Origin of the sequence: Pseudomonas defluvii, assembly GCF_001695625.1 — a bacterium.
Classification (GTDB): Bacteria; Pseudomonadota; Gammaproteobacteria; order Pseudomonadales; family Pseudomonadaceae; genus Aquipseudomonas; species Aquipseudomonas defluvii.
Genome location: NZ_MBPN01000001.1, coordinates 57,672 through 114,864, shown reverse-complemented (window position 1 = coordinate 114,864; position 57,193 = coordinate 57,672). Strand labels below are relative to the sequence as shown.

Below are 57,193 nucleotides of genomic sequence, written 5' to 3'. Positions count from 1 at the left end.
TGACCGCTTACCTGCTGGAGACACCAGAGGATCAATTCCCCTTTGAAGCATGGCCCATGGGGATCGAAGGTGACGACCGCGATGAAGACTACATCGAGGGGGTCGCGTATCAGTTGAAAGAATTGGACAACCTGACTCGACGCACCCATTTCACCTTGACGCATGAGCAGGACTCCAACCACCCAGTCGAAATTCAAGAGTTGATTGAACAGGTTCAGGATTCGATCAACGCAGGCAGCCCGTTCAAGCCTGTTCTGGAAGTGATCAAGGAAGCATTTGAGCTTTGCCATCGGTACGCAGTAGAGGGCAGTCGAGCAATCAGTGAGCACGACCTTCAGGGTTCAGCGGAGGAAGGGGTAGGTGTGTTCGAGACGCTGGTTGTGACGATTCATGGTGAGTACAGCTCGCTCGAAGATGAAGCCTGCAACGGATTCGATGATCGGGTGAGCGGTGTGGGCGATCTGCATTTGGCGCTTCCACTGGATGGAGAGCTTCTGGCACAGCAGACCGTGACGATACTGAACAAAACCAAGCAGTGCGTATCGCTGCTTAGTCGCCTCACCCAAGCTCTCTAAGGAACGAACATGCTCAGTGAAAAAGTCGAATGCCGCGCCATGCTCATCCATCGCCACGTCGAGACCCATCGACTGGATATCACAAGCCATGAGGTCCTGCCTCTTGAGGGCGGGAAAACCTTCACCCTTGGTGCTGGCCGAGCCTTTTCGAGCCTGGACAAGGAGGTGCTGATCGACCTCCTTCGTGAAGAAGAACCCAGCATCGAGTTCCTGCCTGAGAACCTGCTGGTGCGGGGCCGCAACAAATTGGTGTGGTACACCGCTCCCCAGGTGCTGGAAATCCCGTTCCGTGGCGAGATTATCAAAGCACCAATCCCCGGCCTCATTTACTTGGCTGGTGGTGTACTGCGCTGCTATGCCTACAAAGGCAAGAGCCGTCCGACGCCGGAAACTGAACTGCACTTCGCTCCGCTGGGCAACACCTATAACAACGGCACATTCTGCTCAGGTAACGTCAATCTGCCGCGAGAAATCCTGATCGAGAACATCCCCATCTGGCAGCGTTTTGTCTTGGAGAGCACGAATACCCACGGCGGAGGGGTTATCCCCCTCAAGGGCATCAAGGACTTCAACGAGTTGGTGCAGTTCTACCGCGACCTTTCAGCCAAGCAAGCGAAGAAATTCCCTGACCGTTGCCTCAAGCTCTCGGAAGTCAAAGGCAAGCCTCTGACCCTCAAAGCAGCAATCAATGGGGAGGGTTGAGTCATGGGGGCCGTTCAGAATTTGATCCCGGAAACCATCAGCTTCAAGACTCCAGACTCATGGCTGTCGAGCGCGCCACGAATTGTCGTCATCGGGGCTGGTGGGAACGGCAGCGAAGTAGTGGATTGCCTCGCCCAGTTCCATCACGCCATGATTTCGCTCGGGCACAAGCATGGCCTGCATGTCACCATCATCGACGACTCCGTTGTACGCGAGCCGAATCTTGTACGTCAGCGTTTCTGGCCTTGCGACCTCGGTCAGTACAAAGCAATCAGTCTGGCCAATCGATACAACCTGCTGCTGGGGATGAAATGGGAGGGACTCCCCTATCGCTTCCCCTCTCGCGCAACTGATGACGCTATCGGCAATGCTGATCTCATCATTTCAGCAGTAGACCTACCCTCGGCACGAGTGGCCATCGGCGCCTGCGAAGCGGTCAAACATAACTGCATGTGGCTCGACCTCGGGAATGGACACCGTCATGGTCAGGTGGTTTTCGGTGGTATCAACAAAGTCATGCGCGACCGATTCCCGAATGTCCTCGACGCCTACCCGGAAATACCCTTGTTGGAAGATGACCACACCAAATCTTGCTCAGCAGCCGAGTCCATTCGTACTCAGGACTGCCTTGTGAACCGTGCGGTGACCACGGCAGGGATGGGCATCGTGTGGGAGCTACTGCGTACTGGTGAAACGTCCAAGCATTGGCTTGTGTTGAACTTGGGCACAGGAGAGCAGATGAGTTACCCCTTCCCTCCTCCTGCGCCGAAACAGCCGAAGGCAACAGGCAAGAAAGGGAAGGTATCGAAACTCAGAAAAGTGTGAGCTGGTTGTGGGAGACATACATGGCCTCCAGCGCAGCTTGTGGTGATACGTCGGCAGGCTGATCCGGGAGCGCGGCAAGTACCCGCTCCCGATATCCTGAGCGCAAATACGCCGTAGTACAGCGAGGGCAGATTGTGAACGTGTGAAGGTGGGGCAGGTCGCCAGTGTCCACGTAGGCAATCTCAGGGGAACCCTCCAGTTCATCCCCGCAAATTGCAACTGAATTCACCGCAAGCACATCCGCCTGCACCGAGGCAATATGCACTCGGCCATCCAGGCAAACCAGGGCAATGGAACCGCCACCATTCAACACGTGCCACCTCTTTAACTGACTCCTCCCGAGTATATCGAGCAGATTCCAGCATTCCAGCGAAGGCCTTGGTCGGAGCTTCTACTCGATGAAGAACCATGGCAGCCAGTTCAGGGGCACCTGGTCCCCACTATTAGGGCGAACCAGGTGAAGAACTCATGCCAACCATACACTTCTACGACACAGTCACTGCCGGGCGCTCTCCAACCGAGGGCCAGGTTATTCGCTTTGACTCGGCGGTCTATCCAGCCCGAGGATCAGTAGACCTCTCAACTACCAACATCAAGCTCCGAGACGACGTATACCTCGATCCTGATGTTGTGATGAATAGTGACTTGGCCCTACTGGCATTCGACCAGGGTTGCAGCGAAGTAGAGTGGGCCAGGAGGGTCTTCGCGGATTTCACCCGACCAAACACTCTCCATATAGCCTTTGGGTCAACGACAAGGCACGATCCATTCATTCGAGCATCGTTTTACCGGAATCTGCTCCCGTACCCCTGCCTGGGCGTACCTGACACTGCCCACTTCCTCGATCTGGATGTACTACTTCGAGCAATTCTCCTGATCCGTCCAGGAGAATGCCCTTGGGATGTTGAGACGCTTACTGGTGGAGCAGCCGGCCTCTACCAGTTCCTCATGTGGGACGCGGGACTCGGCACTGAGAACCGGGCACTTCGGGTCAAAGAGGTTCTTTCCAAAATCTCGGAAGCGAGCCCGAAGCTTCTCCACCATGCCGTCACAGTCAGCTCTCCTTCCCAGATCAAGGCACTCTTGGGCCTTGATGGAGGTGAAGTCTGGGACCTGCGGAGTGTGAAGCCTGTGGTGATGGTCCACCCCTCGCTCCCCGACAATCGTGGCGCAATCCTCGCTATGCCAGTGGCAGCTGACGTGAGTTATCCCGACCTGATCTGCATGGTGGACTTAGAGGCTGACCTTTCAAGCTTATGCTCAGACTCCACGGAGTCACTTCAGCATTTGTCTAGGGCAAACAAAGGGGACCGCTCCGCGCCGCTTTTCCACATTAGTATGTCCCGAATTCCCTTCGTGGCCCCGCTGAGCGCAATTCGACCGGATGATGCTAAGCGCCTGGGCATCAATGTCTCCGCAGTGAAGGCGAACATCCAGCGCCTGACATCAGCGAAACACCTGGTGGGCAGATTGCGGGATGAACCAGTGCTGCAGCTAAACGCACAGCCCGCAGACGTTGACCACCGAATGTGGGCGGGTGATTTCCCTTCAACTGACCTCGACCTAATGCGCCAGCTGCATTCTTCGGGGTTCAATTCCTGGCATGACCTCCTCTTAACTGGCACTGACCGCCGACTTCGGGATCTCGGTAACCGGATGCTTGGTAGGTACCAGCCTGATGCCCTATCGCCTAGCGACCGAGGAGTATGGCTGCGGCATGTGGATCAGAGAGTCCGGGGAGATTTCAGCGGTTCGTTTCGGCTGGAACAGCTCATGGAACGAGCGGAGGATATGTGTCAGCAGTACCCGACGGCAGCAGGTGTCCAGGGCTTTCGGGAACGACTTCATCGTTTGAAGGGGATGGTCAATGATGGATTTTGAAACACCGCCAGTCTTCGACCCATACGAGCACAGACCGTTTCAAGGTTATATGTGCAGCGAAGGCCGGCAAGTGGAGACCTATCTCTCTCTCATGCACTTCATTGAGGCAGAGAAATTCCGCGGTTTGGACGAGGGCTACCGTCGGTACATTCTGAGTATCGAGGACCGCGATGACTTCATCCTCGAAACCGCAGGAATCACCCAAGGTGTCCGCCGACCGGACTGGGATGAGATCAAAGCACCAATGGTCCGCGCAGGGCTCTGGATGCAACTGGTACAGCACAAAGATGCAATGGTGCCGCTCATAACACATCCAGGATGTGAGTGCCCTGTGGGTCTGGTCAATGAGGCGATTCAAGAGATATACGAGCGGCTTCATTCTGGCGATCCATTGCGAAAAGTCCTGCTCGCCGGGGACGATTCGCCTAATGCCTTGAGGAGTTCGTCTTTTGATGAGGTCCTCGATCACATCTTCAACGTCCGGCAGCCTGACGAAGTAATCGTCTCGGCTGATGGCGGGGTATCCATGCGATCTGCTGCTTATGCGGCACGACGCTACATTCCGCTGCGGTTTCTTCCTCGGGTTCAAAGCGCAGGAGAGTTTGCGAAGAACGCGATCAGCCAGGCCACCCATGTCTTTCTTTTGGGCACCAATGGCCAAGCTTCCTTTGCTCAAGCAGCATACGATTTAGCATGCGAAACCGGTCTTGTTGCCCACCAGGTCGAGCTGCCAGCGTGAAGGCCTGGAATCTGGGAGTCATACTGTTCCCCATACTCATGGGAGGGTGCGCGGTTGAACAACCTCGCTGGGTAACGGATAGGCCCGCTGCGTACTGTTACAAAACTGCTGACAAGGTATGTCTTGCGGACCTGATTTCGGCCCACCTACAGAAAGCTCCTGGCGGTACGATTCGTGATGACGCTATGTGGAGGGCCGCCGCTGCGGTTCGAATTGCAGGAGCTCAGTTCCCAGAGACTCTGAAATCGCTTCAGTCCTCAGTAGAGGCGTTTTCCTGCACTGCCAAAAGGTTCTACTGGGACGAAGCCTCCGCAGCAGTCCAAGAAGCTCAGCAGGGACGATTTCGGAATGCACTATCCGCCGCCCAACAGATCGATGGGAAGGACGCCCGTACCTATGCCCTTTCGCTGATCGTGCAGATCTCTTCCGAGGCCAAGGATGACAAAGCCCTTGGTAAAGCCCTGGATGTATTAAGCAAAGACGATGAGCGAGCTTACATGGATGCCTTGCTTCTTCGGCTGCAGGTGTTACTCGCTCAGGGAGATCTGGAGCGATCCTCGGCTCTCCAGAACCACCTTCTTGCTTTTTTCGCCAAAGACCCAGAGACAGGGGTTGAACCAGCTACAGAAATGGCAATCACCTATCTGTCGCAGGGGTTAAAGCTCGATGCTCGGGATTTCCTGGTCAGGGCCGCTGATGGGATTCCAGGGGTGAGGTCTGCGGACAACCTGAAGCTGTTCAATCTTGTCGGCCAGGTCATCGATGGGTACCGCCCCATACCCGATGACTTCTACCAGTTCAGCTCTGATTCGGCACGTTTGCGGGCTTATCTGGTGGTGGCGCGGTACTACCGAAACACCGGGAATCGGGCAATGGTCACTTCTATGCTGGTCGACGCATCTCGCTTCACCCAAAAGGCAAGTTTCAAAGCCAATCGCACCGAGGTCGCAAGCCGGTTAGCTGACTTCCTCCGCGATTCGCACTAGACCTTTTTCCCCAGGAATTGTGCATAACTCGGCGGATAACTCTCTGTATTCCAGTCCGTAGCTGGCCTCTACACGTATGGGCGTTTTTCAGCCAGAAAGGACATGCTGTACTGGTTCTGGCACAGCCGCGCATCGCCGTAAATGGGAGCATCTTTCAGAAGGAGACTCCCATGAAGTTCACTGTCCAGGCTGCACCTTTAGCTGCCATTCTCAAACAGTGCGGTCGTGTCGCATCTAAGAAGGCCGGGGATATCAACGGCAATTTCCTGATCGATGTTCAGGATGGCCACCTCAATGTAACGGCGAACAATGGCCACCAGCAGATGAGCCTTCACCTGCAGGACCCAAGCCTGATCGTTCGTGAAGCTGGCTCTGTCTGCATCTCGGCATCCAAATTCGAACAAATCGTTTCGTCTCTTCCCGTAGATCGTGATGTGACTGTATCCGTGGGCGAGGAGAAAGCCACTGTCACCTGTGGACGCTCACGATTCAGCATCGCCACCCTACCTGCGTCTTCTTTCCCCAAGGCTTTGCATTCCGATGGCCAGGTCCAAACGGCACTGACTATCGAGTCGCATGCTTTGAGGGACGGCATCCGTGGTATCGCATTTTGCGTTGCCCGGAACGATGTGCGTCAGTACCTGAACGGGATGCTGTTCGAGGCCTCGGAAGGGAAGCTGACGCTCGTGGGCACCGACGGACACAGAATGGGCATGGTAGAACTCCAGATCGAGAAAAGCTCATCCATGAAGTTCATTCTGCCTGTTGCATGCCTTGAGGACGTTGCCAGTTTTGCCAGCCACGGCTACGTCACCATCACCCACTCTGGCAATCTGGTCAGTTTTACCGCAGTCAATGGGACCATGACCTCCCGCCTTGTCGACGGGGCCTTCCCTAACTACTGCGCTCTCATTGAGCGTGCAGAGACTGGTCAACTGATCAACTTGAACCGTGATGCGATTACGAGCGCTGTTGCTCGTGTCAGTCTCCTCTCGGATGGTAAGTCCCAGGCAGTCCGCCTCAAGTTTTGCCAACAAACGGTCGAGGTCGTCTCTGTGTCGAATGATGCCCTTTCAGAAGCCGAAGACCTGCTGCCGTGTGACTTCGATGCGGCCCCTTTCGATGTTGGGTTCAACAGTCGCTACGCACAGGAAGCTTTTAAAGCTGTATCCAGCACCGACCTGCAACTTTTTTATTCCGGCCCTGCTTCTGGCACGCTCATTAAGGCCAAAGACTGCCCCCATCAGAAATTCGTACTCATGCCGGTTCGCCTGTAAGGCGGACCTCTGAAGGGGCAAGAAATGAGCCACACCGACCGCTCTAACCTGACTGAAGGCACCAACACTAAGCTCGATTGCCGCATAGTCAACCAGGAGGCCCGAAAGGGCTTCCTGTTGCCTAACTCACTCCCGGCCCTGCCTTCTTTGGAAGGCCCCAAGGCTTTGCTTTCTCTGAGCCAGGAACAGTCCCTGGGCTACCGCATCATTCTTGGCCAACTCAGCCTGCTGAAAGCAATTTCGAGCGACACCAGCATTCTCCAAGGGCTGGTGACCGACATTTGGAACTCCATTGGCGAGAACGATAGCGTCGATAAGGCCGCCGCACTGATCTTCCAGGACGGAGCATGGGTTCGCGCGGGCTCAATTCCTGACAGTGAGTTTGCATCCATTCTTCGCAAGAAACTGAACACCATCCAGACCCTGATTGCGGAACTGAAAGCGTTCGCTCTTCCCGGCTTCGAGGACAATCTGTTCGTGGCAGCTGTCCGAGACGAAATCCAGAAGAAGGTTCTGGAGATCCTGCCCTACGACCTCATCCTCAACCGCGCGGCCGGAGAATTCCGAACCAAGTGCAAGGAGCTGTCCAGCCTCTGCAAAGGCCTGGTGAAGTACATCTCAGAGGAGGTTCGCCTTCCTCGTTCCAAGGTCGCAAGAATCATCAACGGGAAATGGACGTCACCCAAGCTGATGCCTGGTCTGATGCTCTCTGGGGGCTACGAGTTGAAACTATATCCTCAGAGAGAGTTGCGCCGGCTGCGCCAAGAGATCGTTGAAAAGCAGCGGGACATCCTTTCTGCGGCGTCGACTGCAGATATGCCGGCCGAGCAGCTGCTGGCCGCCTTGGAGGGATTCAACTCTGCCGAGCGGGTTGTTCACGAGACCGTAGGGTTCTTTGCCAATGCGAATATGCGCCTGGTTGACCAGATCGTCTCTGGGTATCGCTTTGCCACAGACCTCGAGCAAGTCCGTTCGGCAGCTCAACTGGGCCTCGTGAGAAGCATCTACCGGTACGCACCGGAGATGGGCTTCAAATTTTCGACACTGGGCATGACTTGGATTCGTCAAACGATCCTGCGTGACCTCACCCAACAGGAGCTGATCCGTTTGCCCGAAGGATCACATGGAGCCTTGAGCAAGCTTACAGCTGCTCTGAAGGAGCAACCGAATGCATCCAAAAAGCACCTGAGCAAGGTTTGTGGACTCTCGATGGATGACGTCGAGAATCTCCTCTACTTCGTGGGTGTAGGAAAGCCCATGTCTATTGACTCTACCTTCCAGGAGGGTGGCAGTTCAGAGGCGGAGGGGATGCACGATCTGCTCGCGGACTCGAACAACAGCTTTGTTGAGGAGGTGATGGAGGAGGATGCCGCCGGCTACATAACTGAGGTGCTCGGGGACGTTCTCAACCAGCGGGAACTGCAGGTAGTGGTTGCACGCTATGGTATTGGAGGAGCGGAAGCCCAGACTCTTGCGACCCTCTCCGAGATCATGGGTGTTTCGAAGGAGCGGGTACGTCAGATCGAATGTGAGGCGCTGAAAAAGCTGAGAGAAAGTGAGCACGCAGAATGCCTGCTGGAGATTTTGGAATGAGTAATTTGAGCCTGCCTCTGTACGGTGCTGAGATCGAGGCTTTTGGAGTTCTTGGCACCTTCATCGGCGCCGACTTGATGGATGATGGCGATCTCCACTTCACTCTGAAAATGCCGGAATCCAATGTGCGATTGGCCCACAGTTACGCGGTGGCCGAAGATCAGTTCTGCCTAGTCGTGGGAGCAAGTCTGATCCAGGTGTCGAAGAAGAACTGCGTATGGCGCAGCTCACCTGGCTTTGATGTGACTGATGATGAGGGATTCATTGCGTTTCGCGTCGATCGGCATGTACGTGCGGCGGTAACAGTAATGAAATTTCAACGAGCCATCTCTCGTCTCAATAGGATCTGAGCTCGATCGCGTTGCCTTACCGATGCGGTATCCATCTCAAGGACGAGCTTGGCGTACTCGGCGACACCTTCGAAGTCACCGACAACCAGCAGCTGGTCTGCTAGCTGGAGGTTCATAGCTGCATCGTCACAATCCACCTCCGGCCTGGTGACGAGTACGGGCTCTTCCACATGTACTTCCGCTTTCGCCATCTCGATCACCCGTTCAGGCTCTGTAGGGGAAGCCTGAACCGGCGTAGCAGATACATGGGGAACCATGTTGATTTTCGGCTTTGCTGGAAGCGTTTCGTCCAGATGGTGGTTACTGCTATGCGCTTCTTCGCCAGCTGAAGCCTTCCCCGCGGCACTATTCAGTCGACCGATCCATAGGGCGGCTATGGCACCGAGAAGAAGCACTGATCCGATGACGCCCAAAATCTGAGATTCCACGTTTCTATCCTCATTTTCCTTGTCCTAATAGTGTCTCGAGGGTGCCTCTTTTTCGGTCACGCTGGTGGCACACCTGAACATCTCCAAAATGCGCATCATCAGCCACAGGAGTAGTTCTATGCGTGACAACGACGATTCGTTTCAGACAATCGAGGTACCGGTAAACCTCAACGGAACGGTGAAGGTGCGTGTGCCCAGTCACTGCCACCCAGAGGAAGTGGAAAAGCTGGCGCTGGAGCAGTTCAAAGCTCGACTCAACCAGCCAGTGACTTTTGGTGAGTCTGGCTACTGCTCCTATGAATTCCGCGGAGAGGCATGGAGCACTAGAGGCCAGGCCCGGGTAGGGAACCTTGAATTTGAGGTTCGCCATGACATGGCCTTGAACGTCTCTGGGGCCATGGTTGCTCTGGCACCTGCAGCAGGACAATTCGGGGCTGACAGGCTCCGAGCTCGACTCACAGCCTACGTATCCCGGGAAGCGGTCTACATCACGGGTCGTAAACCTGGTACCGACCTAGAGCATGTAATGGTGATGGTCGACATCCAGGACGGAGAACCGACGGTGAACGTGATGTCGCCAGACGGCGATGACCAGTTTGACGCTGACGGAAGCATGCCGATGGTCAGTGTGGGCTTCCCGGGTATGTGCTGGAACCTCAACTGAGGGGCACTCCCAACCCACTATTAGACCAAACCCTTGTTCTGTAGGTGAGTGAATTGGAAGTCTCCCGTCGACGCTTCGTGAAGATGTCGGCTGCAGCCAGCGCTGCAGCCGCCATTGGGTTTGGGGTGAAAACTCAGGAAGCAGCCGCGATGAGTGCCAGCATCGCCACTCTTCTTTTCATCGACCCCATCACCCTCGAGTACAAAATTTTCGGGCCATGCTGCCATTTCTGCCCAGACCATCTGATCGTCTCTCATTACCAGCCAGTAGCGTTGGTGGAAGTGATCAAAGGGGGTGGAGATACGGTACTCGGCCAACCCATTGGTGGCCCACTCAGTGTGGGCACGGACAACAACGATTACACATCGATGGCAGTCCGTATCTGGCAATTGCCGGACTGGGCGATTGACATCGCAATGGGCTATCAGTCGTGCAAGCTTTGTGGTGTTGATGCTGCTCGCACCACTAACTTTTCCCTGACCTCTAAATTCGACATGTGCGGTGCAGTGGCCAACCCTATCGTGTCAAAGGGCGTCAGTGCGTTCAATTCAGCCCTGCCGAACTGCTTCCCGAAGCTGCTCTACAGCACCGAGTTCGACCCCACTTGGAACACCGGATGCAGGGACATAGCGGCAGCAGAAGCCATTGCGGGAGTGATTTGCAATCCGCTTACTGGCTCATTCTCCATTCCTGGAATGGAAATCTGCATCGGACAGTGGGGTGGTCTATATCCCCGGCAAATGGCTTCCCATAACGACAACGCGGCGATCGCTGCCGGAATTGCCGCTTACCGAGCAATCCACCTCAGCGGCTTCACAATCGGCACCTTCCCCTTCAGCGCGGCCCTCTCTGTAGGAAAGCTACAGCAGACTCAACCCTGGCCAACCGTCGGCTTCAAGGCCGGCAGCGCTCTCCTGGACACAGCCATGAGGCTATACCCCGTCTCCCTTGAGGAGCTGTATGCCTTCGTGTGGTGGACTCCTGTGGTCTGCTGCAAAGAGTACGAAGAGATCATGGGGGTTTGCTCCCCAACAATCTGCGGTTGAGTTGCTTCTGCCACATCCAGATATCCATAGATTGGTCTCAAGTGCCACATGAGGACCAATCTATGGACAGCTTCCAAATCACCACCTCTCCCCTTCTTCGCCAGTTCGCAACACGCCTCGACCCACAGACCATCCAGGTAACGACCAAGCTGGGCGTGGCAACGATTATTCGCGCTGATTTCGATCCAGTGTCCTTCCCAGCAGATGAAGATCTGCAGGAGGACTTTTTGCGCGATCTGATCAACCGAGCAAACCCTGGAGCTCTTGAGCTGCTCAATCAATCACTCGGCAAATGCCTTGGTGATCAAGCCAAAGCAATTCGACAAGTCTTGGGTTCTGGCACATATGAAACCGGCCGAAATTGAACTCACGCATCCCGCGTCCACAGAACGGAGAAATTCCATGAATGAGCAACGGAACAAGGCCCTTCAGGCGGCACTGGGCCAGATCGAAAAACAATTCGGCAAGGGCGCTGTAATGCGCATGGGCGACCACGAGCGCCAGACCATTCCGGCAATCCCAACCGGCTCCATGGGGTTGGATATCGCCTTGGGCATCGGAGGCCTGCCGAAAGGTCGGATCGTAGAAATCTACGGCCCGGAATCCTCGGGCAAGACCACCCTGACCCTGTCGGTCATCGCCGAAGCCCAGCGGCAGGGCGCCACCTGCGCCTTCGTCGACGCCGAGCACGCGCTGGACCCGGATTACGCCGGCAAGCTGGGCGTCAACGTTGACGACCTGCTGGTCTCGCAGCCGGACACTGGCGAGCAGGCCCTGGAAATCACCGACATGCTGGTGCGCTCCAACGCGGTGGACGTAATCATCGTCGACTCCGTGGCGGCGCTGGTGCCCAAGGCCGAGATCGAAGGCGAGATGGGCGGTCGGCCTGCAGGCCCGCCTGATGTCCCAGGCGCTGCGCAAGATCACCGGCAACATCAAGAACGCCAACTGCCTGGTCATCTTCATCAACCAGATCCGCATGAAGATCGGCGTGATGTTTGGCAACCCGGAAACCACCACCGGGGGTAACGCCCTGAAGTTCTACGCCTCTGTGCGCCTGGACATTCGTCGTACCGGATCGGTGAAAGATGGCGATGAGCAGATCGGGAACGAAACCCGGGTGAAGGTGGTGAAGAACAAAGTTTCTCCACCATTCCGCCAGGCTGAATTCCAAATCCTCTATGGGAAGGGTATCAACAAGCTCGGTGAGATTGTTGATCTTGGGGTAGCTGGTGGCTTGATCGAGAAGTCGGGGGCTTGGTACAGCTACGCAGGTCAGAAGATCGGCCAAGGCAAGGCGAATGCCTGCCAGTATCTGCAGGAGAATCCCGCGGTCAGCGATGAGATTGAGGCGAAGCTCCGCAGCCAGAAAATCACCGGTGTTGCGGTGATCACCGACTCTCCTGGTGATGACGATCAAGAGGTTGCATAGACCAACTGAAAAGGCCGCCAATTTGGGCGGCCTTCTGTTTTGTGATCAGTGATTCCCGATGCCGTACATCCGGTACATATGTCGGGCAAGCTCGGCCGGTTTACCCGAGAAGGATACAGCCCCAGTTTCCCTAGCAGCATCAGGCATCGAACGGGCCTGGCTGGACTCCGCATCCTGGGCCATAACGATCTTCGCCTTTCCTTTCAGATCACGAATTCCCGAGGCACCGTCATCCCCCATCCCGGTGAGGATGATCACTCCAAGCTTCCCTGCAATCGAACTGAACACAGACCGAATCACGCTGTTAATCGACGGGCTGTAGGTGTTTGGCTTGACCGGCCGGAGTTGGATCACCCCGCTTCGTACTTCAACTGTGGTGTCACGGGGGACAACGAAGATGGTACCGGCCTTAAGCTTGGCGCCATGCTCGGCCGCGACTACCTCCCACCGCGAGGTACATTCGCGTACCCGCTGGACATAGGTGTTGAATGCAGCTTCGGTGAGGTGCTGGACCAAGAAAATACTGACTGGCAACGTGGGTAACTCGCCAAGAAAATCCCGGATAGCTTGAGGCCCGCCAGAGCTACAGCCGATCACCCAGGTGTCGTTCGCGTTTCGGGATTCAATTTCGGCTTTCCTCGCATCTAAGCTTTCTGCGAGGTCGGGGATGCTTCGCTTAAGCTCATCGACAAGCTTGTTGCACCAGGCCTGACGTTCTGCAGCGCTCATCGAATACAACTCACGTTCGTTGAGCACACAGACAGGCTCATCTCGTCCCAACATTTCGAGGACATCTTCTGAGTTGAGAATCGCCTCGTCGCTGAAGTCGACGATCAGTGCGTGAACGCCAGTCGCTGACAGGTCTCCATTCTCCACGTGGCTCATGTCATAGACCGTGAGTTCTCCGACAACTGGCGAGAGAACCTCTTGGATGAGAGCCACTTGGACGTTGCTAGTTGAAATGATACCGACTCTCATGCAGCTGACCCTTGCAATGCTTGTTCTGGGCGAACTTCTGCAATCGCGTTATCGAGCGCGATGCTGTCGCACGGCTTGTTCAGATAAACGTTTACGCCAGCTCGCAGGGCCTCGTCCTCGAGATTTGTGCGAGTGGTGAGCATGATGATTGGTACCTCATTGAATTCAGCCCGGGCTCGCAGTGCCTTTGTGAGTTCCAAGCCAGTCATTCGAGGCATTTCCATGTCCACCATGACGATTTCGGGGAGTCTCTCGAGAGGGAGCATGTCCATTGCGTCCTGCCCGTCGCGGGCAGTAATGACCGTATAGCCACGAGCCTCGAAGTGCTTCTGCAACAGCTTGCGATAACTCGTAGCATCGTCAACGACGAGGCAGACCGGTTTTAGATCTCGTTTCACAGACTTGACACGGTTTTGCCGAACCTTGAAGCCGGTGTCTGTCCGCTTGAGGTTGAGCCTCACCAGCTCCATGACATCGATGACGAAGACCGGCGAACCGTCTTGCATCTCTGTCTCGCCAATGATCCCGCGCACTTTGGAAAGGATGCCGTCCAGCTTCCTGATGTGGATCTCGGGCATTGAATCAGTGCTGTCGACCTCAATACCAATAGCCATTTCGCCTTGTTGACACAGAATGACCAGGACCTCCTGGTCCAAATCGTGAGTGGAACGCATCTCAGGCATTGCAAGTAGGTCGGCCAGATGCACAACCTCGAAGGACTTTCCTTCGTGATGAAGTACCGCTTTCCCCTTCTCCAACCGCTGTTTTTCCAGATCGGCTCGGGAGCACTGGATGATCTGGTACATGGTGTAGCTGGGAATCGCAAACCATTGACTGCCCGTACGGCAGATGAGAGCTCGGTTCGAGCCGATAGTGAATGGCATTTCCAAAGTGAAGGTCGTACCCCAGCCTACCTTGCTGTCAATTACCAGCCGGCCGCCCATGCTTTCTACCGTCGTAGCGACAATGTCCATACCAACACCGCGGCCGGACAGCTGAGAAACTTTTGCTGCAGTAGAGAACCCATTGTGAGTGATGAGTCTCAGGAGATCCGATTCGGTCAGTTGATCATCCTGCCTGATGATGCCTTTCTCCAGTGCCTTAGCCTTGATCATCGTGGTATCGATGCCTTTGCCATCGTCCTTGACAGTGATGACGATGTTCTTAGCTCGTCGGCAGACGTTTACCTCCAGGCTGCCATGCGCGGATTTCCCTTGAGCAATCCGCTGTGCTTCAGGCTCGATACCATGGTCGAGAGCATTGTTGAGTAGGTGGACCAGTGGATCACGCACAGCATCGAGCATGACTTTGTCCACGATTACGTCGCCACCGGTGAAAACGGTGTCTACTTTCTTCCCTAGTTTTGAAGACTCACGCTCGATGAGGTTGGTCAGGGCTGGACGAATGTTTTGGAACGGTACTAGGCGGCTATCGAGAAGATCTCGTTGCAGGCTGCTGATGAGCCCCGCCTGTTGACGGTAGGAGTCTTTGATCAGCTTGCCCTGTGCGAACATTTCCTCGACGTCTTGGATGGTCTGGGCCAGTTGAGCCCCCATGGTCACATTGAGAGCTGAAAGATCATTGAATCGCTCAAGCTGAAAATCACCTGCCGATTGATGGGCCAAGGCGGTTGGAACGGGTTGGTTTGTGTGAAGACGCAGGGCGCTGGTGAACTTCATGTGGTTCAACTGTTGCGCCTCAAGCTTCTCCCGAATGATAGTTACGATCATCATCAACTCGGCATGCAGCGCCTGTTGGCGATATCGGGCTGCGGTCAGCTCGCTGGACTGCTCGACTGCAGTGTCCAGTAGTCGCTGATCCACTTTGATTTTTTCCGAGCCACCGCTTCGACGTTTGCTGCCGACACCGTGGATGGAGTCATGGGCTTTCGCCAGGATCTCGCGAATCACCGAGCTGCTGACAGGCTTGGTTGGGGCAGATTTAGAGGTTATGCCTTCGACCGACTCGCGAAGAGTTCTGCTTTGCCGCTCTGGCTCATGGTGTACTTCCTGCTCTTGTACAGTAACGGCAGAAATTGACGGTGGGACTTCAACGAGTTCGGGAATTGCTACAGGTGCCGGCACTGACTTGCCAGACTCTTCGGGGGTAGCTTCCGGGACGGCGGGCAAAGCTGGACTCTCGACCTCGACTGAGTCTTCCGGCTCCGAGGACACCACCAGACTGTCTTCCTGAGCGGGTTGAGCGTGAGCTGCCATACGGGCCGCGTGACGTTTTGCACCACCTTTTCCTCGAGACCTGCGACGAGTCTTTTTGTGTCCTGACTCTTCCTCCGCCAAAGATATTTCCTCACCCTGAGGATGGACGATGCCTTGCTCGAACTCTTCAGTCTTAGGCGTTTCTTCTTCAAGCTCTGCGATAGATTGTGCTTCACAAGCTTCTAGGGTTTCGGCCCTGGCATCTTGGGTGGCCACCTTCTCTAGCTGGATATCTTGAAGGAGGACCTCGCCGGCTGTGCAGGGCTCTTGAGCAAGAAGGCCAAGATCCACTCGATTATGCTGGACTGCAGCTTCAACGCAACGGATCAAGGCCGAGGGAACTTCGTACCCGACAGCGCGACGCATCGCGCTAGTCATTTGATCCAATGCGACCAAAACATACTCGACCAGCCTGGCGCAGTCATCTGATGCAGGAATGATGCTCAGGGAAAGACTCTCGAAGAGGCTTTCCATGTAATGGGTAATCTCTCTGATCGAAGCTGCCTCTGCCATAGCTGCAGCGCCCTTCAGAGTATGCATCTGCCGCTTGATGGTGGTAACCAGGTCATGGTCATCCATCTGGCCCATCCAGCGGTCTACGTTCAGCTGAAGCTGAGGGAGAACTTCCTCGGCTTCTTCAATATAGAACTCAGCCATCTCCGGGTTGTATTCAATCGCCGGCGGGGCAGAAGGCTGCTGCGCATGCTTGGTGGTGGACTCTTGTACATCATCGCTTTCAGAGTTTCCCGGTTTAGCATGCGAAACTGGGTTCAAATTTTCCGGCTGATGACTTTCCTGCGGAGCATCCGGTTCCGGTTTAGCATGCGAAACTGGAGTGACCTGAGCGACCTCAACGTACTCAGCCTCTTCCGCCCCGCACCCCAATGCCTGGACAACCTCTAGCCAGGAGTGAAGTGCGGGAGTTTCAGTCTTCCAAGGGAAAGCTTGCTGGAAACGTTCAGCATCTGCCAGGAAATCCAGGAGGGCTTCTACATCACCCTGGAGCAGTTCGGCCTCTTCACTTCTCAACTGGAACAGGCGAGTCTCTAGGGCTGCAAATGCACTTGCAAGCGGGAGGCAATCAGCACTGGACGAAATCCCATGAAGGGTATGAGCGACACGGCAAAACGCTTCGTTGACGTCTTTTCGCCCGCTTTTGAGATACGCACTCATTGCTGCGTATTGCTCGGTGAACTCCTGACGGAAGATATCGATCAGGACCGGATCGACGCCCTCGGGCATTTCCCGTTCTTGCTCATGGGCCAGTATTACTGCATCCGGCTCGGCAACGACTTGCTCGAGCTTGTTCTGGACTGCAGGCTGATGAGTTGCGTTAGTAGACGATGCCGGTATCTCTGGATGAGACGTGTATGCCAACTGCATTTCCGGATCAGCTTTAGCCATGAGTGCATCGGCCACATCTTTCACAAACAAGGAGACCTTGTTCCTGAGAGAGTATTCATCCATGCAGCGGAGGCACATCTCCACGCCGGAGCGCAGCAAGTCATGCTCCTCCGCATGGTCGAAATCCTCTTTGAGGGCTCGGTTTGTTACGCCTTTGCTGAAGGCAGCAACACCACTGGCGATCTTTCCGAACGACTCATGACCGTGCATACGGGCGGCCATGGAGAGGCGGTCTGCAGCCTTGTAGAGTTGCTCAATGGACGAACGACTACGCAGGTCGAGGCTCGTGAAGCTATCTTCGAAGACGCTCCTCAGCTCGAAAAGCTCGGTGAGGAACGGATCATCGTCTTCGCGTACCTCTTCCTGGGCTGCCTCAAATTTAATCAAAAGTTCGTTGGTGGTTACCGGAGCCACCTCAGTGAAATCTATCCCGAGTTCGCGGAGAGCTTCAGCTGCCTTCGTCAGGTTTTCGGGATCAGGTTCAAGTTTGGATTTGATGGCTTCGAGGTACATCTCAATCGCCACCAAGGCTTTCGCCAGCAGATCCAACTCCGGGCTGTACGTGAGTTCCGCATTATCTAGGAGACCTACCATCCCAGAGCAGACTGCACCGAGCAAATCACCAACCTGTTCTGCTCCCGAAAACTTCAAGGCCGCAGCAGTATTGACGAGAGATGCAAGTCCGTCCTTCAGTTCATCCTGGCCAATGCCACTTTCTACGTGAACCGAAACGGAACGACGAGTCTTCACCACTTCGATCAAACATTCTGAGACGAGTGTGTCCAGAACGTCGGCACCGACACCCTCAATGTTCAGTGCCTTTGTCGCGTCATTTTCATTGATGAGATTGATGCGCTCGTCGAGGTAGAGGATGTAAGACTTCAGATCGTCTACCACCTCGGCAGCGATGGCAGAAATACCTTCCTTGCCAGCCACGAGTGCGATGGACTTATTGGCAACCCCTGCAAGCTCATCCTCGCCCACCATATAGAACACGTTCGCTACTGAACGCATCGCCGCGCTATATGCAGACAGCTGGACACTGAAGATGTCGTCAGAGCGTGCCCCCAGGGCCCGCCCCAGAGAGACCATGGCTGCATCCAGAAGAGGCTTCAGCTCCAGGACGACGTCAGCAATGGTTGTAGCCTCAGTAGATTCGAGCTTGCTCTGAAGCTTTGCCAGCGAGTCGGTGTCGACTGACTTCCCGACATTGAAAACCCTCAACGCGGCTTCGATGCTAGGCGTGCTTTTTGAACTTAGGCTCAGTACGTAGAGCAACGACTTGAAGCGATCGATACCCAGGACTTCCAGGGCGGCTTCTTCACCACCTAGACCGATTTTCTGAACCGCGACAGACAGCATGCGGACCTGGGAGACGGTGTTACCGCCACTACGAAGGCCCCCGATGGCAAGTGCCTCGAGTAGACACTCACCAACCCACCAGAAGTCGCCCACTTCCGGCTTATGAGAAACTTCCTGGAGTTCTCGGAGGACCTGGCGCATGTCCGCCAGCGCGCCTTTGTTCTGGGTCCCAATGTAGGAACTGAAGGCTGTCTGGAAGCGACGAGATGAGGTCGAGAAGACCTCCTGCTGCCGGGCATCGTCAACGTTATGAATCTTGCGGGGAGGATCAACAAACTCGAATGAGAGCATGCTTGGGGGGAGACTGTCCTCGACAAGCAAGGGAACGCCCCTGACCTCACGGATTTCATTGATCTGCCTGGAGAGGATGCCAGGAGCATCAGGGGCTCCATCAATGACCATCTTCAGATAGTTTGGCAGCATGATCATGCCGGACATCATGGCAAGAATTGCGGGGGCCACCTTCTCCTCTTCGAGGAGTTTTTCTTGGACACTGGTGCAGACTACCCGCATTTCAACCGATAAAGCCGAGCCTCCGGGGCTATCGCAAACAGTCAGCGCAGAGTGAATCAACTCTACGTGTTCACTGATGTTGCGGAAGGCATCGGCCATCGCCTTCTTCTGGTTGGCAAACCATTCAGCCTGTGCCCCTTGAGGAGGATTCTGTAGATCAGCATGTTTTTTGAAGTAGGTGTCGATAGACGCCTTGGCGATCTCGACGCTCTTGATGATCGGGGGCCGAATCCAGGAAAGATGTGCCGCGTGGACATTCTTGGGCATTGCTAAGCAACCCTTACAAAGAGATTGAGAAGGTGGTTAGGGAGTCGCTTCAACCCCAGCGGATTCCAGTTACCGTCCTCTGCGGGGCCGGTCAGTAAGTACCCCCCAATCGGCAACATGGCCGCCAGCTTCTGCAGTATTAGGTGCCGCGTTTCGACGCGGTAATAGATCAGCATGTTCTGGGTGATGATCACGTCAGGAGCGGTGAAGTTCACCGGACGCTCAGCAAGAATGTTGTGCTGCTCAAAGGTGACCATGTCTCGTATCCAGGCGTGAAACCGGACCTCATGCTGGCCTTGTGGTGCAGCGACATCGAGTCGTATCTCGGGGTGCCCGCGGTAGATCCCCTGCCGCGCTTTATCGATACATGGCAGGGACACATCGGTGCCATGCACATGAAATGCTGCATGTCCAGCGCGAAGCAATGTGCATGCGATGCTGTAGGGCTCTTCACCTGTTGAGCAACCGACTGACAAGACTCTGGGAGGTCTACGAATATCAGCACAGGCGTCACGGATAGCAGATAACGATGGGGGATATCGGAAAAACCGAGTTTCGTGATTGGTCGCCAGGTGCAGAATCTGGAATCTCTGCGCTTCCTCCAGACGCCCAGACACGAACAGCTTGAACAGGCTTTCGAGGGTCTCACCAGTTTCGCATGCGAAACTGGTAAGGGCCCTCGCAAAGGCAACACGCCGGTGCTCGTCAATTTCGATGGCAAAGCGCTCCTCGATGATCTTCATCCAAGAGTTGGCCATCCCCTCATCGAGAATCAGATCATCGACTGTATTCATGCGCGTTCGCGTTGCTTGCTGTAGAAGTCTTGAATGCCACTGTGGAGGTTCTGAGCTTGGCGATTCAGGTTGTTCATTGCAGATGCAGTCTGCTCGCTCGCAGCCGAGTTTTCGGAAGCGTAGTGACGAATAGAACTCATCGTCTCGGATACCTCGGACGACTGAGAAATGAGGCTATTGGTCCGCTGATTGACGTCGTCAACACTCGTGGTGAGGCTCTCAGTAATGCTCTGAATGTCTTTCAGGGAAGCGAGCGCCGCATTGGAGCGGGTTAGCAGGCCCTGCATTTCGCTCAGTGATATGTCAACAGCGGTCTGGGTATCGCGAGCAGCTTCATTCATGTCCTTGAGCAGTTGCCCAATCTCGCTCACCACAGCTTTCGACTGGGTGCTGAGGTCCTGGACCGCTTCACCGCTCTTAGCCATCGCACGGGACAGCTCGGTATTGCCCTCGACTTGGTCCGATACCAGGTAGGCGTTGTAAGCTACCAGCTCGGACTTTGTCGCAACCTCTTTTACGAACTCACTGATCCTTTCCAGCATCTGGAACCGTTCGATCAGATGCTTGTTTCGATGCTGGATAGAGTTCAGGTGCTGGGTCTGGACCAAAATACCTTCGTGCACACCATTCACAGACTCACTGCCGGCGTGGACTTTGTTAGCCACGCTGTTGGCAACGCGCTGGGTATCACCCATGAGCTGCTGGATCAGATTGATGAAGGTATTCATGTCTGCGATCAGAGAGCTGATGTGCTCGATCGCCCGGAATTGCTCGTCACGATTGCGGTCAACATTGCGAGCTGTGGTGATGGTTTGTTCCGTCGCCGCAGCAAGCCCCATTACGGTCTGGCTGGTTTCGGTGAAAATCTCATGGAACCGCGCGAATACCTGGTTGAGCAGTTTCGCGATCTCTTTGGTGGAATCGCGATCATCTGTCAGGGTAAGGTCCAACTCTCCTCGCCCTACTCGCTCAATTTCAGTCAAAAGGAGACTCAGCTCCTTGGACCGTTCACGCTGACTACCCTCAATCGTGCTGCCGCGGGTTTCAACCGCCTGAGCCCGAGAAGCAGATACACGAGCCACCAAGAGGACACTCAGGATCGCGAGGCCGATAGTTAGACCACCCAGGACTGCCACGAGAGTTGGGTTGATGGCTCGTGCATCCGGCAAAGCCTTCACCGAAGCGATCAAGGTATCTGTCGAAGACGCGATTTTGTCCCGTGCCTGCCAGATTTCTTTAGCATGCGGAAGATTCTGGGCCGAGTTGGAGGAAAGGCCGCTTGCCTGGCTGATCAGGCTCTGAGCGGATTGAGCGCTTCGGTAGCTTTTGATCAACTCATCCATCATTGCCTTGTCACGAGGCAACGAATTCCCGAATGCGGTGAGCGCGCCTAAATACTTGCTAACCCCTGCCTCTGCGCCTTGCAGCCCGGTGGCATCGACTACTGTAGTAGCAGTGACTCCCGCTACGTCAGCTTCCAGCTCAGTGAGGGCCTGAGCCAGCTGGCTCTTCTGCTGGGAAGTAGCATTCAGCTTAGATAGCAGCGCTTCAGCCGAGCGGCCACTCTCAATCACTTTCACAACGGCCGTCTTCGCCTCCTTGGCGGCTCGGCTGAAGGCTTCGGTCCCAGACTGTCCACTGATCAGTTTGGCGATCGAGGGGGCGATGCCATCCCAGGAAGCACTCAGGGACTCCAGGCTACGCAGTACCGATTCCGGTGCGCCGGGAATACCCTTGATTGGGTCTCCATTCCGAAGATGCATCAGGGCGCGCTCTACCTGACTTTCCGCCTCGACGAGCTGGCTTGCATATGCACCATCAGCCGCTGCTTTGTCTGCCAAGTAGATGGTTTGCATAGCGGCGGACTTCAGTTCGTAGGTTTCAGCCACATAGAAGGAATCAGCCCGAGTGTCTTTAAGGAAGCTGTATCCAGTCCATGCAGCCGCGCTGCCAGTTGCGATCAGCAGGACCGCGGTAAGGGGAACGAAGGAAAAATTGTTGCTCATGCGGTCCTGTCTCATGTGAGGTCAATCGTTTGCATTTTGGGATCGGCAATTAGCGCCTGAATGTCGATGACAGCCCACGTCCGGGCGTCGCCTGTTACGACTCCGACTAGGCAAGCACCTAACCCGGGTGGGATCTTCAAATTGGCATTTGGGGCGTCAGTGAGGTTGCCCGAAGGGATGAACCCAACCACTTGATCTACGATGACGCCTACGTCACCCACATCAGCTCCGCCCCGGACGATCAAAGCCACTGGGTTACTGTGTTCTGCCCTGGACATGGTCTGAGGGATCGAGAGGAACCGAGCTATGTTCACGAAAGGAATGATGTCTCCATCCAGCTTGGTTGCTCCAAGCAACCAGGGCTTCGTTCCGGGCACTTGCGTGGGACTAACAGGAACCTGAGTGATGGCGTTTACCGCCAATGAAGGGCTCAAGCAGTAGGTATCGCCGATCCGATACCCAATGCACTTGTAACGACCGCTGGAGATATCACTGCTCATCGATAATTGCTTCCATATCAATGAGTGCTTTCGCGATCTTGTCGCCTGTGAACGGCTTGGTCAGGTAGAGATCTGCGCCTGCCAAGAGCCCTTTCTGTATGTCGAAAGGTGAACTCGCACTGGAAAGCATAGCGATGGGTAGGTGCTTGAATTGAGTCGAAGCTCGAAGGATTGAGGCAAGCTTTAATCCGTCCAGGTTAGGCATTTCGATGTCGATGAAGCACGCATCAGGCCTAGCCTCGCGAATAACACGCAGGGCCTCGTACCCATCCTTTGCGAGGTGAACCTCGATATCAGCTTTCTGCAGAAAGCCGGCCCCCATCTTCCGCATTCCGGGGGAGTCGTCGACGATGCAGACAGATCGAATATTGGACATGGAACAACTCCTGATTCATGCCCTAATAATGTTCAGGAGGTGCCCTCTTCTGGACGTACCTGCCCTTACCGACCTCAAGCAGGTAAAAACTGGTCATATCTCAATGCACGGTTATGGTCCTCCCTTGTTTCTGGAGGACCTATGCGTAAGTCAAACCACCGGGCTGCATTCGCCAGTGATCCCAAATTTCTGGAGCGGATTGCAAGGCAGCTCCAAAGCGAGCCAACATCTACCCTGCCCTCCCCTGCTGATATAAAGCCGAGCAAGGCCGTCCAGCGCCTCGAAAAAGTCCAAACCGCCAATATGGATGGGAGGAAAGACAGGATTAGCCTGGAATCTACATCCAGGGTACTGACCATTTGCTTCCCCGGGGCGAAGCTGGTCTCTCTCAACACCATGCTCCGCGTCCACGACGCCAAGGCCACCCGCCTGAAGAACACATGGCTGAAACGAGTGGAGGCCCTTCGATACACCTACAAGGCTGTTCTCGAGGAATGGATAGCCATTGCGACCTATCCTCTGTTGGTCGAGGAGGTATACATCACAGGTGAGAGCAGCTTGCTCGACCCAGAAAGTGTTACCGCGGCCTGCAAACCGGTTATTGATGCACTTGTTTCGAATGGGTTCTTGCCGGACGATGATCCATCCCACATTGCTCACCCCTTACCCTACACCTCCAGAGGCGAGTCTCCTGGCCTGGTGATTTGCTTACGTCCTGCAGGGCGGCCTTGGGGACTAATCGAAGATGCAACGATTCAGGTGGCCAGCTCATTAGGGCGTTGATTTTTGCGGCCAATCCGTTATCCCTCGTGTATCATGTTTCACGAACGCACGAGGGTTTCACGTGTATCAATCAGAGACCGGAATCAACCCCACAGAGTCCCATTGCCTGGGTATCAACCTAGTACCTGTTGAGCACCGAGACGTCGATGTTGATCTCATGCAGCCTGGCATCTGGCAAACCCGTAGGAACTTCACTCTTGCAGAGCTGGAAGAGCTAGGTGACAGCATGGTCAAGGCCGGGGGGAATGTAACCCCGGTGGTGCTATGTCCCCGGGCTCAGGGCGGCTACTTCATCATTTCCGGCGAACGACGTTGGCGCGCGGCGCAACTCAAGATGATCCCACGCCTGCATTGTCGGATCGGGCACTACACGGATAACCAGGCCCGTTTCATTTCTGCTGTAGAGAACGTTCTCCGGGTGCAACTCAACCCGATCGAAGAAGCTCAAGCCTATGCAGACATACAAGAAACCGGTCTCTCCCACGAGCAAATAGGCAAGGAGCTGGGTAAAAGCAGGTCGCACGTCTCCAACTACCTGCGGTTGCTCACCTTGGACATCACTGCCAAGGACTTCCTGATCCACGGCAAACTCACCGCGACCCAGGCTCGCCCGCTGTGCTCACTCGACTCGAAAGGCATCCAACGTGAAGTCGCGACGAAAGCCGTAAGACTGGGGTGGAGCGTTAAGAGGATCGAAGATGAGGTTGCCAAGCACCTCAACAAGCCTAAGCCAAAGGTCAACTTGCCCAAGCAAGACGCCGACATCGCACGTCTGACCCGGCTGGTATCCGATCACACGGGGTATCCCTGTGTGATTCAGAAGACACCAAGTGGCAATTGGCAGATGGGCTTTCTCATGACTGGTGACGATCAATTCGCAGGGCTTCTGGAGCGGCTAGGCATCAAAGTCGACGAGTGTTAGCCCCTACCCTCGAATTTGGGCACTCCGTTTCCATTATTACGACAGAAGCCATTGTTATGGCCCTGCCGAACCTTGCCGACCATCCTGCGGGTAGCCAGAGGCCGAAGGTATAATTTCGCATGCTAAACCGACCATTCCCGGTGCCAACTCTGCTGGCTATCGCTCTGACGGCAGTGTTAGCCGGTTGTACCTCCACCCACGAGCCGGTGGAGCTAGCTTCCATCGAGCCTCAATCCCAGTACGATCAACGTATCCAGGATGGTCTCGGTAGCCAGAAGTACACCGAATCGCAGATTCTCTACATGCGCCGCCTGAACGAGTTCAAGGATCAGATTGATTCGCTCGAAAAGCAAAAGCAGGCCTTGGAGGCGTCGCTTTCTACAACAGCGTACGAACAGGATCTAGGCTCGGGTAAAGCTCCCTCAACTGAGTCGAGCCGGATTGAAGAGTTCCAAGCGGCAACCCAGGCCTCACAGGCCCGGGTTGCTGAAGAGAATTCAAAGGCGGCCATACGCCAGTCCATCATTGAGAATGACCGTGACCGCGCCTTACTCGAGGCTGAGAATCGAGCAATGGCTGAGATTGAGCAGTTGAAAGCTGCTGATGCAGCCAAGCAGGCCGATCTGGCGAAACTGAAAGCTCAGCTTGCGGAACAAAAGGCGGAAAGCTCCCGCACTCTTGAGAAGCAACGCTTTGCAATGGCGGTAGCTAACGCGGACGCTGAACGGCGAGCAGCAAATGCGGTTGTTGAAATCAATAACCAGATTAGTGAGCTGAAAGGGCAACTCTCCCAGCTTGAGACGAAATTGGCAGCGGCTCAGAAAGAGCATGAACGATTGGCTGATCTCTCCCGTCAGCTGCAGACCCCTGTGGCGGTAACAGCAGCAATTACGGATCAGCCTTCGCCTGAGATCAGGAGCTTAACAGAGAGCCGAATCGCCGAAATCAAAGCACGACTCGCGCGTGAGAAAACTGAAATCACCGCCAAAGCCCGGACAGAGGTAGCGGCCTTGACGGCCGGCGCTGAAATCAAAAAGGCTACAGTCGTGGCCCCGGTCGTCACTGGTCGAGCGGTCTACGCAGGCTCCTATGGTGAAAAGCCAACCACCTACGCCAAGGTTGACGACAAGCCGGTCAAACAAGATGCGAAGCCTCTGGCTATCGCATCCAAGCAGGCACCAGTAGTAACTGTGGCCAAGTTCGAGCCTAAGATCTCTCCGGTTGTGATTCAGAGGGGCTCAGATGCTGGTAGCGCGGTGCTTGCCGGCGGCCCTGTGACATCTTCAGTACAGTCCCCAGCACCGATCGTCGTATCCCCAAAGTCACGTGTGATCTACGACGTCCTCTACGTTTATAAGGATGAAGGTAGCTGGCAGAAGTTCCAGCGCTACCTGGAAGCTTACGGGATCAAGGATTTCGAACCGGTACACAAAGGGAGCACGTACTACCTTTACATGGGGCGCTTCTACGACAAGCTCGCTGCAGCGAAGCGCGTCGAGTATTTGAACCGCACGACCAATACCAATCATGCGACCGTGCACCCGCAAGAGGTGCCGATGTAACGCCGGTTTAGCATGCGAAACTCAGTGAGAAGGGGCGAGGGGATTCGCCCCTTTTTGTTTATTGATTTCGCAATGCGGTCGCCGCCATGAAAAAAAGCTGCAAAGCAGGTGTTTTGACTTGAAATGGACTGCAATGCGGTTAGAGTGGACTCCATTGCAGACAAGGAGCCTCACATGGCCGCAATCCCGTTCAAGAAGAGAAAACTGCTCGCCGACGTCCATGCTGTTACTAACCAGAAGGGCGGCGTAGGCAAAACGACGATCGATTTCCATTGGCTGGTTTACTTGGTAGAGCAGGGATACCGCGTGCTGGGTATCGACCTGGACAGCCAAGGCAACTTCTCCAGTCGACTCGCGCCTGATTCCCGCAATGGAGGGCTCCGCAGCGCGCATCTCTTCAAAGAAGAACTGCCTGATCTCAAGCCCCTCCAGACGGCTCTCGGCGCCGACTTGATCTATGCCCTGAACAAAGACGATGAGTTGAGTTCAGTAGAGCAGATTGGCTTGTCGGCGGTAGGTCCCTTTGCCAAGCACATCCAAAAGTTGGCAGAGGATTACGATTACATCGTAATCGACACCCCACCTACCAATGGGGTGCGGATGATTGCGGCATCTGTGGTATCGGATCACATCTTTGTACCTGTGGAGCTGGCGGCGTTCGCTGTAGATGGCGTGATTTCTCTAATCGAGACGTTCGATATGGTCGGGCCGTTGTTCGGCACTCAGATCACTCCAACTGGGATCATCTGCAACAAATACAACACTCGCGTGAACGCTCACCGCGAGTCGTTGGAGGACCTGCGAAAAGTAGTTGGTCCCAAAATTCTTCAAAACAGTCTCTCGATCCGAGGTGCAATTGATACCGCGCTGCGCCAGTGCAAGCCCGTTTGGAGCATGCGAACCAATGGTGCTGAGCGTGAGACCGGCGTAGAAATGATCAGGCTGATGGAGGAAATGGCGCACCGAGCAGGCGTAGAAATCACGCCTGTGGTGATCGCACCGAAGGTGCCTCGGAAGAAAAAGCCGGTAAAGAAAAAGAGCCAATCGCGCGCTAAGAAAGTGGGGGCAATCTAATGGCTAAGACACTAGACCTAGGGAGTTTGACTCGACTGAATGACCTGATGGACCTTGGCCGGGCCGCACAGGAGAATCAGATTATTCTCCTCAGCGTAGATCAGATCGAAGTCAAACCTCAGGTGAGGAAAGACTTCAAGGAGATCGAGGAACTGGCAGCTAGCTACGATGACGAAGGGCAGCAAACCCCTATCATCGTTGGTCCGATGAATCCTGAAACTCAGAAGTACCCCTTGAAGAAAGGCGGTCGTCGCTATGCCGCTGCGGTACTTCGCCCTGGCTTTAAGCTGAAAGCTATCGTTGACGGCAAGAAACGCACGCCGGCCAAGGAGATCCTCTCGCAGCTGATCGAAAACGAGCAGCGGCAAAATCTCAACCCCTATGAGGTTGGTCAAGCCTTGGCTGAAGCCAAAGCTGAAGCTAAGGCTGCTGGAGAGCCCCTGTCCAACCAGGACTTGGCTACCTATATGGGGAAAAGCGAGACCTACATCTCTATTCATTTGGGACTCGCAGACCTTCCCGAGGAACTGGTTGACCTGATCAAAGGAGGCGTTACGAGCGACAGCGAAGTCTTACGGGAAATGAAGCAACTGAAGAACCTTCAGCCCGAGACGTTCACTGCATTCATTGAAAGGGCAAAAGCGGAAGGCTCCATCAGCAGGCAGCAAGTACGTGATGCGGTCAGAGCAGCAAAAGGCAAGACGGTGCCCACGAAAGCTCCTCCGGCACAAGAACCGCAAACTGAACAGCAAGCTGGAAAAGTCGGGCATCCATCTCAAGATGGGGTGGGGAAGGGTGGTAATTCTTCTCAGGCGAACCCTCCTAGTCAGACCGACCAGTCCCCAGTTTCGCATGCTAAACCCGAGGGGCAGTCAAAAGCCCAGGGCCAGGGCGAGACAAATACGCCAGCAGCTGTAACCACCCCTTCGCAGGAACAGGGGCCGGCCGCTGCGCCGAATAGTTCTTCGAAGAAGAATGGTAAGGGATACATACCGATTACTGCGGAGCGTCAGGTAATCGGTATCAAGGTTGCACTGGACAGTGCGGTAGCGTCCGGGTATTTGATGAATGATCGCGTCAGCGAAGATCCTTCCAAGGCATGGTGCATGCTGATGATCGGCGGATCACAACAGCCCAAGCAGATAAAGGTGGATCAGATCGACATCGTCAGCGTCGCAGCGATGGAGACCGATGGCTGAACTAAAACTTCAGTAGGGGAATAGGGCGCCTCAAGCAATTGAGGCGCCCTTTTTCATTTTGGGACACGGCGTACTTGAATGGCGGGGTAGGGCGACCTATCGTGAAGGCGTTTTCTCGTGATCTCCCGCTGTTGGTGAACTCACTGATAGCTGATCACAACCCGCCCCCGCCTTTGAATTCAAGGGTTGTGGTGGGAGATTGGTTCAGTGACTGTATTCAGTCGCCGTTCTGATCATCTCGCTTCAAGGTGAACCTGGTGCTTTTCACTTGGTTCATCGTTTTGCGATGTTCCAGTTGCATTGCATCTTGATCATCGTGATCTACCTGCTTCACGTTCTTTAACAAGTCAGTGTCGCGTGAGTTCGTAAAGGACTTCACTCTGCGATTTTGCGTTTTGGTGTGAACACGCCCATTCGCCAATTTTGCTGAGCTGGTTGCTGCGTTGTGGTGACATTCGCTCGGTTTGGTGTTTGGTGTGTGCCCCCTTGGCCTCATCATTCGCTATTCCGTCGCAGAGTGTTTTCTAAGCAAATCTCACTCGACCCCTAGGGCGATCCACATCGCCTTCGGGAGGGTAGTGGTCGTCTCAATTCACATTGAGGACCACGACATGAAATATGCACTCACCTTTGCCTTTGCGCTTTCTGCTGCTCTCTTCCTTTTTCAGGGAGATGATGCGCGAAACACAATGACGAAGGTCCAACACGACAGATGTGCTTCCTTTGAAGCTGCTGGAGTTGAATGCTGATCTCGTGCCCTATGACTTAGTCAAGGGCACCCCTAATACAACCTTTGCAGGCTGTATTAGAGGTGCCCTAGACAGATGAGACGAAAGGCCCGGCGCAGCGATGCACCGGGCCTTTCTGCATTTGTAGACTTCATGTCCTTGATTTCAGCTGGGGGCCTCCTTAGCGTTGGAGGTGATCTTTCCCCCAGCTTTCGCATGCGAAATTCCGCACGGATGTCTGGAGAAGATTCCAGTCCCAGAATTCTGGAGCTGGGCTCTTTAAAAACTCGCGCTCGCGCAATTCCCACCCTTAGGGCAAGCCATCCCTAAGGGGACGTGGCTGCCTTGCAATTGGAGGTAGCTATGGATCGTCAAGACGACAATCGTCCGAAACTGTCTGAGGAAGTCCTGGAGCTGGTGAAGAGCAACGGCGGTTGGCTTAACGTGATCCCACGTTTGACTAGCTCGTTCGATGCTGCACTCAAGAACCATGGACATCTGGTCGACTGCCCTTTCCCACACCGTCACCGGAATGGGGGAGGGAAGAGTGATTTCAGATTCTCAAACAAGCCGGGCTACGAAGACCGCGCTATCTGCTCCTGCTTGCAGGACGGTGGCCGGGACCCAGTAGAGCTTCTGATCCTGGACGGCGTCGGTCGCAACTTCACCGACGTAATGTTCAAAGTCAGAGATGCACTAACAAGCGGCAAAAGCTATACCCGTAAGGTCACTCCTGTAGTGGTCAATTCACGGGCTGGCATAAGTCCGGAGGATGAGCAGAAGCGGAAGGCGAAGCACATCAAGACTGCACAAGGCTTGATCTCGCTAACCCACCCGGATGCTCTTCCTGGCCGTTTGTACTTTCAACACCGCGGTATCCCGCTTAACAGCAACCTTGGTGACGTGAAATTCCACCCGGCCCTCGAGTATTACGAAACCCGTAAGAAAGATGGTCAGGTTGTGAAGGAGCTCATCGGTCGGTTCCCGGCCATCGTGTCGGCGTTTCGGAGCAGGACTGGTCGAGTGGTGAACTTCCACAAGATCTACCTGACTCCGGATGGTCATAAGCTGGAAGGTGTCTCGAAGGTGAAGAAAATTGATTCCCCGTTGTCTGGCTTCAAAGGAGCGTCAATCCGAGTAGCAAACGTCGAAGGTTGCAGGACGCTGCATGTGACCGAAGGCGTAGAGAAAGGATGGGCAATCCACCTGGCAACAGGCGAGTCTGTTCGAGTAGCGCATGCCTGCACCACTCTGGCGACGTTGTTTGTCGATCGTGCTGAATTCGATAGGGTAGTTATCTGGTCTGATAACGACCCATACAACGAAGCACGTGGGAAATATGGCGATGGACAAACCTTTGCGTGGAAGCTCTTTATTGAGCTGATGCGTAAAGGGTTCGAGGTGGCCTTCATGCTGCCCGATGTGATTCACACTCCTGGAGCCAAGGGCCAGGATTGGGAAGATATCATCGTGGTTGAGAAGGTCTTTGGACAGCCATTGCCGCAACGCTTCCACCTCCTACGTGCGAAAGCATGCGAAGGTGGGATCTTCATGGGCTTCAAGCCAGCCAACGCAGATGGCTTGCTCAGTGCCTGTGCGTGAGCGCTCAAGAAACCCCGGTCCAGCTTTTGCTGGTCTGGGGTTTTTTTTCGCATGCTAAACCCAGAGTAGGTTTGTTTCGACCTTGGACATCTTGACTACTAGGATGTGCTCGGCTAAAAAGTGTCTGTCCCATTTGCCTTTCTCCGAAAGAGCAAACCCAGACTACGTTGGTGAATTCACCGAGGTTTTCTGGGGTGCGACTCGATACTCGAATTCGAGTTAGATGAGCACAGACATTGTTGGAACAGACTGGACGATCGTCTGATCAGTCCACAATCTCGAGATACCAGGCATGTCCTTTGCTCCTGCAAGGTAGACGTGTTCCAGGAACGTGTATCTCCCCGCCATTTCGGTATGTGTGTTCGCACGCTAACCAGTCAAAGGCACCCTCCAGCTTCAATGCTTACCCCTGCACGGGATCTCTTCGCGAGCTTATTCCCGGTGCAGCGGGGATATAGGAGGAAACACCATGACAGGCCAAGTTGAACTTCTCGAAGCTCCATCCTTGTGGCAACAGCCAGAAGGTGAGCAATTGGAAATTGCGCAAGGGCGTTTTTTCCGCGGAGAGGATGACCAACCTGAAAAAGAATCTGAAGTCGTAGACTTCTAAACCATTCAAGAACCCACGAGGGCGACAAGATTGCCCTCGGGTAGTCGTGTGCGCCTAGAAAAGGTGATCCCATGACTTCGTTCGTGAATCCGCATTACATCTTCAATCCACTCCCGGATGAAGTAGACATAACGCTGTCTCCAACGCAGATCATGAAATCCATGGTTTGCACTCGGCTGCTGGGGTACTACCGAGCTCGTGTAAAACCCGAGGCAACCCCGCTCAACCTACTGTTCGGCTCAGCCTTGCATTGGGTGATCGAAGGGTTCGTCAAGGGATACATTCCAGAGGAGGAAATGGCCACTCAGTTTATTAACAAGTTCGAAGGTTTATCCGACGGAAAGTTGATAAGCATGGCCAAGTCTAAGTCTCGGGAAACAGCAGAGGTTCTTGGTAAACAATTAGCTGCAGGCTTTCCGTCTTACTTCCGTAATCTTGGCCTCAAGCCACTGATTATTGAAGGACAGTTCAAGTTGAAAATCGCTGAGCGTACCTTCATCACGCTAGTAATCGACTTTGTCGGTGAATGCACAAAACCTATATTCAACCCGAAAGGGGAGATGTTGGCTGATGTTGGCGACGTCGTGATCTTGGACTGGAAAACCGCTGCACAGCCTGAGGGTGAGTTGTTTTCCCGATACGGGTATCAGCTGACCTACTACTGGCTGGCAGTGAAATTAGCATGCCAGCAGTTGGGAATCAGGGAGCCAAAGCTTTGTGGTTATGCCTCAGGGCAGAAGCCCAACATCACGAAACCGGACTCCAAATCAGTTGTGAACGCCATCTGGCATCCAGTCCACTGGGTAAAACGGACGGCGGCCGACATTGGGGAAGCAGTGGAATATGCCCGCGTAGTTGCCAAACGGCTTCGCGCAGGTGAGTTTTTCCGTGCCCCTCATATGGCCTACGACTCACCCTGCGATAGTCACTCCAAACGGTGTGACATGGCGGGGCTATGCCTCGAAGGTTGCTTGTCGGGATATAGCGTTAAAGCAGGTCTGACACTTGCAGACCTAATCTGAATTTAAACAACCCTGTGGGGCAAAACAGCCCTACGGGGCTGGTGCGCCCTCGAGGAGGCTACATGCGTGAGTCTTATCGAATGGAGCGCTACGCTCAACGTGCTGTACGAATTCGCCGTGACAAGGAAGCTGAGGATCTCGCCAGTCGTAAGATTGGTGATTTCCTGATGCGGAATTACTTGGCCGAAGGCGCCTTACTAGCTGAAGAGTTTGGGAGGGTGTCGTACCACGAGCGTTTACAACTTATTGCCAACTCCTCTGAACTCATCATGAGCTCCGACGGGGAGGAAGGCATCAATGTGGTCTGGGGCTCGAATAAGCAGGTACTAACGCACAGGTTGCTGTCTCCGAGGATTCGGAGCGACTTCCACGGTGCGCATTACCTCGGTTCGTGGTCCCGCTCGATGCCCAAGTGGAAACACAATGAGCTTCGAGCTGAAATCAAAGCCAAGTTAGAAGCCAGAGTTAAGGACCGAGTTGAACTGCGTAAGCAGGGCATGCTCGACTTCTCTCTGGATACTGACGATATGCCACCGCTATTCCTCCAACCGGAGGGCTAATTTCCAGCCCTTTCGGGCCGGAAGTTCAACACTTCCGGCGGGACGCCCTGGTCGTGTTTCACATAACACGCGACGGCGTAACTTTGGAGGCAACATGAGCTACATAAAAAACCTGATGGTCGTGATCATCGCGTCCATCATGGGTGCTTCTGCCTCCTCCCTGTTCGTAGGATGGTCTACTAATGAACTTCGCATAGTCTTTGTGGTTTCCATATTGATGACTGCACTCATTACGTTGAACTCAACGGCTCAGGGACGGAAGAAGCGTCCTAAAATGAAGCCGACGCGCACGGTAAAACGTAAATCGCGTCGGGCAAAGAAGCGTGCACGTAGCCCCTAGGTGAGTAGAGGATCGAAAGAATCTCTTATTACTCATCGCGAGGATGCGACCATGTCTTTCAGTGTGACTCTCGGAATCCTGTTTCTTGCATTCGCAATTTACTGGGGTTGTGACTACGTTGAGCGCCGGCGTGCCGGTGGCGACGTAGGTGGAACACGAAGCAGCACGCCATAAATTCCATGGACATACCCTGGGGGTGAAATTCCCCTTAGGGATGATCACCTCTGGGGTTAGGACAGGAGAAAAACCATGAACTAACTAAACTAGAAGGTGAATACCATGAAAACCAAAAAATCCAAGTTCGTTTCTAACCTAAAGCTATCAGTCGGGTTCGCCCTGTATGTTGGCTGCGGGGGAGATATACCAGCACCAAAAGCAATTGTTCCGATGATGTATTGGTCGGTGATCATTGCCGATTACGTGCTGCGGACAACGAACATAATTCGAAAATTGCTCAAACCGATTCTTCTCCACACCCCACTGGGGATGGCTTTCCTCGCTACGAGGTTTGCCCTGGATCTGGCCCTCGCGGCCTGTCATGCGGAAATGAAGCACATCGGAAAACCGGCCCGGTGATCGGGTTTCGGGTGGCCATCACCCGGATTTCGGGAAGGAGCATTCAATGAAGGCGTTTCAACAAGGCAAAGAAGCATATCGTTCGGGCAACTCCAACCAATCCAATCCGTACCCATCCATGTCCCAAGAGGGCAGGGCATGGGCAATGGGCTGGTTGGTAGCGAAAGAACCAGGCAACTGGGACGACATCGCACGCCTCTACGACGACCAACCAGGCTAAGCCAGGTCGGACCCTCCCGACCTGCAGGCGGGAGTGAACTCTTCAATTCTCCCGTCTGCAGCGGGTAGGAGCTTTTAGCAATGCAACAACGCCAATACAGCGACAACGAACTGTTCGGGATCATCCAGGAAGTCTATTTCGGGGCAACCAGCTGGGAGCAAGGCCGTCAGGCTGCGCTACGAGGCCGGACCTTATCTGACAACCCTGAAACTCCCGACACCATCTCCTACGACGAGTGGAAGAAGGGGTTCGTTCATGGAGCCGTCTACGACGTTCCTCAGTCAGAGCAAATCGAAGAGATCGTGATGGTTGGCATCCTGCCGGTCATTGAGGTCCAGGTATTGCCAGCACGCTCCTTCTGGGCCGTGCTGAACAACCTGCAAATCGATCTGCATCTCTCGGTTCCCGAGCTGGCTCGGAGAATCGGACTCGCAGAAGAGCGACTGTGCGCTGGGATGATCATGTTCGGGTTTTACGACTCGGATGCGATCCCCATGTACGACCGCGTAGCCGTCTAATAACGGGCCCCTTAGGGGCCTCTCCTTGCTCTGTGAGCTGGACCAAACATCCAGCTCAGTGCTGGGTGTTTGCTCGAGGTCACCGATCTCACAACACCCGGCTCCGCGCCCGGGTGTACATCTCAATGCCCCGTGCGCGGCGGGTGCGAGGAAATACAAATGAACAACGTAGCCAAGAAGAACATCACCGTCGAAGAGATCAAAGCCGCTCACATCCAAGCTGTCACCAGCCAGAAGTTCGAGCCGGTAATGGTCCACGAGCTGTTCGGCTTCTCTACCCCTCTGAAGGGTTTTGAGAAACCGATCCCGGTACCGGCAGAGCGTCATCCGCTTTCGCCGAGTGTCGACAGCAATTACGTGTTCAATGAGAGCCTGGTTCGCCGGGTTCTCCTGAGCATGGCGACGAAAGACTCCATCATGCTGGTAGGCGAGAAGGGGACCGGTAAGTCCTCCCTCATCAACCAGATCAATGGCCGTCTTAACCGTCCGTCAATCGCAATCAATGCCGGCCCCGGTGTTGATGAAGGTTACCTGGTAGGGTTCCGTACCCTTGGGAAGGACGGTGTGAAAAGTGTTGATGGTGTGCTGAGTTATGCCTATCGCCATGGGCTGAGCTGCACCATCGACGAAATCTGCAGCCTGAATCCCGGCGTGCTTCTCAGTCTGAACGACATCCTCCAAGGTGATGAGGTCGTGACGCTGAAACACCACGGGATTGACCCTGAACTGGACCCGAGGGAACTCCTCGGCCTCGAAGGTGGGATGAACATCGTTCGTCACCCGTCGTTCCGGTTGTTCGCAACCGATAACACTGGTGGTAAGTCCTCGCGTGATCCCCGGTATGCCGGCACGAAGGGACAGAACGCTGCAGTACGTAGCCGCTTCACCTCCTTCAAGGCCAACTTCATGTCGGCTGAGAAAGAGATGGCTGCTCTGCATGGTCTGAACACTGGAGTGGATGATCTCAACATCCAACTGATGGTTGAGTTCGCGTTCCGGTTCCGTGTTGCGTTTTCGCAGGAGGAGGCGTTCGACAACATCTCCTTCCGTGAGCTCAAACGCTGGGTTACCAAAATGGCTCTGTATGATGATCTGGATGAATCCTTCGTCGACGCTATCTACGGCAACCTCGAAGAAGCGGACCAGGCTCTGGCCCGCGAACTCTTCGATGAAACCTTCGATCGCGACCTCGTACTTCCGGAAGAGTACACCACCTCGGTGGCGGACCAGCTGGATGCGCTGACGAAAGCTGCGGTTAGCAATGCGGCTCAGATAGCGTAAGGAGGTAGGTGATGTTCTACCTGACGAACGATTCGGGACGTTTCATCGCTGTACGTGGGGACGTGAATACGTTCCTCGTGACAGTGTGGGACGGTTCAGTCATGCGAGGTGTTTCCGGTAAGAAGGAGTTGCTCTGCGGAACAGCGGAGGAAGCCTGGGAGCATGTTTGTGCCCAGGTTGCCGACGCTCGAAGCAACGGCTATTCGTCGCAGCCAATCGATCATTCCCCCGTGGAACTCGATGCAGCCCAGTCGATAGTCGCTGAGTTTGACCTCCTAAGCCGGGGAATCTATGTCCGTGTCAAAAGCTGCACTGCAGAGCAGTTCAATGAGGGGCTTGCCCACTTAGAGAATGTAGTTCGGGTGCTCATCGATGCGGGTCACCCCCTAGCTTTCAGGATGGTAGGCAATGAGTTTGAAGTCGCTTTGAACGGGGCTTCGATTCGTAAAGGCATCGCCTCGGTACGGGACTGGGAAACCATGTCCCCGAAGGGGCGAGAAATTTTCGAGGAAAGGGGCTTTATCGACAGCACCAACCTGCTGCCAAGCGGGAAGGGGTTATGGCGATTTAGAACCCAAGAGTCGGTTTTGGATGTCTGTGCACGGGCTTTTCTTGCCGAGCTCAACAAAGCCGGAGCCGAGTTCTCGGTAACGAGTGACTCTGACTACACCCTCGATTTCCAGCGACCGTTCCAACGCCAGTCCGTTCAAGAAATGGACTGGTACAAGACGTTCCCTGGCCTTCTGAAGGTGCTTGAAGATGCCAGTCTACTAGGTGGCTCCAGGACCAAGGTTTCGGTGCCCACCAACATCGGTATGTCCCTGTTCCTATAACTAGGCCCCATGGGCCTCCCTCCATGTGAGCTGGACAAATCCGGCTCATGCCGGGTTTGTTCTAACGAGCCCGGCACCGCGCCCGGGCTCTTTTTCTACATAGCCCGTACGCGGCGGGTGAGAGGTAAGACCATGAAAATCGCAATCACGAAACTGGATGCTGCTCTGGATAAGTTCTGGATTGGCGTTGTGCTGCATGCCTACCACCGTTTGATGAGTGCGCATTACCGCCGTAAGGCGGCGCGCCTCGCCCAAAAGGTTCAAGGCCGTGCAAACGAGATCCAAAACCCCGCCTACCAAGTGCGGGCCAAAGATCAGTTTTTAAGCCATCGCCACCAAGTCCTGCGTCATGACTTGGAAGCAAAATTGATCCGCGGGGAAACCTGCTGATCCATGCGGACTGCCCCTTCGGGGGCAGTCACTCCGCTCAGTGAGCTGGACCAACAATCCGGCTCACAGCCGGGTTGTTGTTCGAGGTCATTGATCTCAAACCACCCGGCTCCGCGCCCGGGTGTTCATCTCGATGCCCCGTGCGCGGCGGGTGCGAGGAAATACCCATGAACCTGATTCAGAAAGCAATCAAAGCAGCAAAAGACAAAGTCCTGCTCAAGTACCACCGGGTTGCCGCTCGGATGTACCTGAAACGGGCTACGTACGTTGCAGACCAAGTGATCTACACCCGCTTTAAGGTCCCCACTCAAGCACTTCGTGTGCTGCGAGAGAAGGCCAATGAGCACAACCAGAAAGCCTACGCAATCCGGAAGGGAGTCTGATCATGAGTAAGCTGCAACGTACCGCGAAACAGTTCCAGGACGGTTGGATTTCCTTCCTTCGTGTTCTGGCAAGAAACTCCAAGATCAAGTTCGTGATTCGTCCGAATGTCAGACCGTGCACCGACGGTAAGGTCGCGTACCTGCCGTCTCTGCCGGCGAATTTGACAGAGGAAGACTTGATCCTGTTCAAGCGTTGGGGTTACCACGAAGTCGGCCACATCATGCACAGCGATGTGCCGTTTTTTCAGGAGTTCAGCATGGAGCATGGTGCCTTCGCGGGCCTGCTGCTGAACGCTGTCGACGACGTGTATATGGAATACGCTCAAACTCGGTCTTCTCGACGTTCTGAGCGTTTCTTCCGTCAGGGAGCAGCGATCATGTTCGATCGCGGCATGTTCCGGGACGGAAGCCAAAGCCCCCAAGAAGCATTTGCGAGCTACACCTTGTGCTTCCTTCGCAGCCGTCGGTGGAGTGAGTACCAGCAGCCTCTAGCGGCTGTTCGGAAAAACTTCGATGCCCACTTCGGTGAGCATGCCGACCAGGTGCGCGAAAACCTGGAAACCATCCTTCTGGCTGAGTACCCGAGCGTTCGTTCCACTCAAGACGCCGGCGATCTCACCCTTCGGCTGATCGAAATGCTGAAGCAGCAGCGTGACCAGCAGGATGAGCAGCCCCAAGAGGAGCCTGAAGACGACAATTCGGAAGGTGACGAAGGGGATGACCAGGACGATCAGCAATCCTCGCAAGGGGATGATGAGAGTAATCAGGAAGACGATCAGACCTCTGACAACGGCCAAGGCCAGGGCCAGAAAGTTGATCAGGAACCTACCAACGGTGACACCGGTGGTCAGGGTAGCGATGACGGTAAAGCTGAAGACGAGTCCGACTCCAAGGCTGATGGCCAAGGTGCGCCGGGCGAGGATGACGCTGATGCCAATAACCAATCCGAGAATGCCCAAGGCGACAGCCAAGGGCAAAACGGGGTCGACCTCGCCGAGTTGATCGAGCAAATGCTCAGCAGCAATGGTGGTGACGATTCCGAAGTCCTGGATATGGACAAAGTGATTCAGCAACTCGCGACTAGCATCCAGAACGGTACCAACCCGGACTATCAGGATGCTGCTCCGGTTCCAGCTTTCGAAGTTGAACCGAGCGATGTGGAGAACCAACCCTCACTGGGGGCTGGAACGGTCAAGGACCTGGTCGAAGGGATGCTTGTTTGCCCTGCTGACAAGGAACATGCACGTGAACTGGCTGATGCGCTAGACCGCAAGGTCAATGTACTGGCCACGAAACTGCAGGCCTACCTGTTAAACCGAGAAGAAGCGGACGTCTACTCGACGCGCCGCGGTTCGCTCGGACAATCTCACCTCTACCGTGCAGGTATGGGAGACAGCCGTATCTTCGAACGTAAAGAGGAAACGGTACTCCCTACCGCAGCGGTCTCTGTTCTTGCAGACCTTTCCAGCTCGACAAGCTGGGTTGATCCTAGCGTTCTCGCGACGTTGGCAAAGGCGAAAGCCAAGGCCATTGCTGCTGGGGAAGCTATCAATGAAAAAGAGTACGAGGTGCAGACTGTTGCCAAATCCATCCAGCAGAGCCTGCTGATCATGGAGAAGGTGTTCCACAGGATCGACACTCCACGCGAGTTCTTGGGCTTTGCTCCAAAAACTGGCCATCTCAACACGGTGGTGAGGACCTTCGGGGACTCCCATCAAAACGCGGTTGACCGCATTGGCGGTCTGGACAGCATCACCGGCGGGAATCACACCCCGATTGGTGAGGCGGTTTTCCAAGCAGCCCAACGCCTGGCAAGCCATCCGGCACAGAGGAAGCTGATGTTTGTCCTCACGGATGGTGCTCCGTCGTGTGCGACCCTGGCTACAGAACAGACTGCGTTAGCGGTCGACGCTGGAATCAAGGTGGTGTACCTCCTCATCGGCAATGAGGTCCGAAAGGACTGGCTGGAAGAGGCGGGTATCCCGTACGCCGTTGCTGCAACCGCAGATGACGTTGGTCCAGCTCTTCTGGAGCAAGCCAAGCAGCTGCTGATGTAACCACTGATGCCGCCCTTCGGGGCGGCCTCCCTCTCTCCAACGAGCTGGAAAACCATCCGGCTCGCGCCCGGGTGTTCTCAATGATCACCCCGTGCGCGACGGGGGAGGGCAATTCAATGGCAACTCAAACTCAAGTCTACGGACGGTCAGTAGACAGCGTTTTGCACTTTCGTCGCGAGTCCACAGGAGTTCGTCTTACCCAAGCCGAACTCCAGGGCTACATCGAGGAGGTAGGGACATTCGCGCGCGATCTTCGGGTCCGGGATGAGGGCAACACCCTCGTCTTGAGCTTCAGCTGGATGCGTGAAACCTACAGCTATGTGCTGGACAAAACAGAGTACGGCTATTCCCAACGCACTCCGCTGGGAGAGGGCACGATTCTACGTCTGCTGTAACAGTGGCCCCCTCGGGGGCCTTCCTTGCTCAGTGAGCTGGACCAACAATCCGGCTGACTGCCGGGTTGTTGTTCGAGGTCATTGATCTCAAACCACCCGGCTCCGCGCCCGGGTGTACATCTCAATGCCCCGTGCGCGGCGGGTGCGAGGAAATACCGATGACTCAAGTAATCAGCGCTGCAAATGACAACAAAGTAGTAGTAATCAACCTGCTGGTTTCCGCAATGGCGGCCGATCGTCAGATCGATCTCGACGTGCTGAATATCAAGGTTGAAGAGTTGCACGATGAGATCCGTAAGCTGGTGACTGAGAAGATCTTCCCGAAAGACTTTCTCCGTAACTACGCCCGGCTCCGTGAAAACGGCGAAACCCTCCTGAAGCAAGACGGTTCCATCATGTGCTCCATTGGGGCAGTGATGAGCCGCAGCGAAGCGGTCATCAAGATCCGTGAGCTGAACAAGATCAAGGAGGAGTGGGCTCAGCAACTCGCTAAAGATGAACCTGGCTATCAGGCAATGTGCGACAAGCACCTGCTGGAGATGAGCCAGAAGGCAATTGCAAAAGGTGCCGACTCTGCCCAGGTAATGCTGCTGGCCGAACACCTTCGTAAGCGCCAACCAACTTGGGAAGAGGTAGCCGCACGGTTCAAATTCGAGTTTGTCGTCACTCCGGTAACAATGGAGGATGGCGAGTTCGATGCGGACCTGTATGAAGCGCAACGCGACAGCGTTGTTGCTTTGCGGGAGGGTGTCCTCGGAGCAGTCATTCAACACGTCTGCAAAGAGTCCATGGAGATCCTGGAGACCCTCGACAAGAAGACAACCGGGAGCCAATCGGGCGAAGTGAAGGTTAACCCCCGAACTGTCCGTCGTGCTCAAGCGATGTGTGTGAAGCTGAACTCCCTGGCTTTCATTCACCCGCTTATCCGTCCCCTCCATGACGCCCTGAAAAGCGAAATGGACAAGGTGCCGGCTAATGGTTTTCTCACTGGTGGTGAATTCCAAAATCTGCGGGAATGCCTGAAGTCTCTGCGCGACCAGACCATCGTTTGGGACCGCTTGAAGAACGGCCAACCCCTGATCCAGGTAGCAACCACTGCTGCTGCGAGCAACACCGCACAGCAAGCTCTTGCGACTGCTCAAGCCAACCTTGGGCAAGCTCAGCAAGCAACTTCGAACCAGCCTGCTTCAACCGCTTCGGCGGCCACGGCGTCAATGCCTGCAACTTCGGTTGTGAGCACTGTTCAGGCTGGCGCTGCTGCACCTGCAGCAGCTGTAGCTCAAACCACGGCAACTCCGGTTGTAGTGGCACAAGCTACCGACGAAGAGGACGACACCACGGTCCCGGACGCGGTTGAGTCCACGCCTGTTGTGCAAGAAGAGCCGAAGCCGGCTCTGTCGCAGAACTTCGCGCTGTTCCTCTAAGCAATACCTCCCTCCCACCCCTGACGGGCCACCACACCCCGTCAGGGGAGTGGTGCGCCCTATGGAGCGCACTATGCAAGTCGATCTCTTTGGCGAACCCATGCTGTCCAACCCCATTCAACCCTCCTCGGAGGCGGATGCACCGGTGGATTTGTTTGGAGTAGCCATCAATCAACCAACCGCAGTTGAGAAACCCAAAGCAGTTCGAAAGGCCCCAACTAGGCTGGTAATCGACAGGAAGGCCCTCTGGTCCTCCTCCGGTTATTTGCCTGGCGTGAAAGAACTGGATGAGGATGATGATTTGTCGGATGCACTTTCGACGTCGGATACCCGTTCAGACAATTCCACGATCGAGCGCCTGGAGAAGGCTCTTGGAATGGCACCGGTCATCAAAGATGGCAAGTGGCAAACCGACGAGCTCGGATACCAGTACCGCCGAGTAGGCAAGCCGTTCAAGGGGAGTCGAGTTTTCGGAAAACGAGGCTCGATGATCTGGGAACTCAATCGCCAGTTCGTGCTGACCTCTGCGAGGGATGCTCTTGAACCGGTGTTCACTGACCCCTGCTGCTGGCTCATCATCAACTCCGTCCATGTGCTCGCCATCCGGCTGCGCATGATGGATGAGGATGAAGATCCGTATGCATGCCTGCAGGCCTTCCTGCAGGTCATGACGCAGCACGACTTCATCGATAACTCCCGAACGGGTGAAACGATCCGCAGGCTGACCAAACGGGACCAGATGCGGGAGAAGCGTGCAGCGGCACGGAAAGCAAAAGAAGAGAAACCGGTTTCCAACTCGCTCATGCGAGACATGGAAAACGATGGCTTTGATTGCGACGAGTAACTCACTGCGAACAGACCCCTGCGCCGGCGGGGCCTGAAAATTCATTCAGCCACCTTCGAGTGTGCGAACTGGGCACCGGCTCCCAGAGGAGAAACATCATGACTCATGTTCTGAAAGCAAAGCTGACTGCTGTTGCCGATGTGGTTGTTCTGAAACTGGCTGGTGCTGTCTGGAAACTGGTGAAGGTCTTTGACCCGAGGCCGGTCCAGGAGCACTTCGCCGCGCGACCACCTGCAAACGGCGTGACATTCGGCAAAGTCTTCAGCCTCCCTCGGGAGGATGCAGGCCAGTCGATTGTTCGGTTGGGCTGGCAGCACATCAAATCGGAGAACAAGAACACAGGGATCGTCAGCCGTAAAAAGCTGGTGAAGATCTTCAACCCTGCAAACGGCCACTTTGTGGTTCTGTGGGCAATGGGAGCAAACGAAGGTCGTCCTTTGCCCCGGGATGCCATGGCGATCGATTACGACGCTAAGTTGGCCCTGGGGATCTCCAAGAAGGAAGAGGAAGCGGAACTGATTGTTGGCGAAGCCAACCTCGGTGACCGCGAATTCTTCCATATGTACACCGACCATGACGCATCCAGTCGTAGCGCTCGCGCTCTCGGCTGGTATCTGTTCATGGCTGGTATCGGCTGGTCCGTGGGAGTAACCGTCGAAGGATTGGTTACCGCAATGCTGCGGATGTTCTAAGCCTGAAGTGACACCGCCTCTCCCTTAGGGGAGGGCGGACGTCACCTCCAAGCATCCTCGACGAGGGCGTTTGGAGGTGGCGTCCGCCCTTTACCGAAATCGAGAGGTGAATCATGAACGGTGTATCGAACAGAGCCTACGACCTGCTGAAATCCTTCGGGAATTCTGGGCTCACACTCGAGAGCCATTTCCCCAAAGGGGTGGAAGGCAACATAGCCCGCCACACAGCGCCCAAGTTGATGTTCCCAGACTCAATGCCGCTTGAACTCGTTCGCGATCACATCGAGCGCTGGAACCAGAAGCTGCAGGGGCTGTTTCCTGGCATGGGTTATTACGCTTTCAGTCCTGCGGACGAAATGGCGAATCCGGGGAACCACGTGCTGGTTCTCTTTGCCGATGATTCCTTCTTCAAAGCTTTTATGGGCGGCGTCCAGAAAGTCGACGTACTCACTTCGCTGTGGGACTTCGATGCCTGCGTTCGGCTGTTGCGGTAATTTCCGCGGCAGATCGGAGCGGCCTAGGGCGCGCGTGGACCTGGTCACGCTGAAGGGGGCTGAGAATCAGCCCCCTGGCGCTCAGCCCCCCGTTTTCACTGGAAGGCCAAGGCCTTGCCGGTAACCTCTAGGGCATCCCATTTGGAAGCCCTACCATGCTCGATCTTGCTGACCTCGATCACACCCTAATCTACTTCGTTTCATTCCTTGCAGCCTTCCTATCCATCCGACCAACTCTGCGTGCCGTAGGCACTTGCGGAGCGCTTCTGCTCGCCTGGACATTCGTAAAACTGGAATTGACATTCGACCTGGCCGACCTTCTGCTGAATGAAGGTACGAATCCTCAGTTCATCACCGCAGGAGTTGCGGCACTGGGTATCTTCGGCCTGGCGATCAGGGTTTCCCGCACTCGATGGAGAACAATGGACCGTACCCTGATCTTGGTAGCAATGATCAGTGTTTGCCTCACCACTGCCGTTTTCCACCTCGTCCTCGTGAACCGTGTTCTTCCTCTCTGGGCAAAGGATATCGCTTGGACGAACTACAACCTGGTTGAAGCCTCTACAGAGACCTTCGCCCCCAAATGTGAGCAAGCAAAAGTGATCTGCTGGCGGGGCACCGCATTCGAGGATGGGGCCTTCAAACCCGAACTTAGGGAGCAATTGAGGGGGGTGGATTCCTTTTTCAGGGCTAACCCCAAGCCATTCCCTCAAGGACATGGTTTCGGTGTGTTCAACGACCTCTCGGATGATGGCGTCGCTGCTGTGCTCTACTACCTGGACAAGGGAGAGGCACGAATCGTGATTGATAGCGCGGGCGGCACCCGGGTCCATCATGAGGTTCGAGAACTGTTCTACAAGCTTTGCGGAATCGCCCATACGGTCTGGATTGCTGGTGCGCTGTTCCTCATCGTGTTCCACCGTCGGCGCTTCATGAAAAGGGGGGCTTCATGCTGATCGACTTCAAGGCCGAGCACACACAGTATCTCAAAGGGCGGCCGTCAGATTCTGGCTGGGTGTATACCCCCGCCAACCCGAAGATGCCGGCCAAGGGGAAGTACCTGGCTGCTCATCAGGTGTTTAGCAATAACGCTCTCAACGCTGCGATCTACATCCGAAACGACGTGAATTCCGCCGGCGAGGCGATTAGTGTGCACACAGCACTCCGCCTCACCTTCTCCCATAAGGCGAAGGGCAGGTACCTACTGAATGATGACCCGGACAAGCTCAGTCTCAACCTTGGGCTCGGCGCGGTACGTGAGTTATACCGATGGCTCTCTGAACAGCAGCCGCGGTTGGAGTACGAAATAGTTCGTGCCAGCGCATCTCCCAAACGACTCCAGGGCTTCACTCTTCAGGACGGCCAGTTCGCCCGGATGCTTACTGCAACAGAGTTCGACTCAGAAGCAGTAGGTACGCTGACCATCCAGGTTGGGCTATCGGATGACGATGTGATCCATCTGCAATTTTACTGCCTTGGTTACGCCAAGCTGATCTATCCAACATTCACTGATGTGGCCATCCTCCAGCTGCTGAAAGCGCCTGCAAGCTCTACCAACCTGGCGAGCAATCCTTTCCCAGTTTCGCATGCGAAATCGGACAACGTAGCTGCCCCCCAGCGAACGCAAGACGATGATCGTGGTATGGCTGAGGATGAACCTGATCCAGTGAGACTGGAGCGTTGCAGAAAGGCAATCTACGCCGTTGGTATGCAACGCTGGAAGGGCTCGAGAGATGTCATCGAGTTCATCCAGGACTCTGCTCCTATCGCTCAGATGGACCGGTTGATCAAGGACGGGAACGCCGGCGAATTTACGGAGTGGAACCGCATCGCTGACATGTTTAAAAACTCCTAACTCGGTCCTCGAGGCGGAATAGGGCACTCAACTCCCACTATTGGGGTATGAATGCCCAAATCCCCATTTTCGCCCGCATCAAACAGCACAACGCCGAATACCCACGCGAGCTCTTCGCTGCGAAGGAAATTAACCGGCTGCTGACCAACGTCGACTTCCCAGCTGAAAGGATCTGGCTGGACCTTCGTTTCGACCCCTCAATGACTGACCCAACGTCATCCGCTTTGGATGTGATGATGATCAGTGGGGAGGCGCACGGCATAGCCGTACTCCGCATTCAGCCCCTGTATCTGCAGCAGGACATGCAGACGATGGTGGACGAAGCAATCCCTCACGAGCTCGCACACATCCTTCACGCAATAGACGTCAAGCAGAAGGGCGAAGAGATCGGGAAGCTGCATGACGAAGACTGGCAGGAGTGGCTATTCACTCTGGCACCGAACGCTACGCCTGCCGCAAAGGTGAAGGGTACGTTCGACGATCGTCCAGTAAAGCTCAGTAAAGGAGGGCTTGCCGTCGAGTGCGAGTGTGGTGGAGATGAGGCCATCGCTGTTATCGCCGACACCACTGGCAACTCCGTGAAGCTTCAGGAAGAAGAGCTCGAATGCTCCTCATGCAAGTTTCCATATCACCGGCTTTCCCAAGACTCTGCCCTGCCTGAGGGCATCGCCTCGGACCTGAAATTCCTCGAGGGAATCAAATGTATCAAGCTGCACCATCCCAACCTACAGCGCTGAGTCAGGCCATTGCTGGACTCACTCACTATGATCCCATCAGGATCGGGAGCGACAGCCGTGGCCAAACCGTGGACTGGGTGCTGGCAAAGTCCAGCAACTTTAACGTCCTCTTCGAAGGGGCAAGCGGCGCAGGCAAATCGCATACGATTCAAAATCTACTTGCGCGCGTCTACAGCCGTGGCATGACATTCCACGTCCTGGACATCAAAGGCGACTTCTCCTACGAGAGTTTCGAAAAGGCTGGTCTCAGCCACCTGGTTCGGCCGGAAGACTTCAACGACATCACCTTCAACTACTTCGAGGGAGGCAGCTCCCTCAACCCACTCCAAGTCCCGAGGACGAAAGAGGGGGGTGGGGTACTGATGACAGTCGAAGGCATGAAGCAGTTGGTTAAGGTTTTTGCACCGAATACCGGCAAGCGGCAATTGGACTACCTCGAAGAGATTCTGAACGAGGTGTACCGCAAAGCCGGAATTTCCCAGGACGACATTGAGTCCTGGATCAGGCCTTCCCCGACCTTAGATCAGGTCCTTGATGAAATCGATCTCGTGTTCAACTCCATCTCTGCCAGCATGGATTCGGGGTCGGTATCCGACATCATGAAAGCTTATGGCCAGGCCAAGTCGAAGGCGGAGAAGGCCATCGTCAAGATGAAGGCGGATGGCAAAGATCCTTTAGAGATCGAGGACAAGGTCAACGAGATCCTTGATGACTTGGAAGGAGTCCTGCATGGCTACGCCAAAAAGCATCTGGATTTTCAGGCGCTGCAGAACAAGTCCACTGGCAATGGAACGTTCTGGGAGTTCTGGTCCAAGGATTCCCTTTTTGGCTTGCGCAGCATCATCCAAGGCATGGTGAAATCCCGTCTATTCACCGGTAACCCTTCAAAATCGCAGGCGGGCAAAATCAACCGATACGTCCTGACAGATATCTCGTCTGAACACCAGCAGATCATCATGCGTATTGTGGCAAGTCGTGTCTTTGCAATGGGAGTGATGGATACTCGAAGGTCTGGTCTCTTCAATCCCGAGTACCCCAGCCACATCCTGATCGCGGACGAAGGGAAGCACGTCAAACAAATTTCGTCCTCGCCGCTGAGTCCAGTGAACCGAATTGCGACCGAGGGACGCGGATACGGTGTAGGTGTTTGGGCTGGGGTTCAGCAGCCTGACCAGGTCACTCCGGACCTCCTGAAAAACGTCTCAACCTACTTCCTCCTCAAGACCCCAGAGACGACTTACGGTGAAGTAAGTCGGATGTTCGGGGTCAAGCCTTCGCTTCTGAAGCAACTGCAGAACCGGCAGAACGTACTCTTCAGTGCAGGGGACGCCTTCACTCTAGTAACCCACTTCAAGGAGTAGTAGGGATGAAGAAATATGCTCTGCTTCTTTGCCTAACCCTGACTGGGTGCACTGGAGGCAAAACCATACTCCCGGTCACCGCGGCGGACATTCAGGACCGCAGCCTTATACTCGGGGCTCAGCAGGCTGTTCAACGAGGGCAGTACCAGGAGGCAGAGCAGCTCCTTTCCAAGTACGTCTATAGAACGGACAAGGGCGATCTGAAAATCCAGTTCTGGGGGCTCAACGGAGAGAGCAGGAAAATCGCAATCGACACTGTGATTTCTCTCCTCTGGGAGACCGGGAGAGACCAGACGCTGGCTCAGTTCGCAAAAGAATACCTTTCGGGAGACGAGTACAAGGTCACTATGTGCCGACTCTCAGAACGGCAGGCGCATTATCCGGAGGCGTATGCCTGCTGGAACAACCTCGGCCATGAGGACAGAGCGGAGAGGACGATTCGTACTGAGGCTGCCCTTCGCATTCTCGGGACCGAATGAGCAGCATCAAGTGATTTGAGTTTCGCATGCTAAATCGGGCGGTCAATCACCGCCCGATTCCTCTTCTGCGCCGCCATCTCGAGTGGGGCGACGAACTTGAATTTTGTAGTTCGCCATACCCCAACGGTCGACAACCCCGGGCAGAAGCTCTTGCAGGGTTTCCTTGTCTAGCAATACGCAGGCATTGAAATTGATCACTCCAATCTTCACATCAAACAGGCCCGATGGGCTGTCATGATGATTGTAGCTATGGAGCAAAAGCCCCATACCCTCGAGGGTCTCCAGCATCACCGGAATAGCAGGGTGGGTGAAGGTACGGGTATCAACTCCCATCTGCAGCTGACGGCTCAACTCCAGCGGCAAATGTGAGCCGATCGACTCAAGGATTCGTGACATCGGAATGATGACGAACTCCATAGCGTCCTTCGTCCAACCCTCTGCTTCTCCAGTTGCCCGGAACTTGTTGATGTTGGCTTCGCCGACAAATTTCAGGATGGCCTCCCTGATCAGTTCCTCAGTCTGGGAGCTTTCCTTGGCTGCGCGAATACCATCTTGCTTCTCTGCACGGATCACGAAACCGTCAGCGTGTCTCAGCGCTTGGACCAACTTCTCAACTCGCGGGCCAGAAGAAACCGGAAGCATTGCAGGATGGTGGTAGTAGCGCAGCGCAAGGGTGAGCACGTTCTGATCCTCCGGCTGGAGCTTCGCGAACTCAGGCATCTGACGCACGATGTAAGCGCTGTAGGTGTTGTGGTGTGTTGCGTCCTTGTTCTTAACCCACTGGCCAGGCGCCTTCTCGGCATATGCCAATAACTTATCCAAGTCATGAGACAGCCCAGCGAGATAAGCGAGAGGTTCTTGCACATTCTGGCGCTTCAGATAGGACAAGACCTCTTTGGCGATGGCGAGGGAATGCTCGCGTAGCGTGGCATCGGCATGGTGAGCGCCGACGCTGGCTGGGACTGTGGGATGAGCAGCTAGTAACTCATGCACGGCCAGTTCGAGGTGTTCAATGGGCGTCGACGGCTCCCGACTCAGAGCTACCTGTTTTCGGTTGCATCGGAAGAAGCGTTGGTTGTAGGGGTTGAGGTCTGTTACCCCTCCAATTTCCTCTCCGGTTCGCGGGTCCTTGTTGTTCCTGAGCAGGATCATCATGGTTGACCCTGGAATTGAGCATTCGTACTCGTAGGGATCGGCGCTCACCGCAGTGGCTTCAGTCGGAGTGTTCCGCGGGCGGAAATACCGGGAAGCTGCAACCCTGGCAATGGTGTAGACCATAGCGGCCGCGAAAATGCAGTGCAGCACTTCTACCAGGACGGCAACTAGCGTCCCCACGTAACCACCAGATGCGATGAGCTGAACCACAGCATGAGGCTTGAACATGTAGAAGTGGGGCGACAGGGCTTCAGCCTGAAAGTCCAATGCCTTATGCGTGGATTCTAAGTAAGCCGCATAGCCCAAGATGACAACTGCAATCATGACGATCAGGGCAACAACCCCAGATGAGGCTTTGACCTTCGGTGTAGAAGCGGACATGACTATCTCAACGTGGTGAACACTAGATCACGATGCAGGTTTTGAAAAAGTTTTTCCAACCAAACCCCGGATTTGGAGCACTGCCTTCCCACTATTGAGGTAACAGAAGCCTCTATGGGACTCCGCAGTGAAAAAAACGATCCTCATCCTGGGCGTCAGCCTCCTGAGCCAGGGCGCCTACGCTTCCGCCTTTGATGATTCCCACCTCGCGCGGAGCGAAACCCTCTCACCGTTCGATCGCACCTATGAAGCCGGCAGGGCGCAGCAGGTGATGCAGCCCATCGACTACAAGCGGTCCACGCAAACGCCTGCAGCACCTGCGGCAATGATCGACCTGTCGATCGATAACCCCGTTGCCTCGGTAGAAGAAACAGAGACCGAACGGCAATACAGGAAAACTCTCGAAGACCTGGAACGAAACCGCCAGGCCCTGACTGCCGCACGTAGCGAAGCAGAACGCAACCTCATCGCTGCGCAGAAGACGGCGATCGAGGCTGCTGCAAAGCGTAAGCAGGATCTGCTGGCCCAAGAAGCCGAGATTCGAAAAGCCCTGGAACTGAACCGAGCGGCGCAGTCGAAGGCTGATCAGGTACAGGTCGCACAGCTGACGGACATCGAACAGATCCGCACAGAAAGCAAACAGCTTCTCATGCTGGCCGAGAACAACGCGGAGATGATCGAAACAGCTGCTCGCAAACGGGTGACCCTGGAGCGGGTAGACCCGACCGTGGTCATCAACGAACCGGTAGAGGCCGAATACCAAGGGGCAACTCTGAAGGAGATTGTGGAAGGGATCATGCCGGTCGGTTGGCGTGTGAAAACGGCCTTCTACAACAAGCCTGAGCTTGAGACCCGCCGCTACGAGTTCATTTCCACTGACGCCCGTGACATCGCCCTGCGCAAGCTCACAGCTTCCGTCCGGGACGCCCGTGTTCGCTACCAGTATTTCTGGGACCTGACTGACGAACAGGGAAATCCCTCCCCCATGATCCTGATCACCGACCGCCCGAACTAAGGCAGCCACACCCATGAAGATGAAATCCATTGCCCTGGCTCTGCTGGTTGCCACCGGCCTGTTGGGATGTACCAGCAGCTTCGACATTTCCGAAGAAGCGAAAAATGCCCCCCTGCGCCCCGAAGCGAAAGATGCTCTTCAGGCTGCCCGGGGTAACACTTTCGTACGCGAGATCAGGACTGAAGATATCGCGAAAGCCCGACCGATCTTCCTAACTGCACAGAGCAAGCCGCTTCGAAGCGTGCTGCAAGACACGCTGCCTGGGTACGCGATCATTCCGAAGGGCAAGGTCAACCTCAACGATCCAATCGATGTAGCTGCTGCTGGGATGACCCTTGCAGATTTCATCGAATACATCGAAGGGACCCGGGACCTGAACATCGAGATCGTAGGCAAGAGAGTAATCGTTAGCGATTTCGAAACCCGAGAATGGAACCTGGCCACTTTCGCGTCGACCCGGAACGTCAACAACGTCATCGCATCCACTCAGACTCGGGGGGCTAAAGCAGGCGACGACGACTCCAACAACCAACAGGATTCCAACGTCTCGACTGGCACAACCATCGGCCTTCAACTCTCGGAAGATGAATGGCTGAAAGTGATGGAAGGCGCTCGGACGATTATCGGTGCCGAGAAAGAGTCTGATAAAGGTAGCCGTGGTCGCACACAGGGTTCTGCAGGTGCATCTAGTGCGGCTGTTGGTGGAAACAACAACGGCAGCAGCAATAACGGCATGACGAGTGGTTTGAACTTCGATGCGCCCTCGCCAGCAGATTTCGGTCTCCTGACCTCGAGCGAAGAAATTGAGCCCTACATCGAGGGGATTCGCTCCGTTGGCATTATCACCGCCGGCGGCAAGCCCTCTAAAATGAAAATCCTCGACCGCTTCCTGAAGCGAGCGATCGGCGAAGCCACCAAAATTGTGAACGTGCAAGTTGAGGCCTACGACGTCATCCTCAACAACGACAAGCAGAAAGGGATCGACTGGGATCTCCTTGTTAAGAGCACAGTAAACGGTAATCCGCTGGGACTTCATTTCTTCAACACGAAGACTGAAACCACCGATCCTTTCTGGAATGTCCAAGGAACCTACGAATCTGAGCATGTCAAAGCCGACGTTCTGATCCGATTCCTGGAAACCTTCGGTCGAGTTGAACTCAACGACCAGCCCAACATTACGGTCCGGAATGGTGTCCCAGCCCAGATCTATGCGGGCGAAGAACTCACCTACATTGTTGACGTCGAGCAATCCCAAGACGAGTCGGGCAACGTAACCGTTACCCCGAAATTGGGCCGCTTGAAAGTCGGCGTGACCCTTAGCGTGACTGTGCGGGTGCTCGATAACGACCAACTCCTGGTTGATATCTGGCCGGTGATATCGAACCTGAGTGGCAACGACACGATCGCCATCGGTGATTTCCAGTTCGAAACTCCTCGTGTGAATCTCAAGGAGTTCAGCACCCAGCTTATTACCAGTTCTGGTCGTGCAGTACACCTCGGCGGCCTCATCACCAAAAAGATGAACCAAGCTCTCCGCCATTTGCCTTGGCAGAATCTGGTCACCAAAGCAGTGCTGAACCCTCTCACCCAGGACATCAACAATCAGCTCGACAGACGTGAGTTGGTCCTGGTGGTCACCCCCACATTGGTGGAGGGTGCTCTCTAATGAATCAGTTGCTTCTTGGCGTACCAATCCAGATTGGTGGCGAAGAGGTCATCATCTGCCGTGACTCCATCGGCTCGCAGGCGCTCAGCAGCTCCCGCGAGTCGGAGGTGTATACCATCATTGAGGGGCCACGCGAAGACGGCCGGCCAGCGATCTACATCGACGAAGATGAACTAAAGTCGATGCGGGAGTCGTACCCGGGCATTAACGTGTATGGACTCTGGCAGCTCCTGTTCGCCAACAACCTCGTTCCTTTGGGGAACGAGGTTATTATTTTCCCAATGGGACCTGACCGCGGGCTTTATCTGCGGTTGGACTCTAGTACGGATCTCCATAAGCCTTCGAGCATTCTGAGCTCTTCTGAGTTTGTAGATAATTTCATCCCTGAGTGGATGGACTACGACCTCACAAATGCGTCTCGCATTAATCTTGACAATCTTGATCTGGTGTTGCCCGCCAGCCCGGCATATACCCGACAAGAACTATTCGAAAAGCAAAGGCACGATCAAACCAAGCGCTGGTATATGGTCGCAAGCATATGCGGCCTGATGCTGATCGCTACACTTGTATATAACTACGGCATGTACACGCTGTATAACGCGGACATGGCGGTATATAAAACCAAGCAAATTCAAAGAGATGAGTTAGACAGCAAGATCGGCGAACTGCTGCGTGAACGACTTGATAAGTGGCCGGACAACTCTGCTGAGCTCGGCAAGATCAGTGAGCTAGTTGCTTACGATAGCAACCTTGAAACTTCACCTGATGGTGAAACTCATGTCGGGTTCACGACATTGCACCGATTCGCAACTAGCAAATACTTGCCATTCGATCCGGCGGATAAAGTCCGAGGCATAGTTTCGGAGTTCACTCCCCACCTGAATTACGTCATTCGAATTGACTCTTCAGAAATTGGCGGGAGCGACAACCAATGATTATCAAGCGATCAAAACTGTCAATTTCAACCTTTGGCTTTTCGAACCTGATGTTAATTGTCATTGCAGCCGTGGCAGTTGGTGCCGTTCGATTCAGCATGACCATGGGGGAGAGCCGCACTCTCCCTAGAGACTTCGATCAGATCGATGCAGTAATTGAGACCTCAAGACAAGACGTTCAGCGGTATACAGAGCTTGAAAAGCTTCCGAAACTCGTGAGCTCTTGGAAAAAGGCTACCGCATCATTTGAACTCGATGGGCTCAAGTTCGAAACCTTCGACGTGAACAATTCTTCGGAGATGGGGAATACTTATTCAGGCCCGCTGAAAGGCTGGCCGGGCCAAGTAATAGGCGATCCGCAGGTGGTGATATCAAGTGTACGGTCGCTTCAAAAGGAGATTCCCCTATATCTCTACGATTACTCCATTGCGAACGGAGTGATGAAACTTAACTTTGTAGTCGTGGGTACCTGATTATGAAAAATTTTGTCATCGGCACTCTTATGGCAGCTCAATTTGTGCTCCCTATCTATGCTCTTGCAGATGCGGACGATGCAGACACTCATCGTGACCGCAGTCGGAAGATTGGAGACATGGAGTACAAGCGCGATCAGCTGAAACTTCAGGCTGAAATGGCTGACTCCTACAAGAAAATGTCGGATGCCGGCTTCATTGTGGACGAAAGTGGCTCTCCATTGGGTGTAACAGATATCGCAACTTTGGGTAAAGAGGTGCGCAAGGCAGGCAGTAAACCCGATAAAGCTGACCTCCCGTTCGGTCAAAATCCAGTCATCCCCAATGCCGCACCGTTCATGCTCGACCAGCCTACGTTGGGGATGAGCGGACCAAATGGCCAGGGTGGTCCAGGCGGTCCAGGCCAGCCTGGCTCCTCTCAGAAAAACGTCCCCGACGACGATGAAGACAAGGCCAAACACTTTCTGGCGCTCCTCGAGGTTCGGGCTGACTCGATCGTAGTAATGACCAGCCAAGGGCGCCGAATCGTACGCAATGGCGAAAAGGTCAACGACTACACACTGCAGCGATTTGGACTCGACAAGGCTGTTTTCAAAGGTCCTGACGGCACTCGGGAACTGGTAATCGATTGGACCAAATCCAAACGCTATGCGGACGACTGACCATGAGCAATAACATCCAGGGGATTCAACGAAAGATCCTACGGAATCTGGTTGAGGCGGGGAAAATCACGCAACAGCAAGCAGATACGCAGCCAGTATCCGAAGTCATCGAGCAGGTTGTTCCCGATATCCTCCGCGTCTGCAAGGACGACGAAGCAGTTGCCCATGCGATCGGCAAGGCGCTCGGCCGTGAAGTGTTCTTCGAGATGGAGGAAGGGCTCTCGATTACTCAGGGCCCTGAAGGGGAGCCATGGTTCATTTACGGCAACACCATCTTTATGGCCAATCCTTTCCACAAACGGATGCACGAGCGTGCCACAGGGTTCGCCAGGACCCACAGCATCCACCAGCCAAAGGTTGGTGTGGTTAGCCTGACCCGCTTGGAAGCGATCAAGGCCATCGAAACTGAAGATGATGATAGCGCGGTCCATGACAGCGAGCAGCTAAAGGCCCGCGCAACACAGCGTGTGGAAGACCTGGTGCGCGAGGCGGCAAAGCTCAACGCCTCGGATATCCACCTTCAGCCTACACAAGGAGATCAGGTTCAAGTCCGGTTGCGAATCGACGGCGAACTTCTGACTCGCAAGCTCTACACGTCCAAAATTCACGAGGCCATTTGCCGCGTGATCATCGAGAACAACTGCGGCCTTACCCTGGAACTGAACGCAGCCCAGGATGGGAAGTTTGATTTCGCGGTCTCGACCCATAAGAAAATCAACCTGCGGGTTAGCACGCTTCCTGTCACCAAGGGCTCGGAGAGTACCCCCAAGGTCGTGGTTCGTCTATTGGGCAACGACACGAGTTTGGCCAACCTGGACAGACTGGGCATGTCAGCCGAAAACAAGGCGCTGCTCCGTCGGTTGGGTGAGGCCCCCAATGGCTTGATCATCGTTACAGGCCCTACTGGCTCAGGTAAGACCACAACTCTCAATGCGATGCTCCTGGACATCTATGGCCAGGACCCGAACCGGAACTACCACACCATCGAAGAGCCGGTGGAGATCCAGCATGAGGGCATGTCGCATACCGAATGCGGTAAGCACTTGTCGTTTGCTACCGCTCTCCGAGCGTTGCTACGACAAGACCCCGACGTGATCTTACTTGGCGAGATCCGCGACAACGAAACCGCCGAGTACGCTTTCAAAGCCGGCCAAACTGGTCACCTGGTCTTGACCACCTTGCACACAAACAATGCCCACGAGTCGCTGGATCGCCTCGGCCGAATGGACATTCCGACAGACATCATCGCTACCAATACGCAAGCCATCATGGCCCAGCGACTGGTACGCAGCCTCTGCAAGAACTGCAGAGTCGAATACCTCTTCAGATCTGATGAAAAGCGCTTCGCCTTGTATGGCTCGAACCCGGTGTTTGGTGGCAACGGTGAACTCAAGCTTTATCGAGCAAACCCCAAAGGTTGTCAGGTGTGTAACAACGGATCGCATCAATCTGGCGGCTTGAAAGGGCGGCGCGGTGTTATCGAGGTGCTCGAGCTTACGCCGGAAATTCAGGAGGCCATTTTGAATGGAATCTCCCCCAGCTTACTGAGACGCTCCCAAATCGCAGAAGGGACCTTCAAGGACCTCTGGGACGATGGTTTGCGCTTGGTGTTCGAAGGTGTGATTGGGTTCGAGCAGCTCGAGAAAGAGCTACGGCCGTACCTCTCCGACCGAGTCGGTGCCCCGAAGAATCGTCAGGAGAAAGCGGGTTTTCGCCCCGTCCGCGAATCCGGCACTTCGTCCTTAGTTGCACAGCTTTAACCGCCAGGAAAACAGAGAAAGGAATAGATCAATGATCGAACGTAAAACCAAGCGTATTCGCCAGAAGGGCTTCACCCTGATCGAGCTGGCCATCGTGCTGGGGGTCATCGCGATCCTGACTGCCTTCTTCCTGCCGGGCATGCTCAAGGCGCGTGAAGACTCCAAGCTGAGCACTGCGATCACTCAGCTGCAGAAAGACTTCCCCGGTGCAATCGCCCGGCAGGTGAGCCGCACCAACACCTGCAGCACGACCACCATCACTGCAGCCAAGCTGAAGGAACGCGGCCTGCCCGATTTGACTGTCTGGAACACAGCCTGGACCGTTGATGCTGTCACCAGCAACCAGGTGACCATCAGCTACACCATCGACAGCACTGACACCAATGCTGCTGCGGACCTCGCAACAGCATTGAACCAAAGCAACAACATCGTGAAGAACTCCGCAACAGCGACGGGCAACACCAAGGTGACAGTGGCATACCGCTGCAACTAAGTAGTCGAGCCTGACTGCTGCTTGACAAGTCGGCACGCGGTCTTGGTTGCACAACAGCAAGCTTGAAACTCACACAAAAGGAACGATCCATGATCGAACGTAGTACCAAAGGTAATCGCCAGAAGGGTTTTACCCTGATCGAACTGGCCATTGTGCTGGGGGTCATCGCAATCCTGACTGCCTTCTTCCTGCCGGGCATGCTCAAGGCGCGTGAAGACTCCAAGCTGAGCACTGCGATCACTCAGCTGCAGAAAGACTTCCCAGGTGCAATCGCCCGGCAGGTGAGCCGCACCAACACCTGCAGCACGACCACCATCACTGCAGCCAAGCTGAAGGAACGCGGCCTGCCCGATCTGACTGTCTGGAACACAGCCTGGACCGTTGATGCTGTCACCAGCAACCAGGTGACCATCAGCTACACCATCGACAGCACCGACACCAGCGCCGCTGCCGACCTAGCATCCGCTCTGAACCAGAGCAACAACATCGTGAAGAACTCTGCAACCGCGACCGGTAACACCAAAGTGACCGTGGCGTACCGCTGCAACTAAGGGATTGGCCATGGCCTACTACCAACTGAAGTATCTAGGTGAATCGGGTGGTGTGGTTTCCGTCGGTGTTGAGGCGGAAACCAAAGAGCAGGCCATTGCCATGTCCGGCATCCCCGAGTCGGTCATCCATAGCGTTGCTGTCGACCACCTTGGGGGTATCAAATCGGCCTTGTTCGACAAGAAGTTTCCCCTTGTCGAGCAGGTCCTTATGTTGTCTGCCATTGCTTCGAAGATTTCTTCAGGCAAG

General features: G+C 54.9%; 56 protein-coding genes and 1 pseudogene (2 of these 57 only partly in view). 49 read left to right on the top strand and 8 right to left on the bottom strand.

What is annotated here, in order from left to right; genetic code table 11:
• From EKA13_RS00530 to EKA13_RS00485, 9 genes are all read left to right on the top strand, one after another.
• Positions 1 to 575, top strand: partial view of a hypothetical protein gene (locus EKA13_RS00530; protein ID WP_042857821.1) — the final stretch only. 802 nt of this gene lie to the left of the window's left edge; the window shows 575 of its 1,377 coding nt (coding positions 803-1,377); its start codon lies off the left edge, out of view; its stop codon occupies positions 573 to 575.
• Between the two features lie 9 nt (positions 576 to 584).
• Positions 585 to 1,277, top strand: coding sequence for a hypothetical protein (locus EKA13_RS00525; protein WP_042857820.1), 693 nt, complete (start codon positions 585 to 587; stop codon positions 1,275 to 1,277).
• Positions 1,278 to 1,280: 3 nt separating this feature from the next.
• A complete protein-coding gene (locus EKA13_RS00520; RefSeq protein WP_042857819.1) occupies positions 1,281 to 2,102 on the top strand; it encodes a PRTRC system ThiF family protein in 822 nt (273 codons plus the stop codon).
• Positions 2,103 to 2,570: 468 nt separating this feature from the next.
• The gene (locus tag EKA13_RS00510) at positions 2,571 to 3,983 is read left to right on the top strand and encodes a hypothetical protein (protein WP_042857818.1); all 1,413 of its coding nucleotides are present in this window, start codon (positions 2,571 to 2,573) and stop codon (positions 3,981 to 3,983) included.
• The gene (locus EKA13_RS00505; RefSeq protein WP_042857817.1) at positions 3,970 to 4,722 is read left to right on the top strand and encodes an NADAR family protein; all 753 of its coding nucleotides are present in this window, start codon (positions 3,970 to 3,972) and stop codon (positions 4,720 to 4,722) included. The genes EKA13_RS00510 and EKA13_RS00505 overlap by 14 nt, the downstream gene beginning before the upstream one ends.
• A 185-nt stretch (positions 4,723 to 4,907) precedes the next feature.
• Complete coding sequence (locus tag EKA13_RS00500; RefSeq protein ID WP_042857816.1) at positions 4,908 to 5,708, top strand: hypothetical protein; 801 nt, start codon at positions 4,908 to 4,910, stop codon at positions 5,706 to 5,708.
• A gap of 170 nt (positions 5,709 to 5,878) precedes the next feature.
• The gene (dnaN, locus tag EKA13_RS00495; protein WP_020191946.1) at positions 5,879 to 6,985 is read left to right on the top strand and encodes a DNA polymerase III subunit beta; all 1,107 of its coding nucleotides are present in this window, start codon (positions 5,879 to 5,881) and stop codon (positions 6,983 to 6,985) included.
• Between the two features lie 24 nt (positions 6,986 to 7,009).
• On the top strand, positions 7,010 to 8,578 hold the full coding sequence (locus EKA13_RS00490; protein WP_020191947.1) for a sigma factor-like helix-turn-helix DNA-binding protein: 1,569 nt from the start codon (positions 7,010 to 7,012) through the stop codon (positions 8,576 to 8,578).
• Entirely contained in the window at positions 8,575 to 8,928 is a 354-nt protein-coding gene (locus EKA13_RS00485; RefSeq protein ID WP_019484880.1) for a hypothetical protein, read from the top strand. The genes EKA13_RS00490 and EKA13_RS00485 overlap by 4 nt, the downstream gene beginning before the upstream one ends.
• On the opposite strand, the gene EKA13_RS00480 is transcribed toward EKA13_RS00485, so the two are convergent.
• Positions 8,895 to 9,356: a hypothetical protein gene (locus tag EKA13_RS00480; protein WP_020191948.1), complete on the bottom strand. Its 462-nt coding sequence runs from the start codon at positions 9,354 to 9,356 to the stop codon at positions 8,895 to 8,897. The two genes, EKA13_RS00485 and EKA13_RS00480, sit on opposite strands and share 34 nt — an antisense overlap.
• Before the next feature lie 118 nt (positions 9,357 to 9,474).
• Between EKA13_RS00480 and EKA13_RS00475 the strand changes: the two genes are divergently transcribed.
• From EKA13_RS00475 to recA, 4 genes and pseudogenes are all read left to right on the top strand, one after another.
• Positions 9,475 to 10,020, top strand: coding sequence for a hypothetical protein (locus EKA13_RS00475; RefSeq protein ID WP_020191949.1), 546 nt, complete (start codon positions 9,475 to 9,477; stop codon positions 10,018 to 10,020).
• Between the two features lie 53 nt (positions 10,021 to 10,073).
• Positions 10,074 to 11,066: a twin-arginine translocation signal domain-containing protein gene (locus EKA13_RS00470; RefSeq protein ID WP_021018433.1), complete on the top strand. Its 993-nt coding sequence runs from the start codon at positions 10,074 to 10,076 to the stop codon at positions 11,064 to 11,066.
• Positions 11,067 to 11,128: 62 nt separating this feature from the next.
• A complete protein-coding gene (locus EKA13_RS00465; RefSeq protein ID WP_020189827.1) occupies positions 11,129 to 11,431 on the top strand; it encodes a hypothetical protein in 303 nt (100 codons plus the stop codon).
• A gap of 37 nt (positions 11,432 to 11,468) precedes the next feature.
• Positions 11,469 to 12,498, top strand: a pseudogene (gene recA, locus EKA13_RS00460) (recombinase RecA).
• A 45-nt stretch (positions 12,499 to 12,543) separates the two neighbouring features.
• Here recA and EKA13_RS00455 read toward each other — a convergent pair.
• From EKA13_RS00455 to EKA13_RS00430, 6 genes are read right to left on the bottom strand one after another with little or no spacing between them, the layout of a single operon-like run.
• Positions 12,544 to 13,476: a chemotaxis protein CheB gene (locus tag EKA13_RS00455; RefSeq protein ID WP_010792602.1), complete on the bottom strand. Its 933-nt coding sequence runs from the start codon at positions 13,474 to 13,476 to the stop codon at positions 12,544 to 12,546.
• Positions 13,473 to 19,238 carry a response regulator gene (locus EKA13_RS00450; RefSeq protein WP_042857814.1) on the bottom strand — a complete coding sequence of 1,922 codons (5,766 nt, stop codon included), beginning with the start codon at positions 19,236 to 19,238 and terminating at the stop codon, positions 13,473 to 13,475. Before EKA13_RS00450 ends, EKA13_RS00455 begins: the two co-directional genes overlap by 4 nt.
• Positions 19,239 to 19,240: 2 nt before the next feature.
• Positions 19,241 to 20,032, bottom strand: a complete 792-nt coding sequence (locus tag EKA13_RS00445) for a CheR family methyltransferase (protein ID WP_042857813.1) — start codon at positions 20,030 to 20,032, stop codon at positions 19,241 to 19,243.
• Positions 20,029 to 22,038 carry a methyl-accepting chemotaxis protein gene (locus tag EKA13_RS00440; RefSeq protein WP_223218647.1) on the bottom strand — a complete coding sequence of 670 codons (2,010 nt, stop codon included), beginning with the start codon at positions 22,036 to 22,038 and terminating at the stop codon, positions 20,029 to 20,031. The genes EKA13_RS00445 and EKA13_RS00440 overlap by 4 nt, the downstream gene beginning before the upstream one ends.
• An 11-nt stretch (positions 22,039 to 22,049) precedes the next feature.
• Entirely contained in the window at positions 22,050 to 22,538 is a 489-nt protein-coding gene (locus EKA13_RS00435) for a chemotaxis protein CheW (RefSeq protein ID WP_019439027.1), read from the bottom strand.
• Positions 22,528 to 22,914 carry a response regulator gene (locus EKA13_RS00430; RefSeq protein ID WP_010792598.1) on the bottom strand — a complete coding sequence of 129 codons (387 nt, stop codon included), beginning with the start codon at positions 22,912 to 22,914 and terminating at the stop codon, positions 22,528 to 22,530. The genes EKA13_RS00435 and EKA13_RS00430 overlap by 11 nt, the downstream gene beginning before the upstream one ends.
• Before the next feature lie 141 nt (positions 22,915 to 23,055).
• Here EKA13_RS00430 and EKA13_RS00425 point away from each other — a divergent pair, with 141 nt between their 5' ends.
• From EKA13_RS00425 to EKA13_RS00305, 27 genes are all read left to right on the top strand, one after another.
• The gene (locus EKA13_RS00425) at positions 23,056 to 23,697 is read left to right on the top strand and encodes a hypothetical protein (RefSeq protein WP_019484884.1); all 642 of its coding nucleotides are present in this window, start codon (positions 23,056 to 23,058) and stop codon (positions 23,695 to 23,697) included.
• A 61-nt stretch (positions 23,698 to 23,758) separates the two neighbouring features.
• Complete coding sequence (locus tag EKA13_RS00420) at positions 23,759 to 24,619, top strand: ParB/RepB/Spo0J family partition protein (protein WP_019484885.1); 861 nt, start codon at positions 23,759 to 23,761, stop codon at positions 24,617 to 24,619.
• 119 nt (positions 24,620 to 24,738) lie between these two features.
• Positions 24,739 to 26,181 (top strand): coiled-coil domain-containing protein, encoded by a 1,443-nt coding sequence (locus EKA13_RS00415; RefSeq protein ID WP_042857812.1) that lies wholly within the window; start codon positions 24,739 to 24,741, stop codon positions 26,179 to 26,181.
• A gap of 174 nt (positions 26,182 to 26,355) precedes the next feature.
• On the top strand, positions 26,356 to 27,255 hold the full coding sequence (locus EKA13_RS00410) for a ParA family protein (RefSeq protein WP_010792594.1): 900 nt from the start codon (positions 26,356 to 26,358) through the stop codon (positions 27,253 to 27,255).
• Entirely contained in the window at positions 27,255 to 28,454 is a 1,200-nt protein-coding gene (locus EKA13_RS00405; RefSeq protein ID WP_042854767.1) for a ParB/RepB/Spo0J family partition protein, read from the top strand. The genes EKA13_RS00410 and EKA13_RS00405 overlap by 1 nt, the downstream gene beginning before the upstream one ends.
• Positions 28,455 to 29,545: 1,091 nt before the next feature.
• Positions 29,546 to 30,784 carry a DUF7146 domain-containing protein gene (locus tag EKA13_RS00400; protein ID WP_042854769.1) on the top strand — a complete coding sequence of 413 codons (1,239 nt, stop codon included), beginning with the start codon at positions 29,546 to 29,548 and terminating at the stop codon, positions 30,782 to 30,784.
• A 469-nt stretch (positions 30,785 to 31,253) separates the two neighbouring features.
• Complete coding sequence (locus tag EKA13_RS27730) at positions 31,254 to 31,394, top strand: hypothetical protein (RefSeq protein WP_019439024.1); 141 nt, start codon at positions 31,254 to 31,256, stop codon at positions 31,392 to 31,394.
• 71 nt (positions 31,395 to 31,465) lie between these two features.
• Entirely contained in the window at positions 31,466 to 32,416 is a 951-nt protein-coding gene (locus tag EKA13_RS00395) for a PD-(D/E)XK nuclease family protein (protein ID WP_019484889.1), read from the top strand.
• Positions 32,417 to 32,478: 62 nt separating this feature from the next.
• Positions 32,479 to 32,976 carry a hypothetical protein gene (locus EKA13_RS00390; RefSeq protein WP_065285155.1) on the top strand — a complete coding sequence of 166 codons (498 nt, stop codon included), beginning with the start codon at positions 32,479 to 32,481 and terminating at the stop codon, positions 32,974 to 32,976.
• Between the two features lie 619 nt (positions 32,977 to 33,595).
• Positions 33,596 to 33,892 (top strand): hypothetical protein, encoded by a 297-nt coding sequence (locus EKA13_RS00385; protein ID WP_010792588.1) that lies wholly within the window; start codon positions 33,596 to 33,598, stop codon positions 33,890 to 33,892.
• Between the two features lie 46 nt (positions 33,893 to 33,938).
• Entirely contained in the window at positions 33,939 to 34,112 is a 174-nt protein-coding gene (locus tag EKA13_RS27725) for a ribosome modulation factor (RefSeq protein ID WP_010792587.1), read from the top strand.
• 80 nt (positions 34,113 to 34,192) lie between these two features.
• Positions 34,193 to 34,630, top strand: coding sequence for a hypothetical protein (locus tag EKA13_RS00380; protein ID WP_010792586.1), 438 nt, complete (start codon positions 34,193 to 34,195; stop codon positions 34,628 to 34,630).
• 159 nt (positions 34,631 to 34,789) lie between these two features.
• A complete protein-coding gene (locus EKA13_RS00375) occupies positions 34,790 to 35,911 on the top strand; it encodes an AAA family ATPase (protein ID WP_010792585.1) in 1,122 nt (373 codons plus the stop codon).
• A gap of 11 nt (positions 35,912 to 35,922) precedes the next feature.
• Entirely contained in the window at positions 35,923 to 36,744 is an 822-nt protein-coding gene (locus EKA13_RS00370) for a hypothetical protein (protein WP_065285154.1), read from the top strand.
• A 132-nt stretch (positions 36,745 to 36,876) separates the two neighbouring features.
• Entirely contained in the window at positions 36,877 to 37,134 is a 258-nt protein-coding gene (locus EKA13_RS00365) for a hypothetical protein (RefSeq protein ID WP_019484895.1), read from the top strand.
• Positions 37,135 to 37,301: 167 nt separating this feature from the next.
• Complete coding sequence (locus EKA13_RS00360; protein ID WP_019484896.1) at positions 37,302 to 37,517, top strand: hypothetical protein; 216 nt, start codon at positions 37,302 to 37,304, stop codon at positions 37,515 to 37,517.
• Positions 37,518 to 37,519: 2 nt separating this feature from the next.
• On the top strand, positions 37,520 to 39,574 hold the full coding sequence (locus tag EKA13_RS00355) for a vWA domain-containing protein (RefSeq protein WP_019484897.1): 2,055 nt from the start codon (positions 37,520 to 37,522) through the stop codon (positions 39,572 to 39,574).
• Positions 39,575 to 39,690: 116 nt separating this feature from the next.
• Positions 39,691 to 39,969, top strand: coding sequence for a hypothetical protein (locus EKA13_RS00350; protein ID WP_023111008.1), 279 nt, complete (start codon positions 39,691 to 39,693; stop codon positions 39,967 to 39,969).
• Positions 39,970 to 40,127: 158 nt separating this feature from the next.
• Positions 40,128 to 41,393, top strand: coding sequence for a DUF3150 domain-containing protein (locus tag EKA13_RS00345; RefSeq protein ID WP_019484899.1), 1,266 nt, complete (start codon positions 40,128 to 40,130; stop codon positions 41,391 to 41,393).
• A gap of 73 nt (positions 41,394 to 41,466) precedes the next feature.
• Positions 41,467 to 42,237, top strand: coding sequence for a hypothetical protein (locus EKA13_RS00340; protein WP_019484900.1), 771 nt, complete (start codon positions 41,467 to 41,469; stop codon positions 42,235 to 42,237).
• 98 nt (positions 42,238 to 42,335) lie between these two features.
• The gene (locus EKA13_RS00335) at positions 42,336 to 42,929 is read left to right on the top strand and encodes a hypothetical protein (protein WP_019484901.1); all 594 of its coding nucleotides are present in this window, start codon (positions 42,336 to 42,338) and stop codon (positions 42,927 to 42,929) included.
• 113 nt (positions 42,930 to 43,042) lie between these two features.
• Positions 43,043 to 43,423: a hypothetical protein gene (locus EKA13_RS00330; RefSeq protein ID WP_019484902.1), complete on the top strand. Its 381-nt coding sequence runs from the start codon at positions 43,043 to 43,045 to the stop codon at positions 43,421 to 43,423.
• Between the two features lie 155 nt (positions 43,424 to 43,578).
• A complete protein-coding gene (locus EKA13_RS00325) occupies positions 43,579 to 44,379 on the top strand; it encodes a hypothetical protein (protein ID WP_019484903.1) in 801 nt (266 codons plus the stop codon).
• A complete protein-coding gene (locus EKA13_RS00320; protein ID WP_019484904.1) occupies positions 44,373 to 45,278 on the top strand; it encodes a hypothetical protein in 906 nt (301 codons plus the stop codon). Before EKA13_RS00325 ends, EKA13_RS00320 begins: the two co-directional genes overlap by 7 nt.
• A gap of 47 nt (positions 45,279 to 45,325) precedes the next feature.
• Positions 45,326 to 46,015 (top strand): hypothetical protein, encoded by a 690-nt coding sequence (locus tag EKA13_RS00315; protein ID WP_010792573.1) that lies wholly within the window; start codon positions 45,326 to 45,328, stop codon positions 46,013 to 46,015.
• Positions 45,979 to 47,376: a helicase HerA domain-containing protein gene (locus tag EKA13_RS00310; RefSeq protein WP_010792572.1), complete on the top strand. Its 1,398-nt coding sequence runs from the start codon at positions 45,979 to 45,981 to the stop codon at positions 47,374 to 47,376. Before EKA13_RS00315 ends, EKA13_RS00310 begins: the two co-directional genes overlap by 37 nt.
• A 5-nt stretch (positions 47,377 to 47,381) precedes the next feature.
• Positions 47,382 to 47,855, top strand: coding sequence for a hypothetical protein (locus EKA13_RS00305; RefSeq protein ID WP_010792571.1), 474 nt, complete (start codon positions 47,382 to 47,384; stop codon positions 47,853 to 47,855).
• 42 nt (positions 47,856 to 47,897) lie between these two features.
• On the opposite strand, the gene EKA13_RS00300 is transcribed toward EKA13_RS00305, so the two are convergent.
• Positions 47,898 to 49,391, bottom strand: a complete 1,494-nt coding sequence (locus EKA13_RS00300) for an HD domain-containing protein (RefSeq protein WP_042854775.1) — start codon at positions 49,389 to 49,391, stop codon at positions 47,898 to 47,900.
• Positions 49,392 to 49,518: 127 nt separating this feature from the next.
• Here EKA13_RS00300 and EKA13_RS00295 point away from each other — a divergent pair, with 127 nt between their 5' ends.
• The 9 genes from EKA13_RS00295 to EKA13_RS00255 all read left to right on the top strand — a co-directional run.
• Positions 49,519 to 50,406: a hypothetical protein gene (locus tag EKA13_RS00295; protein ID WP_020190555.1), complete on the top strand. Its 888-nt coding sequence runs from the start codon at positions 49,519 to 49,521 to the stop codon at positions 50,404 to 50,406.
• A 13-nt stretch (positions 50,407 to 50,419) separates the two neighbouring features.
• Positions 50,420 to 52,072, top strand: a complete 1,653-nt coding sequence (locus EKA13_RS00290) for a type II secretion system protein GspD (RefSeq protein ID WP_042857808.1) — start codon at positions 50,420 to 50,422, stop codon at positions 52,070 to 52,072.
• Positions 52,072 to 53,007 carry a hypothetical protein gene (locus EKA13_RS00285; protein ID WP_042857807.1) on the top strand — a complete coding sequence of 312 codons (936 nt, stop codon included), beginning with the start codon at positions 52,072 to 52,074 and terminating at the stop codon, positions 53,005 to 53,007. The genes EKA13_RS00290 and EKA13_RS00285 overlap by 1 nt, the downstream gene beginning before the upstream one ends.
• The gene (locus tag EKA13_RS00280) at positions 53,004 to 53,480 is read left to right on the top strand and encodes a hypothetical protein (protein WP_042857806.1); all 477 of its coding nucleotides are present in this window, start codon (positions 53,004 to 53,006) and stop codon (positions 53,478 to 53,480) included. Before EKA13_RS00285 ends, EKA13_RS00280 begins: the two co-directional genes overlap by 4 nt.
• Positions 53,481 to 53,482: 2 nt before the next feature.
• Positions 53,483 to 54,142, top strand: a complete 660-nt coding sequence (locus EKA13_RS00275) for a hypothetical protein (RefSeq protein ID WP_058199393.1) — start codon at positions 53,483 to 53,485, stop codon at positions 54,140 to 54,142.
• A 2-nt stretch (positions 54,143 to 54,144) separates the two neighbouring features.
• A complete protein-coding gene (locus EKA13_RS00270; protein ID WP_042858729.1) occupies positions 54,145 to 55,902 on the top strand; it encodes a GspE/PulE family protein in 1,758 nt (585 codons plus the stop codon).
• A 31-nt stretch (positions 55,903 to 55,933) separates the two neighbouring features.
• A complete protein-coding gene (locus tag EKA13_RS00265; protein WP_042858727.1) occupies positions 55,934 to 56,395 on the top strand; it encodes a type II secretion system protein in 462 nt (153 codons plus the stop codon).
• 89 nt (positions 56,396 to 56,484) lie between these two features.
• A complete protein-coding gene (locus EKA13_RS00260) occupies positions 56,485 to 56,946 on the top strand; it encodes a type II secretion system protein (RefSeq protein ID WP_019439016.1) in 462 nt (153 codons plus the stop codon).
• Positions 56,947 to 56,956: 10 nt separating this feature from the next.
• Positions 56,957 to 57,193, top strand: the start of a protein-coding gene (locus tag EKA13_RS00255; RefSeq protein WP_042858725.1) for a type II secretion system F family protein. It continues 927 nt past the right edge of the window; the window shows 237 of its 1,164 coding nt (coding positions 1-237); its start codon is at positions 56,957 to 56,959; the stop codon falls past the right edge of the window.

Excerpts from the sequence above, each read along its gene's own strand:
- EKA13_RS00525 (WP_042857820.1), top strand. The coding sequence starts at position 585 with ATGCTCAGTGAAAAAGTCGAATGCCGCGCCATGCTCATCCATCGCCAC.
- EKA13_RS00520 (WP_042857819.1), top strand. The coding sequence starts at position 1,281 with ATGGGGGCCGTTCAGAATTTGATCCCGGAAACCATCAGCTTCAAGACT.
- EKA13_RS00510 (WP_042857818.1), top strand. The coding sequence starts at position 2,571 with ATGCCAACCATACACTTCTACGACACAGTCACTGCCGGGCGCTCTCCA.
- EKA13_RS00505 (WP_042857817.1), top strand. The coding sequence starts at position 3,970 with ATGATGGATTTTGAAACACCGCCAGTCTTCGACCCATACGAGCACAGA.
- EKA13_RS00500 (WP_042857816.1), top strand. The coding sequence starts at position 4,908 with ATGTGGAGGGCCGCCGCTGCGGTTCGAATTGCAGGAGCTCAGTTCCCA.
- dnaN (WP_020191946.1), top strand. The coding sequence starts at position 5,879 with ATGAAGTTCACTGTCCAGGCTGCACCTTTAGCTGCCATTCTCAAACAG.
- EKA13_RS00490 (WP_020191947.1), top strand. The coding sequence starts at position 7,010 with ATGAGCCACACCGACCGCTCTAACCTGACTGAAGGCACCAACACTAAG.
- EKA13_RS00485 (WP_019484880.1), top strand. The coding sequence starts at position 8,575 with ATGAGTAATTTGAGCCTGCCTCTGTACGGTGCTGAGATCGAGGCTTTT.
- EKA13_RS00475 (WP_020191949.1), top strand. The coding sequence starts at position 9,475 with ATGCGTGACAACGACGATTCGTTTCAGACAATCGAGGTACCGGTAAAC.
- EKA13_RS00465 (WP_020189827.1), top strand. The coding sequence starts at position 11,129 with ATGGACAGCTTCCAAATCACCACCTCTCCCCTTCTTCGCCAGTTCGCA.
- EKA13_RS00455 (WP_010792602.1), bottom strand. The coding sequence starts at position 13,476 with ATGAGAGTCGGTATCATTTCAACTAGCAACGTCCAAGTGGCTCTCATC.
- EKA13_RS00450 (WP_042857814.1), bottom strand. The coding sequence starts at position 19,238 with ATGCCCAAGAATGTCCACGCGGCACATCTTTCCTGGATTCGGCCCCCG.
- EKA13_RS00445 (WP_042857813.1), bottom strand. The coding sequence starts at position 20,032 with ATGAATACAGTCGATGATCTGATTCTCGATGAGGGGATGGCCAACTCT.
- EKA13_RS00440 (WP_223218647.1), bottom strand. The coding sequence starts at position 22,038 with ATGAGCAACAATTTTTCCTTCGTTCCCCTTACCGCGGTCCTGCTGATC.
- EKA13_RS00435 (WP_019439027.1), bottom strand. The coding sequence starts at position 22,538 with ATGAGCAGTGATATCTCCAGCGGTCGTTACAAGTGCATTGGGTATCGG.
- EKA13_RS00430 (WP_010792598.1), bottom strand. The coding sequence starts at position 22,914 with ATGTCCAATATTCGATCTGTCTGCATCGTCGACGACTCCCCCGGAATG.
- EKA13_RS00425 (WP_019484884.1), top strand. The coding sequence starts at position 23,056 with ATGCGTAAGTCAAACCACCGGGCTGCATTCGCCAGTGATCCCAAATTT.
- EKA13_RS00415 (WP_042857812.1), top strand. The coding sequence starts at position 24,739 with ATGCTAAACCGACCATTCCCGGTGCCAACTCTGCTGGCTATCGCTCTG.
- EKA13_RS00410 (WP_010792594.1), top strand. The coding sequence starts at position 26,356 with ATGGCCGCAATCCCGTTCAAGAAGAGAAAACTGCTCGCCGACGTCCAT.
- EKA13_RS00405 (WP_042854767.1), top strand. The coding sequence starts at position 27,255 with ATGGCTAAGACACTAGACCTAGGGAGTTTGACTCGACTGAATGACCTG.
- EKA13_RS00400 (WP_042854769.1), top strand. The coding sequence starts at position 29,546 with ATGGATCGTCAAGACGACAATCGTCCGAAACTGTCTGAGGAAGTCCTG.
- EKA13_RS27730 (WP_019439024.1), top strand. The coding sequence starts at position 31,254 with ATGACAGGCCAAGTTGAACTTCTCGAAGCTCCATCCTTGTGGCAACAG.
- EKA13_RS00395 (WP_019484889.1), top strand. The coding sequence starts at position 31,466 with ATGACTTCGTTCGTGAATCCGCATTACATCTTCAATCCACTCCCGGAT.
- EKA13_RS00390 (WP_065285155.1), top strand. The coding sequence starts at position 32,479 with ATGCGTGAGTCTTATCGAATGGAGCGCTACGCTCAACGTGCTGTACGA.
- EKA13_RS00385 (WP_010792588.1), top strand. The coding sequence starts at position 33,596 with ATGAAAACCAAAAAATCCAAGTTCGTTTCTAACCTAAAGCTATCAGTC.
- EKA13_RS27725 (WP_010792587.1), top strand. The coding sequence starts at position 33,939 with ATGAAGGCGTTTCAACAAGGCAAAGAAGCATATCGTTCGGGCAACTCC.
- EKA13_RS00380 (WP_010792586.1), top strand. The coding sequence starts at position 34,193 with ATGCAACAACGCCAATACAGCGACAACGAACTGTTCGGGATCATCCAG.
- EKA13_RS00375 (WP_010792585.1), top strand. The coding sequence starts at position 34,790 with ATGAACAACGTAGCCAAGAAGAACATCACCGTCGAAGAGATCAAAGCC.
- EKA13_RS00370 (WP_065285154.1), top strand. The coding sequence starts at position 35,923 with ATGTTCTACCTGACGAACGATTCGGGACGTTTCATCGCTGTACGTGGG.
- EKA13_RS00365 (WP_019484895.1), top strand. The coding sequence starts at position 36,877 with ATGAAAATCGCAATCACGAAACTGGATGCTGCTCTGGATAAGTTCTGG.
- EKA13_RS00360 (WP_019484896.1), top strand. The coding sequence starts at position 37,302 with ATGAACCTGATTCAGAAAGCAATCAAAGCAGCAAAAGACAAAGTCCTG.
- EKA13_RS00355 (WP_019484897.1), top strand. The coding sequence starts at position 37,520 with ATGAGTAAGCTGCAACGTACCGCGAAACAGTTCCAGGACGGTTGGATT.
- EKA13_RS00350 (WP_023111008.1), top strand. The coding sequence starts at position 39,691 with ATGGCAACTCAAACTCAAGTCTACGGACGGTCAGTAGACAGCGTTTTG.
- EKA13_RS00345 (WP_019484899.1), top strand. The coding sequence starts at position 40,128 with ATGACTCAAGTAATCAGCGCTGCAAATGACAACAAAGTAGTAGTAATC.
- EKA13_RS00340 (WP_019484900.1), top strand. The coding sequence starts at position 41,467 with ATGCAAGTCGATCTCTTTGGCGAACCCATGCTGTCCAACCCCATTCAA.
- EKA13_RS00335 (WP_019484901.1), top strand. The coding sequence starts at position 42,336 with ATGACTCATGTTCTGAAAGCAAAGCTGACTGCTGTTGCCGATGTGGTT.
- EKA13_RS00330 (WP_019484902.1), top strand. The coding sequence starts at position 43,043 with ATGAACGGTGTATCGAACAGAGCCTACGACCTGCTGAAATCCTTCGGG.
- EKA13_RS00325 (WP_019484903.1), top strand. The coding sequence starts at position 43,579 with ATGCTCGATCTTGCTGACCTCGATCACACCCTAATCTACTTCGTTTCA.
- EKA13_RS00320 (WP_019484904.1), top strand. The coding sequence starts at position 44,373 with ATGCTGATCGACTTCAAGGCCGAGCACACACAGTATCTCAAAGGGCGG.
- EKA13_RS00315 (WP_010792573.1), top strand. The coding sequence starts at position 45,326 with ATGAATGCCCAAATCCCCATTTTCGCCCGCATCAAACAGCACAACGCC.
- EKA13_RS00310 (WP_010792572.1), top strand. The coding sequence starts at position 45,979 with ATGTATCAAGCTGCACCATCCCAACCTACAGCGCTGAGTCAGGCCATT.
- EKA13_RS00305 (WP_010792571.1), top strand. The coding sequence starts at position 47,382 with ATGAAGAAATATGCTCTGCTTCTTTGCCTAACCCTGACTGGGTGCACT.
- EKA13_RS00300 (WP_042854775.1), bottom strand. The coding sequence starts at position 49,391 with ATGTCCGCTTCTACACCGAAGGTCAAAGCCTCATCTGGGGTTGTTGCC.
- EKA13_RS00290 (WP_042857808.1), top strand. The coding sequence starts at position 50,420 with ATGAAGATGAAATCCATTGCCCTGGCTCTGCTGGTTGCCACCGGCCTG.
- EKA13_RS00285 (WP_042857807.1), top strand. The coding sequence starts at position 52,072 with ATGAATCAGTTGCTTCTTGGCGTACCAATCCAGATTGGTGGCGAAGAG.
- EKA13_RS00280 (WP_042857806.1), top strand. The coding sequence starts at position 53,004 with ATGATTATCAAGCGATCAAAACTGTCAATTTCAACCTTTGGCTTTTCG.
- EKA13_RS00275 (WP_058199393.1), top strand. The coding sequence starts at position 53,483 with ATGAAAAATTTTGTCATCGGCACTCTTATGGCAGCTCAATTTGTGCTC.
- EKA13_RS00270 (WP_042858729.1), top strand. The coding sequence starts at position 54,145 with ATGAGCAATAACATCCAGGGGATTCAACGAAAGATCCTACGGAATCTG.
- EKA13_RS00265 (WP_042858727.1), top strand. The coding sequence starts at position 55,934 with ATGATCGAACGTAAAACCAAGCGTATTCGCCAGAAGGGCTTCACCCTG.
- EKA13_RS00260 (WP_019439016.1), top strand. The coding sequence starts at position 56,485 with ATGATCGAACGTAGTACCAAAGGTAATCGCCAGAAGGGTTTTACCCTG.